We start from the raw sequence: 44,504 nt of genomic DNA on the forward strand, positions 1-44,504 counted from the left end.
CCCCCAGGGGCAAGCACCCCCTCCCCCCCCCCGCCGCTCTCCCGTCCGGGCCCGCGGGCCAACCCCCCGGGCGCCCCGCCGCCGTCGAGGCTGTCGTACGACGCGCTCAGTGCGCCGTGGACGCGGTCCGGGCGGAAACACCCCGCGCGGGGCGCGGGTTGATCTGCCGTTCGGCCAACTCACCGAAGAGCAGCCCGAATCCGCCCCAGAGCACGGTCTGGATGGCGAGTGCCGAGAGACGGAACCGCCAGAGCAGGGCGGCGGGGAAGTCGTCCGGGACCTCGTTGACGACCGGGAGGAACGCGTAGGCGAGGCCGATGACGACCGCGAACGCGGCGACCGCGATGACCGTGGCCCACCAGGTGCCGAGGCTCGGGGCGAGCCGTTTGCCGAGCAGGGTCGCCGCGAGGGCGAGGAGCACGCTGAGCAGCATCATCAGGAAGTACAGGCCGGTCCGCCTGCCGATGGTGTCGGGGTCGCCGACGGACGGCGGGTTGGCCGGGTACTTCAGGAAGGGCACGACGTAGACGGCGAGCAGCGCGCAGCCGGAGAGCAGCAGCGCGGTGGCGCGGGGGCCGAAGCGGCCCACCCGGCCGAGGGCGAAGCAGAAGGCGAGCGCGGCGATGCCGCCGAAGGCGACCCCGTAGACGAGGACTCCGGTGGCGAGTCCGGCGGTGGACTGGAGCGAGCGGGAGACGACTTCCATCTCGTGCTCGTGGGAGTGGGCGTCCTCGAAGGCGATCGCCCGGTCCACACTCGGCTCACCGAGGAGGTAGGCGGCGACCAGACCGAGCAGACCGGCGACCAGGCCCGCCAGCATGCCCCGCACCAGGAGGTTTCGTACCGTTGCGTGGTTCATGGGTGTACGGCGTCCCTCGCGTCAGTGGCAGGGGAAGCCGAGCAGGTGGCGGGCGTCGTGCACCCACTCGTGGATGTCCGTGCCGTTGAACACGGAGGTGGCGCCCTGCTCGGCGCCGACGAAGTAGAGCAGGACCAGCATGAGGATGCCGAAGAAGACCGCCCACGGGGCTATGGCGGCCAGCGGCAGCTTCGCGGGAACGGCGGGGGCGGATACGGTCGGCGGTGCGACGGACTGCGCCATGTGGCAGTACCTCCTCTGGGAGTTCGCGTCCCATCTCGGTGGTGCGTGTGACGACGGCCACGGGTCTGACTCACGCCGCGCCCTCGCGGGGCGGCGCACACAGTGGCGCGACCGTGCCGGGTTTCCACCGGCTTCCGTCTCGCCGTCGTCGATATCCCACCGACCGTATCGTGCGCCGTGGGTACGGGCCAAGACCGCACGGAGTGTGGTGATCCACCTCTCGGCCGGCCGGTCCGGTCCGCGCCGCGCGCCGGTGGTGGAATGAGGCGGGGCGGTGTGCGCCGCCCCCGCCCGGGGAGCGGGCGTCCGTTGGGAGCAGGAGAACCATCCGTTGAACACCGCCGGTTACTACGAGCGCATCGACGAGCACCGCTACAAGCCGACTCCGCACGCCGGGGGTGCCTGGTCGCTGGACGAGCAGCACTTCAGCCCGCTCGGCGGTCTCGTCGCGCACGCGCTGGAGCTGCATGTGGCGGCCCGGCCGGGTCCGCCGCTGGTGGTCTCCCGGATCAGCTACGACATCCTGGGGCGGCTCGCGCTGGACGAGTGCGAGGTCCGGGTGGAGACCGTACGACCCGGCCGGACCATCGAGTTGCTGGAGGCGACGGTGCGGATCGCCGGGCGTGCCGTGGTGCGGGCCCGTGCCTGGCTGCTGGCGCCGGTGGACACCTCGGCCGTGGCGGGCGGCGGGGACGCGCGGCTGGCGCCGCCGGAGTCCGTCGAGCGGTGGCCGGTGGCCGAGTTGTGGCCCGGCGGGTACATCGCCTCGCTGGACGTACGTCCGCTGGCACCGCCGGAGCCGGGGCGTACGACCGCGTGGATCTCCTCGCCGCTGGACCTCGTGGCGGGCGAGCGGATCGGTGCGCTGGCGTCCTTCTGCACCTACCTGGACACCGCGAACGGGATCGCCGTACGGGAGTCGCCCACGGAGTGGATGTTCCCGAACGTGGATCTCACCCTGCACCTGCACCGCCAACCGGTGGGCGACTGGACGGGGTTGGACACCACGGTGGTGTTCGGTGCGGGTGGACAGGGGCTGACCAGCACCGTCCTGCACGATGTCGAGGGGCCGGTGGGGCGGATGGAGCAGATCCTCACCGTCCGCCCGCAGCCCGGCCGCTGACCGGCTCCCCCCGCTCACTCAGCCGCGGGCGGCGGCGAGTCCCAGTTCCCGTCCGGCGCCGCGCGGTGCGAAGAAGCGGTCCACGTCGGCATCCGCGACCAGGCTCAACCCGGCCGGATTCCAGCGCGGTTGGCGGTCCTTGTCGATGATCTGCGCGCGGACGCCCTCGACGAGGTCCGGGGTGTCCAGCGCGGCGCAGGACACCCGGTACTCCTGGTCGAGCACCTCTTCCAGCGAGCCCAGTCGGCGTGCCCGGCGCAGCGCGGCCAGGGTGACCTTCAGCGCGGTGGGCGAGCGGGTGAGCAGGGTCTCGGCGGCCCGTTCGGCGCCGGGGTCGCCGTGGGCGCGCAGCCGGTCGAGGATCTCCTCCACGGTGTCGGCGGCGTAGCAGGTGTCCGTCCACCCGCGTTCGGCGGCGAGTCGGGCCTCGGGAGCCGGGCGGGCGTGCCGGGCGACCGCGTCGGCGGCGGGCAGCGCGGCGAGGTCGGCCAGCAGCGCGGGCAGCGCCTCGGAGGGGACGAAGTGGTCGGCGAGACCGCAGAGTACGGCGTCACCGGCGCCGAAGTGGGCGCCGGTCAGGGCGAGATGGGTGCCGAGTTCGCCGGGGGCGCGGGAGAGCAGGTGGGTGCCGCCGACGTCGGGCACGAAGCCGATGCCGGTCTCGGGCATGGCGACGCGCGAGCGCTCGGTGACGATCCGGATGTCGCCGTGTGCGGAGATTCCGACACCGCCGCCCATCGTGATGCCGTCCATGACGGCGACGTACGGCTTGGCGCAGCGGGCGATGCGGGCGTTGAGGTGGTACTCGTCGTACCAGAACGCGGCGGACGCGGTGCCGTCGCCGTCGCGGGCGTCGTCGTGCACGGCGCGGATGTCGCCGCCCGCGCACAGGCCGCGTTCCCCGGCGCCGGTGACGACCACGGTCTCCACGGCCGGGTCGTCCTCCCAGGCGTCCAGTGTCCGCGCGATCCGGCGCACCATCTCGTGGTTCAGGGCGTTGAGGGCGCGGGGGCGGTTGAGCACGATGTGCCCGGCCCGGCCCTCGACGCGTGTCAGCACGGATTCCCCGCCGCTCATCCGGCCACCTCCGCCGATCCGCCTCGGCCCCTGACGACACCCATCTCCGCAGCTCCTTTCCGGTCCACCGGTCCCCCGCGACACGGACGATCTTCTCAGGCGCGCGGGGGTTTCCGGGGGCGGGACCGGGGCGTTCGCGGGGCGGGCCCGGTCGCCGTCGCACCTGCCCCGCCCGGACGGGCGCTCGCCGCAAGGCGGTTGGCACCTAGCTTAGGTTAGGCTAACCTTCACGACGTGCGAGCAGGTGAAGAGAGTTCCGCGTCCACCGTCCGGCGCGGCCATGAACTGTCCGCCACGGGGGTCACCGTGGCGTACGACGGTGTCGATGTCGTCCACGGGGCGGCCCTGACGCTGCGCCCCGGCGAGGTCACCGTGCTGGTGGGCCCCAACGGCAGCGGCAAGTCCACGCTGCTGCGCACACTGGCCCGGTTGCAGAGGCCGCGGGAGGCGTCGCTCTCCCTGGACGGCGACACCGACGCGCTCGCGCTGACCCCGCGTGACTTCTCCCGCCGGGTGGCCCTGCTGACCCAGGGACGGCCCACCCCGAGCGGGCTGACGGTGCGGGACGTGGTCGAGTTCGGCCGCTACCCGTACCGGGGCCGCTGGGGCAGGTCGGACCCGGACGGGCCCGGCGCCGTCGCCCGCGCCCTCGCGCTGACCGGCGTGTCGGAGCTGGCCGACCTCGGCGCCGAGCATCTGTCCGGCGGGCAGTTGCAGCGTGTCTGGCTGGCCGGGTGCCTCGCCCAGGACACCGGCGTGCTGCTGCTGGACGAACCGACCACCTACCTCGACCTGCGCTACCAGGTCGAACTCCTCGACCTCGTCCGCGACTTGGCCGACGACCACGGGATCGCCGTGGGCGCCGTCCTGCACGACCTCGACCAGGCCGCGGCCGTCGCGGACCGGATGGTGCTGCTGCACGCGGGTCGCGTGGTCGCCGCCGGGCGGCCCGAGGACGTACTGCTCCCCGAACAGCTCACCGAGGTGTACGGCATCCGTATCGAGACCGACACCGACCCTCTCACCGGCCGACCGCGCACCCGCGCCATCGGCCGTCACCACACGCGAACCGAAAGGTCCGGCACCACCCGATGACCCACGAGCCGATGAAGCGCCACCCGAAGCGGCACCGCCCGGCGAGACGCGCCCTGCTCGCCATGACGGCGACCACCGCCGCCGCGCTCGCCCTCGCCGCCTGCGGCACCACCGAGCCCGCCGCCGACGCGAAGCCCAGCACCGGGACCGCCTCGCAGAAGGCCGCCGGTCCGGTCACCCTCACCGACGCCACCGGCGCGCGCGTCACGCTGGACGCCCCGGCCAAGAAGGTCGTCGGCACCGAGTGGAACGTCGTCGAGAACCTGATATCCCTGGGTGTCGATCCGGCCGGGGCCGCCGACGTCAAGGGGTACAAGACCTGGGACAGCGCGGTGCCGCTGAAGAACGAGCCGAAGGACATCGGCACGCGCGGCGAGCCGAGCATGGACACCATCGCGGCCCTGTCCCCGGACCTGATCGTCGCCACCACCGACCTGCCCGCCGCCGCCCTGAAGCAACTGCGGAAGATCGCCCCGGTGCTGGAGGTCCGCTCGGCCGACGCCGCCGACCCGATCGGGCAGATGACGAAGAACCTGGACCTCATCGCCAGGGCCACCGGCACCACCGCGCGCGCCGCCGAACTGGAGAAGCAGTTCGACACCAGGCTCGCCGACGGGAAGAAGGCCCTCGCCGACGCCGGTCTCGCGGGCACCAAGTACGCCTTCGCGGACGGCTACGTCGTCTCCCAGCAGGTCACCGTCCGCCCGTACACCAGCGGTTCGCTGATCGGCGCGGTGAACGAGAGGCTCGGCCTGAAGAACGCCTGGAACGTCAAGGGCGACAAGGACTACGGCCTCGGCTCCACCGACGTGGAGGGCCTGACCAAGCTCGGTGACGTGCAGTTCGCGTACATCGGCAGCGCGGACGACAAGAACGCCACCCCCTTCGCCGGAGCCCTGGCCAAGGACTCGGTGTGGACGTCGCTGCCGTTCGTCGAGAAGGGCCATGTGCACCGGCTGCCGGACGGCATCTGGATGTTCGGCGGACCCCAGTCGATGGGCGCGTACGTCGATGGCGTCGTCGCGGCGCTGACGAAGAAGTAGCCCCGTGACCGTCACCGCGTCCGTCCCCGCCACCCCCGCAGGACCCGCCGGTCCGCACGGTCCCACCGGTCCGCACGGTCCCGCCCGCACCGCCGGGGTGGTCGCCGCCCGGCGGGGTGCGGGCGCGGTGGCGGTCGTACTCGTCCTGCTGGTCGCCGTCCTCGCACTGGTGGACATCACCCAGGGCACGGCCGCAGTGGGCGCCTCCGACGTGTGGCGGGCGCTCACCGGACGGGCGTCCTCCGGCGACACCTCGGTCGTGATCGCGTCCCGGCTGCCGCGCATGGCGGCCGGGCTACTGGTCGGCATCGCCCTGGGCGCGGCGGGCGCCGCGCTCCAGGCGGTCAGCCGGAACGTGCTCGCCTCCCCCGACACCCTGGCCGTGAACGCCGGTTCGTACCTCGCGCTCGGCATCACCGCCGTCACCGGGATCTCGCTGCCGCTGCTCGCGTCCTCGGGCGTGGCGTTCGTCGGCGGTCTCGCGGCGGCGGCCGTGGTGCTGGGGCTCTCCGGCCTGGGCGCGGGAACGGTACGTCTCGTCCTCGCGGGCAGCGCCCTCACACTCGGGCTGTCCGCCGTCACCGAGGGCCTGTTGCTGCTGTTCCCCCGGCAGACCGAGGGCCTCTACCAGTGGAACCAGGGCGGTATCGCGCAGAGCGGTTTCGGCGGGGTGCTCCAGATGGCGCCGGTCGCCGCCGCCGGGCTGGCCGGGGTGCTGCTGGTGGCCCGCCGGATCGACGCCCTCGCGCTCGGGGAGGACGCGGCGCGCGGCCTCGGTGTCCGTATCCGTTCCACCCGTGTCACCGTGGTCGTCTGCGCCGCGCTGCTCTCCACGGCCGCCGTCACGCTGGCCGGTCCGATCGGCTTCGTCGGACTGTGCGCCCCCGCGCTGGTACGGCCGCTCGCCCGCCGTTTCCGGGGCCTGACCCATACGCGTACGGCCATGCCGGTCGCCGGGCTCACCGGCGCGGCGCTGGTGCTCGGCTCGGACGTGCTGCTGCGGGCGCTGGTCCCGGCGGACGTGGCGGTCGCCGTGCCGACCGGTGTCGTCACCAGTCTGGCAGGGGCCGTGTTCCTCGTCGTCATGGCGACGCGGGTACGGCAGTCCCGCGCGACCGAGGCGCCCGACCGGCTCCGCATCCGCGGCCGGGCGGTGTTCGTGACGACGACCGTCGTGCTGGTCGCCGTGCTGGTGGCGGTCGCGGTCGCGGCCGTTCTGCTGGGCGACACCAAGCTGCTGCTCGGTGATGTCCTCAACTGGGCCGAGGGCAGGGCCGGTCGGACCGTCTCCTTCGTGCTGGACACCCGGCTGCCGCGTGTCCTCGCCGCGCTGCTCGCGGGCGGGGCGCTCGCCCTGTCCGGGACGCTCGTCCAGGCGGTCACCCGCAATCCGCTGGCCGAACCGGGCATCCTCGGTGTGTCCGGCGGGGCCGCCTTCGGTGCGGTGCTGCTGGTGACGACCGTGCCGCTCGCCGGGTCCTGGGGGCTCGCCGGTGCGGCCTTCGCGGGGGCGGCGGTCAGTTCGCTGCTGGTGTTCGGGCTCGCCGCGCGCGACGGTTTCCGGCAGGACCGGCTGGTCCTCGTCGGGTTCGGTGTCGCCACCGGCGCGAGTGCGCTGATCGGCCTTCTGATCATCCTCACCGATCCCTTCAACGCGACCAAGGCCCTGACCTGGCTGTCCGGTTCGACCTACGGCCGCACCCTCCCCGACGTGATCCCGCTGGCGCTGGTCCTCGCGGCGGCCCTGGTCTTCGCGGTCGTCCGGCGCCGGGAACTCGACCTGATCTCCCTCGACGAGGACACGCCCCGGCTGCTGGGGCTGGACCCCGCGCGTGGGCGCCTCGCGTTTCTCGGCGTCGCTGTTCTGCTCAGCGCCACCGCTGTCGCCGCCGCCGGGACCATCGGCTTCGTCGGGCTGGTCGCTCCTCACGCGGCCCGTGCGCTTGTCGGGCGGCGGCACGTTCGGGTTGTGCCGGTGGCTGTTCTGCTCGGGTCGGTCCTTGTGTGCGGGGCGGATCTGGCCGGTCGTACGGTGATCGCTCCCGCGCAGCTGGGGGCGGGTCTGATGACCGCGGTCATCGGCACGCCGTATTTCCTCTACTTGCTGCTGCGCAGCAGGCGTTGAGGGGACGGTTATTCGGGTGCGGGTTGTCGGGGGCCGGTCGCGCAGTTCCCCGCGCCCCTTGGGGAGTTGGACCTCAGGTCGGCTGCACGGTGCTGGCCGCCTTCGCCGGATTTCGGGTGCGGGCCGTCCGGGGCCGGTCGCGCAGTTCCCCGCGCCCCTTAGGGAGTTGGACCTCAGGTCGGCTGCACGGTGCTGGCCGCCTTCGCCGGATTTCGGGTGCGGGCCGTCCGGGGCCGGTCGCGCAGTTCCCCGCGCCCCTCGGGGAGTTGGGCCTCAGGTCGGCTGTACCGTGCCGCCTGCCTTCGCCTGGCTTCCGTCCCTTGTGGGTGAACCGCTAGAGCGTGCGGGCCCGTTCCAGGACTGAGGTCGCCAGTTCGCCCACTGGGCGGTCTGTCGTGTCGAGGGTGAAGTCCTCCACGCGGGCCCGGTCCAGGAGGTCTGCCAGTTCGCCGGAACGCTTCAGGTACCAGGGCAGTCGGTGCGGCTCGTTCGCGTGGCGGGCGCGCAGGCGGGCGTGGTTGGTGTCGAGGTCCACGCGCAGGCGGCACACCAGCAACTCGGCGCCCAGCGCGGCGGCGCACCGGTCCCGCTCCTCCGCGTTCTCGACCACCCCGGCGAGGACGAAGCGATTCACCCCGGCCGCGCGGTAGTTGAGGACGACGGACCGGAGATTCGCCAGCATCACGCGCGTGTTGAACGGATCGTCCACGGGCGGGGGCCAGGAGTCGCAGAGTGCGTCGAGGTCGATGACCGCGTTCGGCACTCCGGCGGACGCCAGGAGTTCGCCGATCCTGGTGGCGACCGAGGTCTTGCCCGCCCCGACCGTGCCGGTGAGGAGCAGGGCTTCGGGTACGGCGGCGGGATCGGTAGGCATGACGGTGATCCTATGGAAGCGACAGGCGTCCCGTGTGCGAGGCCCTGCGGGCGGCCGCGAGCAGCGCGTGGATCTGGGGGCCGACATGATCGACGTGCTGGACGGGAGTGCGGAAGGGCAGCCGCACGTCCCGGTGGGCGCGGGGGTCTTCGAGGCGCAGGGTCAGGCCGTGGCGATCGACGGCGACGGGGAGGACGCGACGCACTCCGGCGGGCGGTGCGGGCCGGACCAGGCGGAGCAGCAGGGGCACCAACTCGGCGTGCTCGTCCACGAGATGGGTGAGCATGCCCGCCTCGCAGGTGGCGAGGGGGTCGGGTTCGGCGGTCTCCAGTTCCCGGAGCGTCACGAAGGAGCGTCCGCCCGCGTCCTCCAGTACGGCCTGCCCGAACTCGACACACGTGCTGTCCCCGGCCGTCGTGTCGTACGGCCTGGCCAGCAGCCCGGTGAGGGTGACACGGGCGCGCAGCCGGTCCCGTACGGGGGTCGGGGCGATGTCGGTGAATTCGAGCCGCACGGGGACGGGGTTGGACGGGCGCGGCCCGGTGCCCTCGTACGGCGGGTGCAGATGGACGTGGCCCATCGCACCGGTGCCGTCGAGGCGGCGGACCTCGTGACGCCGTCCGTCGCTCACCACGGTCATCGAGTGGGCGGCGGCCAGGATCGAACGGACGCGCTCGGCGGCCGTCGGAACCGTGACGGGAATGGGGGTACGACGCATCCGGCCCTCCCGGAGCCCGAGTGACTTAGGTATGCCTAACCTAACCCATGACTCCGGAAGGTGACCAGGAGGCGCCCCACCCGCGAGGCCCCCTCCCGGGCCGCCCCGTCCGCCCTCAGCCCCAGAACGCCTGCGCCAGCGCCGCCCCGGTGAACGCGGCCCCGAGCCCCGCCACGATGCTCCCCACCCCGTTGGCCACGGCGAAGAACGTCGCTCCGCCCTCCGCGAGCCGCAGCGTCTCGTACGACAGCGTGGAGTACGTCGTGAGCGCTCCGCACAGCCCCGTGCCGATCAGGAGCTGCACGTTCGAGGGGACGGCGCCCGCCAGGACCGCGCCCGTGATCAGTCCGAGGGTGAGGCAGCCGACGACATTGACGGTGAAGGTGCCCCAGGGGAACACGGTGTCGTGCCGGGACTGCACGGCCCGGTCGGTGAGGTAACGGAGGGGGGCGCCGACCACGGCCCCGGCGATGACCAGCAGCCAGTTCACGAGCGCTCCTCCGCGCCTCGGCCGACGTAGCGGATGACCTCGCAGTCGTCGAGGATCACCAGCCCCTCCCCGACCAGTTCGTCCAGTTCGGGCAGGAAGGCGCGGACGCGTTCCTCGGTGTCCACGATGAAGATCGCCACGGGCAGGTCCTCGCTGAGCGAGAGCAGTCGGCTGGTGTGGATCAGTGTGCTCGCCCCGAACCCCTCGATGCCCCGGAACACGCTGGCCCCGGCGAGCCCGGCGGCGTGGGCGCGGTGCACGATCTCGGAGTACAGGGGCTTGTGGTGCCAGGTGTCGTTCTCGCCGACGAAGATCGTCGCGCGCAGCGCGGTTCCGGTCAGCCTCGTCATGACTGCCTCCACTTGATCGCCCGGCGGGCGAGGTTGGCCGTGGTCCAGACGGCCGCGAGCGCGGCGAGCATGGTCCCGGCCAGGTACAGCAGGCCGGTACCGGCCCGCCCGTGGCCGAACAGGCGCTGGATGTCCACCGCGTACGTGGAGAACGTGGTGAAGCCGCCGAGCACACCGGTGCCGAAGAACGGCCGGACCAGGCGGTGCGCCGCCCACAGGTCGGTGATGATGACCATGAACACACCGATGACACCGCAGCCAATCACGTTCACCCAGAACGTGGTCCAGGGGAAGGCGTTCGAGGCGTCGGGCCACAGCAGCACGGCGCCGTAGCGGGCGCAGGCACCGATGGCACCGCCGAGGGCGACGACCGCGACCACCGGCACCTGTCCGTCACGCAGCTCACGCCGCTGTGCGGGCATCCGGAGATCGACATCGGGGTCGGTGGGTTCGTCACGCACTTCCGAACGGGCCTCGCTCACACAACTCTCCCTACTCGCACGGCGCCCACGGTTCCGGGCACGCTCCATCGCAAGCAGGGACCGTTGGCGGCATGTCACCGCGGTTCGGGTACGGCGGGCCCCACCGCCGCGCGGCCCCAGAAGTGACCGCAGGTCCCAGCGTAACCCGACCGGCCGAGGGCTTCCCACCGGGACCGGACGACGAACCCGGAGCGGACCCGGTGCGGGGCCGGTGCGGACCCGGCGCGAAGACGGTGCGGGGCTTGGGGCGAGGCCCGAAACGCGCTGCGGGCATGCTCGGGGCACGGTCCGGGCGCGCTTCCGGCGGCGGTCCGGGGCGCGGCAGGGCCCCACCGGGGGCACGCGCCCCAAATGCGGTTGCCGCATGCCGACCGCACGTGTCACCGTTCCCCGGCCCCGCCCCTCACCCCACGACGAGGTCGTCACCGATGCCCCGCACCGCAGCCGTCCAGGAGTTCACCGTCGCCCACCTCGCGCGTCGGCCGGGCGCGGTCGAAGTGGGCGGTTTCGTCGCCGGTTTCGACCCGGCAACCACGAGTCCCTACGTCAACTACGCGACTCCAAAACCCGGTTCGGAGCCCACCGCCCAGGACGTCACCGCGCTGATCGCCGCCTTCCGTGAGCGCGGACTCGTACCGCGTCTGGAATTCGCCCCGGAGGCGGCGCCCGCCGTCGAACCGGCGCTGCGGAGGGCGGGGTTCGTCACCGAGGCACGGCACGAGGTGCTGCTCTGCACTCCGGAGACGCTGACCGTGCCCGCCGCCGGAGCCCCGGATGTCGAAGTCCCCTCCACCGAGGCAGAGTTCGCCGCTGTGGACGAGGCGCTGGCCGAGGCGTTCGGCGGGGAGTGGCCACCCTCGGCCGAGGGGGCGGCTCGGCTGCGGCGTACCGAGGAGAACGGCGGGGCGGTGCGGTTCGTCCGTGCCGGGGACGGGAGTTGCGCCGGTGCGGCCCTGTGCACGGCGCCCGCCCTCGGGACGGCGGAGCTGGCGAGTGTCGGCACCCGGCCCGCTCACCGGGGTCGTGGCGTGGCCGCCGCCGTGACGCACGCGCTGGCGCGCACCGCCTACGCGCGAGGTGCGGAGTCGGTGTGGCTGGAGTACACGGGCGAGGGGTCGCGGCGGGTGTACGAGCGGGTGGGTTTCCGGCCGCACAGCGGGCGCCTCTACCTGCGGCTCGACGGCTGACGGGGTCCGGCGCGGCGTTCTCGCGCGGTCCCGTGCGGGGCTCGGTGCTCGGGCGTACTCCGGTTACCAGAGGCTCCCCATCTCGCCCCGACCGGTGGCTCGTTGGGCAATCCCGTGGAGTGGTACGACTGGTCCGTCCACGCCGACTTCGCCGTCTGCTTCGCGGACTCCTTCGTCCCCGGTGAGAATCGGACGACCCCACTCCGCGACATGGCCGGGGATCTTCGCGGTCGGGTTCCCGATGGGCCCGGCGGGCCTCCCGTGCGTCCGGGCGGCGGGCGTTGGCGCTATCGTGGCGCCTTCGAACACGGCTCGGAGAAGGGATGTCGGCGTGGCGATGAGGGCCCTGCGGTCGGCGTTGGAGGCGGTCTACGTACGGCGTCTGAACCACAAGTTGGAGGGCCTGCCCCGGCCGCGGCACGTGGCCATCATGCTCGACGGCAACCGGCGTTGGGCGCGGGGCGCCGGTCACCAGGACGTGCGCGAGGGGTACCGGGTGGGCGGTGCCAAGGTGACCGAATTCCTGCGGTGGTGCACGGACGCGGGGATCAAGCACGTCACGCTGTGGATGCTGTCGGACGACAACCTGCACCGGCCACCGGCCGAACTCGGGCCGCTGCTCGACATAATCGAGGAGACCGTGCGGCGGATCTGCGCGGCGGGCGAGCCGTGGGAGATCGAGATCATCGGCGCGCTGGACCTGCTGCCCGGCAACACCGCGCGGGTTCTGAAGGAAGCGGCGTCCGACACGCACGGGCGCGGTGGCCTGAAGGTGGACGTGGCGGTCGGCTACGGCGGGCGGCGCGAGATCGTGGACGCGGTCAGGGCGGCCTTCGACAAGCACATCGGCGCGGGCGGCGACGCGCGTGAACTGGCCGCCGACTTCGATCTGGAGCACATCAGCGACAACCTGTACTCCCCGGCCGGACACGACACGGACTTCATCATCCGGACCTCGGGCGAGCAGCGCCTGTCCGGTTTCCTGCTCTGGCAGTCCGCCTACGCCGAGGTGCATTTCGTGGACGTGCTCTGGCCCGCGTTCCGTGAGATCGACCTGCTGCGCGCCCTGCGCTCCTACGCGGCCCGCGACCGGCGGTACGGCCGCTGAAGCATCCGGCGCGGCTCGGGGTGCGCGGCGGTCTCCGCTCCGTGGTGCGGCGGCCGCTCGCGGCAGAAGCCGAACTGCTCGACGGGCGGCCGTAGTCGGGACGGCGTGTTCGTCGTTGCTCCGGGTGTGGGACACGGGTGTGGGCACCGGGAACACCGACACACCGGAGGCGGGAGCGCCGCCTCTCCTCGCGTCCGTGTCCCGTTGGTGCGGTGGAATGGTGCGTGATCCGTAACAGGGGGATCGCCGGGGCCTTCGGGTCCGTCTCCGCATACGCACAGGGACGTCGGCGAGGGGCGGGGAACGGACGATGGCGCGGCACGGTGGGCGGGGCTGGCACGGCAGAGTGGTGGCGGCGGCGGTCGGGGTGACGGCGCTGGCCGCGGCGACCTCGGTGTGGACCGCGCAGGCGGGTCAGCCCCCCGCGCGGGGCGCGGAGCGGACGGCGGTGCGTCCGGCGGCACGGGAGGCGAAGCCGGTCTCCGCGGAGATCGCGCACGCCTCGGACGGCGGCGAGCACGCCGTGAACATCACCGTGGACGACGGCCCCGACCCCACCTGGACGCCCCAAGTGCTGGCCGTCCTCAAGGAGTTCGGGGTGAAGGCCACCTTCTGCATGGTGGGCCCGCAGGCCGAGGCGCACCCGGACCTGGTGCGCGCGGTGGTCGCGGCGGGGCACCGGCTGTGCGACCACTCGGTGGCGCACGACACCGGCATGGACAAGAAGTCCGAGGCGTACCAGGCGCGGCAGATCCTGGAGGCGGAGCGGCAGATCACGAAGGCGTCCGGTGGGGTGCGGCCGGTGTACTACCGGGCGCCGGGCGGCGCGTTCACGCCGTACAGCAGGCATCTGGCGGCCGGGCGCGGGATGCGTCCGCTGGGCTGGAACGTGGACTCCAAGGACTTCGAACGGCCGGGCACCGGCGCCATCGAGGCCACCGTGCGCGGCGAACTGTCCAACGGGCCGACCCTGTTGTTCCACGACGCGGGCGGCGACCGGTCCCAGACCGTGGCCGCGCTGCGGGACCTGCTGCCGTGGCTGAAGCAGCGGGGCTACACGTTCGGTTTCCCGGTCCGCTGAGCCGGGCCGCCGGACCTCCCGGCGGGCGGGGACGGACGGTTCAAAGGGTGGATACGTCAACGTGGCGTATTCCGAGCTGACTTCATCTCTTGACGGCTTTGGTGCAGACCTTTACGTTGCACCGCACGCCGGTGGTTCCGCCGCCGGCCGGTCGTGACGTGCATGCGCCACCCCCACCGTTCCGCCCCCACTCGACAGGAGCGTTCCGTGCACGGTGTCAGAGTTTCGACGACCCAACGCGGCCTGCGGCTTCTTCTGCTGCTCGCCGTGCTGTTCGGATTCGCGGCCACGCCCGCCCAGGCGACCGCCCGGCAGGTGTCCGCACCCTTCAAGGTGCTGGCGCTGTACAGCGGCGACTGGGACGCCGCGCACATCAGCTTCGAGAAGGAGGCGAACGTCTGGTTCCCGCAACAGGCCGCGGCCAACGGCTTCACGTACACCTCCAGCACCAACTGGGACCTTCTCGCCAACGGAGGAGTGAACGCCTACCAGGTGGTCATGTTCCTGGACAACCTGCCGCAGACACCCGCCCAGCAGAGCGGCTTCGAGTCGTACATGCGCAACGGCGGCGCCTACTTCGGCTTCCACGTCGCCGCGTACACCCACGAGGCCGAGAAGTGGGACTGGTACCACAACAAGTTCCTCGGCTCGGGCAACCACGTGAACAACACCTGGGAGCCGACTCCGGCGGTGCTCCGCGTGGAGGACCGTACGCACCCGGCCACGAAGAACCTGCCCGCCACGTTCACCGCGACCGCCAGCGAGTGGTACAGCTGGTCGAACGACCTGCGGAACAACCCCGACATCAAGATCCTGGCGTCCGTTGACCCGAGCAGCTTCCCGCTGGGCACCGACCCCAACCAGACCTGGTACAGCGGCTACTACCCGATCATCTGGACGAACACCAAGTACCGCATGCTGTACACCAACTTCGGCCACAACAAGATGAACTACGACACCAACACGGCGCTGTCCTCGACGTTCTCCAGCGAGACGCAGAACCGGTTCATGCTGGACGGCCTGAAGTGGCTCGGCACGGGCTCCTCCACCAGCCAGCCGCCGACCGGCGGTCCGATCTCGGAGACGTCCTGGTACTCCGTGGCCAACACCGGCAACGGCGCCTGTGTGGACGCGCGGGGCGCGGGGACGGCCAACGGCACGGTGGTCCAGCAGTACACCTGCAACGGCACCAACGCCCAGCAGTGGCAGTTCAGGTCCACCGACAGCGGCTATGTGCGGATCGCCAACCGGGGCGACGCCCAGCAGGTGGTGGACGTCGGCGACCGCTCCGTGGCGGACGGCGCGGGGGTGCAGCTCTGGTCGTACGGAGGCGGCACCAACCAGCAGTGGCGTGCGGACAAGGTGAGCGACAACGTGTACCGGTTCACCGCGCGGCACAGCGGCCGGTGCCTGACGGCCGCCACGACGGCGGGCGACGGCGTGCAGCTCACCCAGCGGACCTGTGACGGCTCGGCCGCGCAGAGCTTCCGTCTGGCGCAGCAGCCGTGACGCATCCGGCCGACTGGCGGAAAACCGCTGGTCGGCCGGTGGGCGCCGATGATGGGATGGCGCCGTGCGACTGGATGCGACAACTGCGGTGGACCGGGGCCGTCACCCCGGAGCGGCGACCCCCTGGGACGACGAGTCCTGGCGGGCCGCCGCCTTCGCGTGGGCCGGGGAACGACTCGACGACCTCGGGCTGCGGCCCGTCGGCCCGGTGGGGGTACGGGTGCGGCCGTGGTCGGTGCTGGTCCGCCTCCCGGTGTCCGGAGGGGACAGCGTCTGGTTCAAGGCGAACCCGCCCGCGAGCCGCTTCGAGGGCCCGCTGACGGCCGCGCTGTCCCGGCTGGCCCCGGAACACGTCCTGCGTCCGCTGGCCGTGGACGCCGGACGCGGCTGGTCGCTGCTCCCGGACGGCGGAACGCTCTTCCGGAACGTCCCGGCCGGGGAGACCGGCCCGCGCGACTGGGAGACGATGCTCGGGCAGTACGCCCGCCTGCAGCGCGCCCTCGTGCCGCACACCGCCGAGCTGGCCGCGCTCGGCGTCCCGGACGCCCGCCTCCCCCGCGTCGCGCACCTCTACGACGAGCTGCGGTCCGGGGTCGCGCCGGACCCCGGGGTCCGCGCCACGCTCGACGCGCTGCGCCCCCGTGTCGCCGACTGGTGCGCGGAGCTGGCCGCCCTGGGCGTGCCCGACTCCCTCGACCACGCCGATCTGCACGACGGGCAGATCTTCCGGCCGGTGCCGGGCCGGTTCACCTTCTTCGACTGGGGCGACGCCAACCTGTCGCACCCGTTCTGCGTGGTGCGCGTCGCCGCACGCACGGCCGCCGAGCGGTACGGCGACCGGGTCGTGCCCCGGCTGCTCGACGCCTACCTCGAACCGTGGACCGGGACCGGGCGGAGCATCACGGAGCTGCGCCGGGCGGCCGGGCTGGCCTGGCGGGTCGCGGCGCTGGGGCGGGCCCTGGCCTGGGGCCGGGTGTTCCCCGACCCGTCCGGGGTGCCGCCGCTCGCGGAGCACACCCTGGAGTCGCTGCGGGCGTTCGGGGAGGAGCCGCCGTACTGAGCGGCGGCTCCGGCGGGCTCGGGGAGAGTGCCGGGGACCGGATCAGCGGGCCCCGGCGGCCCGGCGGGCGTTGTTGTGGATGCGCAGCAGGTGCTTGGCGACCGCGCAGTGCGCTCCGTCGGCCCGGCACTGGCGGCAGGCACGCGCGTGCTGCTCGTAGGCCAGGCGCGCGGCGGCCACCGGGTCGCCGCTGCCGTCCGCGACGGCGCCGACTGCTTCATTGACAGAGGTCATGGGTCTCTCCGGGGCCGGACACGCCGCTGGACGCGCCCTTGTTGACTGACTGGTAACCCCCCGGAGCAAGGTGATCATGTTACTAACGGTAGGGGGAAACCGGCTGGTCGGCGGGGTCGCACGAGGGGATGTCAGCGCGGGGTCAGCGTCCCGTCAGCCCCCTCGGGCATCGTTCTTCTTGTGAGCGGCACGGGAAACCGGAAAGCCGGTCACAGGGAGAGGTGCCCGGAGTGGCTGATCGGGGACCGCAGAGCACGCCTCCAAGGTCGGGCCCCCCGGGGCCCACGCAGGTTCGAATCCTGCCCTCTCCGCCACAAAGCACACCGGCGCGCGGTCCGCGGCGCGCTCACGCACCGCCGCTGCTGTAGTTCCGCCACTCGGGGCCGACGCGCTTCCACTCCTCGTCCCACTCGGACATCCGGCGCCGCATCCGCACTCCGCGCACCAGCCACCCGCCGGTCCACACGGCGGCGCCGGTACCGGCCGCGACCAGGGCGCCGGTGAGCACCGACTGCAGCACCGCCTCTCCCCCGCTGACCGGCGGGGCCACCACATGGCCCGTACGGTCGGTCCACACGGTGAGCGTGCTGCCCGCCGGGGCGCCGGGGTAGACCTTGGCGCGGTCGGTGTGGACGGCGCCGTCCGCGTCGGTCCAGCGCACCCCGGCCCACACCCGCCCGTCGTCGTAGCCGTCGGAGCCGGGCGGGGTGCGGGAGGCGTCGTCGGTGAGGCTGGCGGTCACCGCCTGCACCTGGGCGCGCCGGACGGCGAACCCGGCGTCCACAGAGGAGGCGGCGAGCGCCCCGGCGACGATGCCGCCGAGGACGACGAGGGTCCAGACGACGAGGACGATCCACGCCTCGACGACGTCGCAGTGCCTGCGGAGCGGGTTCCGGCGCCAACGCCACCAGCGCGTGGGCGGTACCGCTCCCGTGGGAGGTGTCCGCGTCATCGGCCGCCGCCTCCTCTCGCGTGCCGGCGGTCGCGGCCGGACCCGGGGGGTCCGCACCGCGTCCGGCTGCTGCCGGTCGAGGTCCCGGTGACGGGGCGGCGCCGGTACGGAGCGGGCACCCGGCCGCCGAGTCACCCCACCATCGTGCACCTGTCGGCCGGTCCGTGCCGTCCGTACGGTGAAACCGCAGGTGGGAGCATGGATACGTGTCCGGTCACCGGCCCCGGCGGGGCACCGCCCACGTCGTCAGAGGCGGCTCATCGAGGTGATCGCGTACAGCAGCTCGGCGGCGGCCGTCGAGTCGCCCTCCTGCCCGGCCGCCGCGTGGCGCGGGGCGAGGTGTCCGGCGGCGAGGCGACAGAAGTCCACCTCGTCCAGGACGACGTGGCCGACGCAGTTCTCGGGACCGGCCGGGCCGTCGGGTCCGTCCAGCGGGAGGTACCAGTCGCCGCCGCTCTCGCCCTCGATCCGCAGCCGCAGGCTGCGCGCCTCCGCGCCCGGCTCGATCAACGGCAGCGGCGGGGAGGCGAGCCCCGCCTGCCGACGGGCGGCCAGGATCGACGGCAGCATCTGCACGGCGACCGAGATCAGCGTGCGCAGATGGTCCGGGACCGGCGGGGTGTACGGGTAGTCCACCGCGTCCGCGATGTCGGTGGCGTGAATCCAGGTCTCGAACGCCCGGTCGAGCAGGGCGAGCCGCAGCGGCAGCATCACGCCGTCGCCGTAGGGCACCGCGATGTCCGCGACACCGCCGCCCGCGAAGGAGCAGGTGCGGATCAGCTCGTAGGCGTGGTCGCGCCAGACCTCGCGCATGGAGTCGAGGTCGGGTGCGCCCTCGCCCGCCGTACCCTGGGCGATCTGCTGCCACAGCGCTTCGGTGCGCTCCCGCGGATCGGTGGTGCCGTCCTCGGCGGGCGCCGCCGGGTCGGGCAGGCCGAGGGACTTGGCGACCATGCCGTCCACCGCGAGCAGATGCCCGAGCACGCCCGCGACCGTGGTGTCACGGGTGGCGGTGTCCTCGTCCTGCATCCACTTCAGTTGCACGGGCGCGGACCACTCGTCGCCGGTGAGGTCGGCGAGCAGGGCGTCGAGCCGCGCGGTCTCGGCGTCGTAGGGCTGCGCGTACTCGGGTACGGAGACCTCGGGGCGCCGGGTGCTGAGGCAGGCGCCGATGACCTCGGCGCGCAGGCCGGGCGGCAGGTCGAGGTCCATGTGCGGGTGGAGGAGATCGACGGCGGAGCGGAGCTGGTCCGCCTCGGCCGTGCACTCGGCGCATCCGGTGAGGTGCGCGTCCACCTGCTTGTGCTCCTCCGGGGAGCAGGCCGACAGCGCCCAGGCTCCGAGGAGTTGCTGCACCCGTGTGTGGTCGAAGGAGTCGTCGTTCATTACCTGTCCTCCGCCCCGATACCGCCCGCTCCGGCAACCGATCGGAGTCCGGCTCTGAGGCAACGGAGCGTCTCCTCCTCCGAGATGCCCAGTTCGGACGCCGCCCGACGGTAGTCCCTGTGCCCGGTGTGCACGAGTTGAAGCACGGCCCGTACTCGCGTGGAGAGTGCGCCGAGGGCCCGGTCCGCCGCGATCCGCTCCGCGCGGGGCTCGGTGAACTCCGGTTCCGTGGGCGCCTGTCGGGGCGCCACCGGGCCGGGCCCGTCGCCCTTCGCGCGTTCGGCGACGCGCTCGCGGGTGTCCATCGCCAGCCAGGTCCCCAGTCGGTGCCGTGCGGGGTCGTACGTCTGCGGATGCTGCCACAGGTGGGCGAAGACCTCGGTCACGATCTCGCGGGCCGCCTTGTCCTCACCGACCAGCCGCGCGGCGATCGCGTACACGGACCGCGCGTGACGGTCGTACAGCTCACCGAGAGCCGCCGCTTCCCCACGGACCAGACGCACCTGGATACGACGCTCCCACTGCGCCGCTCGCTCCGGCGCACCGGTCATGACCCCACCCTCTCGCACACTCCGGCGATCTTGCTCCTCCTACGGTACCGAGGTGGGGGCGTGCGCGGGGCGTTTTCGCTCAGCTTGCCGTCAGCGGGCGGGGGGTGGGGTCAGCGGAACCCGCCACCGCAGTGTCGTACCACCGCTTTCGGGACTCAACGCCTCGAACACTCCGCCGAGTTGGTCCGCGCGTTCGGCCATGTTGCGCAGTCCGCCGCGGCGTCCGCCCGCGGGCAGTCCGACTCCGTCGTCCGCGACGGTGAGGGTCAGGCGGCCGTCCTCGGCGGTGACCGCGACGGTGGCCCGGGTGGCGCGGGCGTGCCGGGCGACGTTGGCCAGTGCCTCGGAGAGCACGGCGAGGGCGTGGTCGGCGACCTCGCGGGGCACGTCGGTGTCGATCAGACCCTCCATGCGGACGCCGGGCGCGAACCCGAGGGTGCGGGCGGCCCGTTCGGTGACGCGGACGACCCCGGCACGCAGTCCGGCGCCGGTGCGGCCCTCGCGGGAGCGGAGCCCGAAGATGGTCGAGCGGATGATCTTGATGGTCTCGTCCAGGTCGTCCACGGCGCGCAGCACCCGCTCGGCGGCCTCGGGGTGGTCGATGAAGCGGCCCGCGCTCTGCAGGGTCATCCCGGTGGCGAACAGTCGCTGGATGGCGAGGTCGTGCAGGTCGCGGGCGATCCGGTCACGGTCGGTGAGGACGGCGATCCGCTCGGCGTCGGCGCGCCGCTCGGCCAGTTCGACGGCGAGCGCGGCCTGGGCGGCGAAGCCCTGGAGCATCTCGGTCTCGGTGTCCGCGAACACCGGGCGGCCGGTCTCGCGGGCGAGCAGGACGACTCCGCGCACCCCGCCCCCGCCGGTGCCGATGGGGACGGCGACGGCGGGGCCGAGCCCGCGGAAGCGGACGGGTTCGGGGGCGATCCGCTCGTCCTCTCCCACGTCGGCGCTGGTGACGGGCGCGGCGGTGGCGAAGGCGAGGCCCATCAGGCTGTCGTGCGGGGAGAGCACCAGGCCCCGGTGGGCGGCGGCCTCCACGCCGACGGCCACGTCCACGACGAGCGCCCCGGTGGCGGGCAGCGGTACGGCGACGGCGGCGAGCGCGGACCCGGTGATCTCGCGGGCCCGGTCGGCGATCAGGGCGAGGGCGTCGCGGCGTTCGCTGCCGGACATCAGCAGGTGGGTGATCTCGGCGTTGGCCCGCAGCCAGCGTTCGCGCAGCCGGGACTCCTCGTAGAGCCGGGCGTTGTCGATGGCGACGCCCGCGGCGGTGGCGAGGGTGGACAGGACGGACTCGTCCTCGGCGTCGAAGGCGTGTCCGCCGCGTTTCTCGGTGAGGTAGAGGTTGCCGAAGACCTGTTCGCGGACCCGGATGGGGACGCCGAGGAAGCTGTCCATCGGCGGGTGGTGGGGCGGCAGTCCGTAGGAGGCGGGGTGCTCGGAGAGCTTGGCGAGCCGCAGCGGGCGGGGGTCGCGGATGAGTTCGCCGAGGATGCCGTGGCCCTCCGGGTACGGGCCGAGCCGGGCGATGGTCCCGGCGTCCACGCCCACCGTGTGGAAGGCTGCCAGCCGGGTGCCGTCGGGGCCGATGACGCCGAGGGCCGCGTACTCGGCATCGACCAGGACGGCCGCCGCCTCCACGATCGAGCGGAGAACCTGTTCCAGGTCGAGTTCACGGCCGACCGAGAGCATGGCCTCCAGCAGGCCGTGCACCCGGTCGCGGGTGCCGCGCGCGGCGTCGATCCGCGCCCGCAGCTCCTCCAGCAGTTCGTCGAGCCGCAGATGCGGGAGTCGCACCCCAGGCGCCCCGGAGCCAGTCACCACGGTCCTCCAGCTCCCCACACCCCGGCCGTGCGGGCCGGGCGGTCCTTCCGCCACGGTATCCGTCCGCGGGGCAGGGGGGCACGTCGGGCGGGGGCGGGGGGGGGACGGGTTTCCGGTGGGTCGGGGCCGGTCGGCCCTGGTGCCGGGACGGCGGTTCGGGTTCGCTGGGGTCATGCCCGAGAACCTCACCCCCCGGTCCGCCGCCCCCGCCACGGTCGTCCCGCTGCACGGAGAGATCGACGTGCTGAGCGCGGGCGCGCTGGCCCGGCGGCTGGACGCGCTGACCGACCGCCCCGGTGCCGACCTCGTGCTGGATCTGCGCCCGGTGGCGTTCATCGACTGCACGGGCCTGGGGGTGCTGTGCCGGGCGCGCGCCCGGGTGCTGGCGCGCCGGGGGCGGGTGCGGCTGGTGGCCGACAGCCCGATGTTCCTGCGGATGCTGCGCGCCACGGGCCTGCGGGACGTCTTCGAGGTCCTGCCCCGTGTCCCGGCGTACGCCCACGCCCGCTAGTGCTGTGACCGGAAAGGTCCACCGGCTCGTGGCGCCCGGCACGGCACCTCGCCGCGTTGTCGCCTCTCCCGAGTACATCCAGTACGCGGGAGAGGCTCCGCCTTGCGATGCACCGCACCGGACGCCACGAGGCTTCCGGCGAACCGTCCCGGTCACAGCACTGGCCGGGTGGGTGCCGGACGGCCCTGGCGCGGGTGGGGGCGCGGGGCGATGATCGTCGTGTACGCCGTACGGCGTGTCCTGTGGCGCTGGGTGACCCCGGGCCGGGCCGCCGCACGGGAACCGGCTGCGAGGGGACAGGGGAGCGACATAACCGGGACACGTACTTTCTCGGCGGAGCGGCCGATCCGGGTGTTCCTGCTGGACGACCACGAGGTGGTGCGCCGGGGTCTGGCGGACCTGCTGGACGGGGAGCCGGACATCGCGGTCGTCGGGGACGCGGACACCGCCGCGCACGCGCTGACCCGTGGTCCGGCGCTCCGTCCCGACGTGGCGGTGCTGGACGTGCGCCTCCCGGACGGCGACGGCATCTCGGTGTGCCGTGCGCTGCGCGACCGGATGCCGGGACTCGCGTGTCTGATGCTGACGTCGTTCGACGACGAGGACGCCCTGCTGGACGCGGTGGTCGCGGGCGCGGCGGGCTATGTACTCAAGCAGATCAAGGGCTCGGACCTGGTGTCGGCGGTGCGGACGGTCGCGTCGGGGCGGTCGCTGCTGGACCCGGAGAGCACGGCCCGCCTGATGCGCTCGCTGCGCGGGGCGCCGGAGGAGGAACCGGAGGTGGCGCGGGAGCGGGCCGCGCTGTCGGCGCTGTCCGCGCGGGAGCGGGACGTGCTGGCGCTGATCGGCGACGGGCTGACCAACCGGGAGATCGCCGGGCGGCTGTACCTGTCGGAGAAGACGGTGAAGAACCACATCTCCCGGCTGCTGGCCAAGCTGGGGGTGCAGCGCCGGGTGCAGGCGGCCGTCCTCGCCACCCATCTGGACGGACCGGACGCGGGCGGACGCTGAGCCCGGCGGGCCGGGCGCCCGACGACACGGGCGCCCCTCCGGTCCTCCCGCCCGCATGCCCGGTCCTGCCGTTCCGGGGAGCCCGCGTGCCCGTGCCGTGCTGGAATCGGGACATGTCCCTCGACGAACTGCGCGATCTCCTGGACCGGCACGCCCGCCCCGACTCGCGCACCGGCCTCGACGGGGTGCTGATCTCGAAGGTGACGCGGTCCGCGCCCCCGGCGCCCTCGACCACGGGCACGGTGCTGGCGGTGATCGCGCAGGGTACGAAGCGGCTGGCGCTGGGCGACCGGGTGTACGAGTACGGCGCCGGGCAGTTCCTGGTGGCCTCGGTGGACCTGCCGGTGACCGGACATTTCACCGAGGCGTCCCCGGAGGTGCCCGCGCTGGGTTTCGGGCTGGTGCTGGAGCCGTCGGCGGTGGCCGAGCTGCTGCTGGCGGCCGGGCCGGGCGACCTGCCGAGGGAGGGCACGGGACCGGTGCCGGGGATCGCGGTGAGCGACGCCCCGGCGGAGCTGCTGGACGCGGTGGTACGGCTGCTGCGGCTGCTGGACCGGCCGCACGACCGTGCGGTGCTGGCTCCGCTGCTGCGCCGGGAGATCCTGTGGCGGCTGATCAGCGGCGAGCAGGGCGCGCCGGTGCGGCGGCTGGGGCTGGCGGACAGCGGGCTGCGCCATGTGGCGCGGGCGGTGCGCTGGATCAGGGAGCACTACGCGGAGCCGTTCCGGGTGGCGGACGTGGCCCGGCTGAGCGGGATGAGCGTGTCGGCGTTCCACCGGAACTTCCAGGTCGTGACGGCGATGAGCCCGATCCAGTTCCAGAAGCAGATCCGGTTGCGGGAGGCGCGGCTGCTGCTGGCGGCGCGTCCGCACGAGGTGACGGCGGTGGGGCAGCGGGTGGGCTACGACAGCGCGTCGCAGTTCGGCCGGGAGTACCGGCGGCAGTTCGGGGCGCCGCCGAGCCTGGACGCGGCCCGGCTGCGGGTGTCGGCGTGCGCACCGGTGGCGGCGCTGCCCTGAGCGGCAAGGGCGGGCGGGCCGGTGCGGGGAACGCCGGAGGCGCCCGGCGCCCGCCCTGGGCGGGCGGGGCCGGACGCCTCCGGGTGCGGGATCAGACGTCGTACCGGTCCAGGTCCATGACCTTGACCCAGGCGGCGACGAAGTCCTCGACGAACTTCTCCTTGGCGTCGTCGCTCGCGTAGACCTCGGCGAGCGCGCGCAGCTCGGAGTTGGAGCCGAAGACGAGGTCGGCGCGGCTGCCGGTCCAGCGGACCTCGCCGGTGGCCGCGTCGCGGCCCTCGAACGCGGTCTGGTCGGCGGAGGTGGACTTCCACGCGGTGCCCATGTCGAGCAGGTTGGCGAAGAAGTCGTTGGTGAGGGCGCCGGGCGTCCCGGTGAGGACACCGAGCTGCGAGCCCTGGTGGTTGGCGCCGAGGACGCGCAGGCCGCCGACGAGGACGGTCAGCTCGGGGGCGCTCAGGGTGAGCAGGTTGGCGCGGTCGAGCAGCAGGTACTCGGCGGGGAGGCGGTTGCCCTTGCCGAGGTAGTTGCGGAAGCCGTCCGCGGTGGGCTCGAGCGCCTCGAAGGACTCGGTGTCGGTCTGCTCCTGGGTGGCGTCCACCCGGCCCGGCGTGAAGGGCACCTCGACGGCGTGGCCGCCGTCCTTGGCGGCCTTCTCCACGGCGGCGGTGCCACCGAGGACGATGAGGTCGGCCAGCGAGACCTTCTTGGCGCCGGAGGAGGCGTTGAAGTCCTGCTGGACGCCTTCGAGGACGGTCAGCACCCGGGCCAGCTCGTCGGGGTTGTTGACCGCCCAGCCGCGCTGGGGCTCCAGGCGGATGCGGGCGCCGTTGGCGCCGCCGCGCTTGTCGCTGCCGCGGAAGGTGGACGCGGACGCCCAGGCGGTGGTGACGAGCTGGGCGACGGTGAGGCCGGAGTCGAGCAGCTTGGCCTTGAGCGCGGTGATGTCACCGGCGTCGATGGTCTCGCCCTCGGCGGCGGGCAGCGGGTCCTGCCAGATCAGCGTCTCGGCCGGGACCTCGGGGCCGAGGTAGCGGACCTTGGGGCCCATGTCGCGGTGGGTGAGCTTGAACCAGGCGCGGGCGAACGCGTCGGCGAACTCGGCCGGGTTCTCGTGGAAGCGGCGCGAGATCGGCTCGTAGATCGGGTCGAAGCGCAGCGACAGGTCGGTGGTGAGCATGGTGGGCAGACGCTTCGCGCCGCCCTCGTCCGGGGCCGGGATGAAGGCCTCGGCGTCCTTGGCGACCCACTGCTTGGCCCCGGCCGGGGACTCGGTCAGCTCCCACTCGAAGCCGAACAGGTTGTCGAAGAAGCCGTTGCCCCACTGGGTGGGCGTCCCGGTCCAGGTGACCTCCAGGCCGGAGGTGATGGCGTCGGCGCCCTTGCCGGTGCCGTAGGTGCTGCGCCAGCCGAGGCCCTGCTCCTCCAGACCGGCCGCCTCCGGGTCGGCGCCGACGGCGTCGGCGGGACCGGCACCGTGGGTCTTGCCGAAGGTGTGACCGCCCGCGATCAGCGCGACGGTCTCCTCGTCGTTCATCGCCATGCGGCGGAACGTCTCGCGGATGTCGCGGGCCGCGGCCAGCGGGTCCGGGTTGCCGTTGGGGCCCTCGGGATTGACGTAGATGAGGCCCATCTGCACGGCGCCGAGGGGGCTTTCGAGCTGGCGGTCACCGGTGTAGCGCTCGTCGCCGAGCCAGGTGGTCTCGGGACCCCAGTAGACGTCCTCCTCCGGCTCCCAGACGTCGGCGCGGCCACCGGCGTAGCCGAAGGTCTCGAAGCCCATCGTCTCCAGCGCGACGTTGCCGGAGAGGATCAGCAGGTCGGCCCAGGAGATGTTCTGGCCGTACTTCTTCTTCACGGGCCAGAGCAGGCGGCGGGCCTTGTCCAGGCTGGCGTTGTCCGGCCAGCTGTTCAGCGGCGCGAAGCGCTGCTGACCGGCACCGGCGCCGCCGCGGCCGTCGCTGATGCGGTAGGTGCCGGCGCTGTGCCAGGCCATGCGGATGATCAGCGGGCCGTAGTTGCCGAAGTCGGCGGGCCACCAGTCCTGCGAGGTGGTGAGCACCTCCGCGATGTCCCGCTTCACGGCGGCCAGGTCGAGGGAGTTGAACGCCTCGGCGTAGTCGAAGTCCGCACCGAGCGGGTTCGCCACGGCGGGGTTTTTGGCGAGGATCTTCAGGTTCAGCCGGTCCGGCCACCACTGACGGTTGCCGCCGCCCTGCGTGGGGTGCGGCGCGCGGCCGTGGACGACGGGGCAGCCGCCGCTGCCCTCCTCCGACGACTTGGGGTCGGTCACGATCGCGTCGTGGTTCTCAGTCATGACAATCCTTCCGAACGGGCGGAACTGGTGAGGCTCAGGTGGTGCGGCCGGGGGAGCAGTCGGGGCAGGTGCCCCAGTAGACGACCTCGGCCTCGTCGATGGAGAAGCCGTGGCCGTCGGAGGCGGCCAGACAGGGCGCCTCGCCGACGGAGCAATCGACATCGGCGAGGGCGCCGCAGGACCGGCACACGACGTGGTGGTGGTTGTCGCCGACACGGCCCTCGTAGCGGGCGGGGCTTCCGGCGGGTTCGATGCGGCGGACCAGCCCGGCGGCGGTGAGGGCGTGCAGCGCTTCGTAGACGGCCTGCACGGAGATGTGGCCGACCCGGTGGCGGACACCGGCGGCGATGGCCTCCGCGCCCAGGTGGTCGCCGTGCCGCACGGTCTCCAGCAGGGCGACGCGGGCCGCGGTCACGCGCAGACCGGCACCGCGCAGTTCCTCTGCGGTGGTCGGCGGCTGGGATGCGGTCATGGAGCCGAACCTACCTCGCTAAACACGAGTGATTCAAGAAAACGAGTGGTGCAGTTGAGTAAGACTGTCGTGCGAGCCGTGCGGACCCCGGGAAGCACGGCCCGACAGCCGCGCACGGGGTGCCGCGCCCGCACCCTGCGACGGTACCCGCCACCGGGGCGCGGCGCCCGGCGGACACTTCACCCCCACGGGTGAACGGCCCCGGCGGGGCGGCGCGCGCCCGGGCGGTCCGGCCGGACGGGCGGACCCCCGTCCTCCGTACGGGTGCACGGCTGCCGCCGGGCGTGGCACGGCGGCGGCCCGGTCGTTCGGCAGCCGTGTGATGTTCCCGACCCGGTGTGATGGACGGTGCCGGAACGGGCACGGCTCCCCCTCATGCCCCCAGCGAATCTCCCGCGGCAGGTGATCGGATGACCACGGCGACCCGGACGACCCGGACGCCGCCCGCCCGTACCGGCACGGCGTCGGCCCCGGCGAAGAACGCGCCCCCGGTGCCCGGCACCCCCCTCCCCTCGCTCACCGGACTGCGCTGGATGGCCGCGCTGCTGGTGTTCGGACTGCACGTCAACAACTTCGGGTACTTCGGGGGCGGCGCGGGCCGCCTCGTCGCCTGGGGGTTCGGCGCCGGGGCGACGGGCGTCTCGTTCTTCTTCGTGCTCTCCGGTTTCGTCCTGACCTGGACGGCCCGGCCCGGCGACCGCGCGACCGCCTTCTGGCGGCGCCGCCTCGCGCGGGTATACCCGGTGCATCTGGTGACCCTGTGCGTGGCGCTGGTCATGGCGTACACCCTGGCCCGCCAGCCCCGCCCGGCCCTCAACCAGGCGCTGGCCAACGTGCTGCTGGTGCACTCCTGGTGGCGGCCCTGGTGGCAGACGCTGGACCCGGTCAGCTGGTCCCTGGCGTGCGAGGCGTTCTTCTACGCCGCGTTCCCACTGCTGTTCCTGCTGCTGCGCCGCCTCGGCGCCCGGTCCACGACGGTGCTGGGCGCGCTGTCGGTCGCCGCGGTGCTGGTGCTGGCCCGCGCCGACGCCCATCACTGGGTGAGTCAGCCGCTGTACTCGCTCCCGGCCGCGCGGCTGCCCGAGTTCGTGCTCGGCGCGGTGGCCGCCCGGCTGGTGCTGCTGGGCCGGTGGCACGGTCCGGGTCCGGAGGCGTCCCTGGCGCTGGCGGTCATCGGCTACTTCCTGGTGCCGCAGGTCACCCCCGGCTACACCGCGACCGTCTGCACCCTGGCCGGGTTCACATTGATCGTCCCGGCGGCGGCGACGGCGGACCTGCGCGGGCTGCCCTCGATGTGGCGGCACCGGCGGATGGTGCGGCTCGGGGAGCTGTCGTTCGCGTTCTACATGATCCATCTGCTGGTGCTGCGCGCGGGCGTGAGCGTGCTGGGCAACAAACCGCGCTTCGGCCCGCTGGCGGGCTTCGGGGTCACCGCGCTCGTCTTCGCGCTCTCCCTCGCCCTGGCGTGGCTGCTCTACGAGGCGGTGGAGTGCCCGGCGCGGCGCCTGCTGCTGCGCCGCCGCCGGGGTACGGCGGCCCCGGCCAGGCCCGATCAGGTTCCGGTACGGCGCGGGGCGTAGCGGCCTTTCTCCCGGCCCGCGCGGGTGACCTGGGCGACAGTGAGGAGAGGTCCGCGTCATCCGGGGTACACGGGCCTGGGTCGCGGCTGTCGCGCCGCGCGGAGTCAGGGGAGGGTACGGGTGATCGAGCCGGAGCCGGTGGGCGCCGGGCCGGGCGGTGCGGCTGCCCGTGTTCCGGTGCGCGAGCGCGTCCGGCGGGCGCCGGTCCCCCGCTCTGTGCGGCATGCGAGGCTGGAGGGCGGACGCGGGACGGTCACGGAGCCGGTCGCCATTGGGGCGGCGGCCCGGAGGCCGGGCCGCGCGGGAGGGATCGGCACACTCATGCACACCCCGGACGGGCGGGTCATCGGCCCGGCTCCGCGCCCCGCGCGGTGCTCCGCCGCGTTGTCGCACGCGGGAGCGGGGCGGTGCCCATGACGGCCGCGTCCTCCGCCCCGGCCGCCTCCGCCGTATGGACCGTCGCCTCCGACACCGACGCCGCCCGTGTCAGGGTGCTGCTCGGCGGCCTCGCGGCCGGTGCGCCCGCCGTCGAACGGGCCCGCTTCCTGTCCGCCGTGACCGCCCGGCTGCGCGGTGGCCCCGGTCCGGTGCGCCTGCGGGTCTCGGGCGATGTGCTGGGCCGACTCGTGGTCTCCCTGAGCTCGGCCGACGAGCGCACGCCGTGGCGTGCGGTGCTGCGCTGTGCGAGACCCGTCCCGCTGCCGCTCCCCCGCCCCGTCGGTCTGGACGACGGGGCGCTGGCCACGGGGGTGCTGGACGCGGACGCCGGTCTGCGCGCCGTGCTGGGCAGTCTCGCGGAGACCGAGGCACTGGTCGGACTGCACCGTGACGAGCTGGACCAGACGAACCAGGGCGTACTGGCGCTGCACGCCGAACTGGACGAGGCGGCGCGGGTGCAGCGGCGGCTGCTGGAGGCGGAACGGGCCGCGCGGGCCGAGGCGGAGAACGCGCGCCGCCTGCTGACGTTCCTGGCGGACGCGAGCGCGGCGCTGAACGCGTCCCTCGACCACGACGACATCGTGCGCAGGCTGCCGGGTCTGCTGGTGCCGGAGTACGCGCACCGGCTCGACCTGTGGCTGGTGGACGACGAGAGCGCCCCGCCGGAGAGCCGTCCGGCGGCGGCCGTGACGGCGGCGCGCACCGGGCGCCCGCAGCACGCGGGGGCCCGTCCGGGCGGGCTGCCGGGTGTGGACGACAATCCGGCGTCCGCGCTCTCCCCGGACCGCCCGCTGCTGTGCATCCCGCTGGGCGCGCGGACCGTGCGCGGGGTGCTGACGCTGGCCGCGCCGGGCGACCGGTTCGACCCGGACACCTCGGTGATGCTGCTGGAGCTGGCCCGGCGGGCGGGCATCGCCCTGGACCACGCCCGCGAGTACCAGCAGCACCGGGACACCGCCGAGGCGCTCCAGCGCGCGCAGCTCACCGAGCTGCCGGAGGTGCCGGGTCTGTCGCTGGCGGCGCGCTACCTCCCGGCGACGCACGGGCTGAACATCGGCGGCGACTGGTACGACGCCTTCCCGCAGCCGGACGGCAGTGTGCTGGCGGTCATCGGGGACGTCACGGGGCACGGGCTGCGGGCGGCGGTCATCATGGGCCAGCTCCGCACCGCGTTGCGGGCGTACGCGGTCGAGGGCAACGGTCCGGGACGGGTGCTCACCCTGCTGCACCGGATGCTGCGCCATCAGCAGCCGGAGCTGTACGCGACGTGCGCGGTGGCGCGTTTCCTGCCCGGTGATCCCGAGGTGGTGTGGGCGGCGGCCGGGCACCCGCCGCCGGTGGTGCTGGAGGCGGACGGGACGGTGCGGGTGCTGGAGGCCAAGCCGGGGATCATGCTCGGGGTGCCGGTGCCGTTCGAATACCGCGAGAACACCGCCCGGTTGGCGCCCGGTTCGACGCTGGCGCTCTACACCGACGGGCTGGTGGAGCGGCGTTCGGCCGGGATCGACTCGGGCATCGAGCGGCTGACGAGGGCGATCGGGGCGCTGGACACGGCCGAGCTGGACGATCTGGACGCGGCGGCCGAGTCGTTGCTCAAGCCGATGCTGCACGACTCCGAACACGACGACGATGTCTGCCTGTTGCTGTGCCGGACGGCGCCATCGTCCTGAACGGCCGTGCGCCGGGCCCCGGTTGTCCGGGGACCGGCGCAGGACGGTGTGTCAGGAGTTGGAGCAGGCGTTGCCGAAAGCCGGGTTGAGCAGGCCGACGACGTCGATGCTGTTGCCGCACAGGTTGACCGGCACGTGGATCGGCACCTGGATGACGTTGCCGGACAGCACACCGGGGCTGTTGGCCGCGACACCGGTGGTGGGGTCGGGGTCGGCCTGGGCGGCGGGGACGGCGGCCAGGGAGAGAACACCGGCGAGAACGGCCGTACCGGCGATGCGACGCATACGCATGAGAAGCCTCACTGCTAGTGGAGAAGGACTCTCCCATCACACCGGCGCCCGACCGCTCCCGCCTGTGCTGGTACGCCGATCGGGGCGGCGGCGGTGCTCGGAACGGCCGGGGCGGCGGAACGCCCCCGCGCGCCGTGGGGCGGGCGGGGGCGTCCGGTCGTGCGGTCCCTGCGGGGGTTACGGGAACTGCGTCACCTTGGAGGGGACGGTGTCCGTGCCCGAGGTGGGCGCCCCGGTGTTGTTGACGACGTGGGCGTACTGGCCCTTGCCGCCGAGGGAGATCACCAGGATGTCGTGGAGTTTCACCCCGGACTTCACCGGGACCTGGAAGCCGTGCGCCTGCACGATGGTGCTGTCGGACGTGAAGTTGCAGTAGCTGCCGAGCCCCCACGCCTCATGGGTGTTGACGGTGTCGGCGACCTTGTAGGCGGCGTAACCGACGATCCCGTCATGGGTGATGGCGGCGGAGTTGGGCACGTCGTACGCCTTCTCGTTCTGGAAGAAGATCGTCCGGCCGCGCTCACCCGCCCAGTACACGTCGTACTTGTTGAAGTGCTCGACGAACAGGCCGGTGGCGAGTACGTCGTTGCCGTTGACGCGCAGGCCGTAGTCGGCGCGGTTGGTGTCCCAGCCGACGCCCGCCCCGTGGTCGGCGCGCCACAGCCAGGTGTGGTCGATGATCACGTTGTTGCTGTTGACGACCACCGAGTTGGTGGCGAGGCCGGGTCCCGCGCCGCCGACGCGGACGAACACGTCCTGCATGGTGGTGGGGTTGGCCGAGTGGTCGGCGGTGGAGCCGGGGGCGCCGATCCGCAGCAGCGTGTCGGAGTTGGCGGAACCGGCGTCGATGAGGAACCCGGCGAGCCGCACGCCGTCCACGTCGGCGACGTGCATGGCGTCCACGCCGTTGTCCGGGACGATGGTGGCGAGGCCGAGGCCGAGCACCACGGTGTTGGCGCGGTTGACCTCGATGGCCCGGTCCAGGTGGTAGACACCGGGCGTGAACAGCAGGTTGAGGCCCTGGGCGAGCGCCGCGTTGATGGTGGCGGCGGTGGCGCCGGGCTTGACCACGTAGAACTGGTCGAGCGGCAGCGAGGTGCCCGCGTTGGCCGGCCAGGAGACGCCGCGCGCGTTGTTCCGCTTGGCGGGGACGAACACCTTGTACGTGTTGCCGTCGAGGTACAGGAACGGCTTCTCGCGGGAGACCGGGGTGTTGTCCAGCGTGGTGTACGGGCCGCTGTCGAAGTTGGTGGCGGGCGCGCCCTCGACCCCGCTGAAGGTCATGTTCCACACGCCGTTGGTCCAGCCGCCCACCGAGCTGTCGCGGGTGTACCACTGCTGCTGCGAGTACGGGCCGACGGTGCCGTCGATCCTGGAGTCCGCGATGTAGCCGCCGGAGGCCCAGCCGAAGCCGTTGGGGGCGAGGTTGAGGCCGCCCTGGACGTGGATCCGGCGGAACGGCGCGGCCTGGGCGACGGCCCAGCGGTCGGTGCCGTTGGACGGGCGGATGGCGAGGTTCTCCGCCGAACGCCAGAAGTTCTGCGTGGCGTTGCCGTTGAACCAGCCCGCGTCCACGGTGATGTCACCGTTGATCTGGGTGTCGTCGGGGTTCAGGCCGAGCCCGGAGATCGAGGTGTAGAAGCCGAGTTGGGCGTTGATCCCGTTGTAGGTGCCCGGCTTGAGGAGGAACTGGTAGCGACCGCTGCCGAACTGGTTCGACTCCTGCTGGGCGAAGACGCTGTCGAACTTCTGCTGGAGGTTCGGGGTGGAGGGATCGACCACGATGACGTTCGGGCCGAGGTCGCCGCCGCCCTGGATCGGGCCGCTGCTGCCGCCGCCGGTGGTGTGGACGGCGACCTCCCACAGGGAGTAGCCGTAGCCGGTGCCGCGCGCGGTGCCGTAGATCCGGACGTACCGGCCCTGGCCGCTGACGTCGTAGGAGGCGTTGCCGCCGGTCGCGCCGGTGACGGTCTTCAGGGTGTTCCAGTTGGTGCCGTCGGCGGACGCCTGGATCTGGAAGTCCTTGCCGTACGCGGCCTCCCAGTTGAGGTCGATCTTGCACAGGTCCTGCGTGGAGCCCAGATCGACGCGGACCCACTGCGGATCGGCGGCGGCGCTGGCCCAGCGGGTGCCGTTGTCACCGTCGAACGCGGCGGAGGCCGGGGTGCCGGCGTTCTCGGTGGAGGAGGCGGTGGCGGCCTTGCCCTGGGCGGCGTTGGCGGTGCCGCAGGCGGCGGGCTGGGTGGTGCCCGTGGCGCCGAAGACCTGGAACTCCCAGAGGGAGTAGCCCCATTGGGTGGCGCGGTGGACGCCCTGCATACGGACGTAGCGGCCCTGGCCGGACACGTCGAGGGTGTCGAGTCCGCCGTCGCCGCCGGTGACCGACTTGAGGTCGGTCCAGGAGGTCCCGTTGGCGGATATCTGGATCTTGTAGTCCTTGCCGTAGGCGGACTCCCAGTTGAGGACGACGCGGTTGACGGTGGCGGTGGCGCCGAGGTCCACCTGGAACCACTGGTCGTCCGTGGCGGCCGAGGACCAGCGGGTGCCGGTGTCCCCGTCCACGCCCTTGGCGGCCGAGGTCCCGTCGCTCTCCTGCGAGGAGGCGGTGGCGGTCCTCCCCTGGGACAGCGGGGCGTCGGCCGCGAAGGCCGGGGAGTGGAGGGCGGGAAGGGCGGTCAACGCTGCCGTGGCGGCGAGCGCGACGCCCAGGGATCTGAGTCTCATCGAGGCGGCTCCATGCGGCTGCGGAGGTCAGTTGACTGACCCCTGGCTTAGTTCATGTTTTGATTTAAGTGGTGAGCCAAGCGGGCGGCAAGCCTTCGGAAGCGAAAACCTTCCTTCCTGTCCGACGGAGGGCCCACGAGAAAACGGATCGTCAACTCCGTCGCACCTCAGGGGTTTGCGGGCCCGGGGAGCCCGTCCGCCGCTACGCTCCGGCGGGGTCGTCGAGCGGGGTCTCCCAGTCGAGCAGGCGGTTCAGTCCCTCGTCCGGCGAGGGCGTACCGGTCGGCGGGGCGGCGGGGGCGCGTCCGGGGACGCGGGTGCCGCGTGAGATACCGCCGCTGACCGTGATGTTCCGCTCGGCGCGGGTCCGGCGCAGCCGCTCGTGGAGGGCGAAGGCGGCCCCGCGGCCGGGGGCGTCGCGCAGCGCCTTGGCGAGGACGACGGCGTCCTCCAGCGCCATCGAGGCGCCCTGGCCGGTCGCCGGGGAGGCCGCGTGCGCCGCGTCCCCGACCAGCATGATCCGGCCGGTGTGCCAGGGGGTGCCGAGCGGCAGCTCGGTGGCGTTGACGGCCATGAGGTCCCGGCCGCAGCCCGCGACGATCTCCGCGCACGGGGTGTCGTCGCCGCGCAGCAGCGCCAGCAGTTCACCGCGCGACCCGGCGGACACACCGTCCGCCGGGGTCCCGGCGGGCAGCGCGTCACCGGCGACCCGTGCGAACCAGTACGTCTCCCCCTGCGGCGACACCGCGTACCCGAAGGCGGCCGAGCCGCCCCGCACCATCGTCATGGCTCCGGCCGGTCCGGGTGCCGGGGCCGGGGTGCGGCCGTAGTAGACGCGCTGGCCCGCGTGGACGGGAACCGTGCCGGGGGCCACGGCGAGAGCGCGGACGGCGGAGTGGAGGCCGTCGGCGCCGATGAGGAGGTCGCCGGTGGCGGTGGTGCCGTCGGTGAAGCGGGCGGTGACGGTGTCGGGGGTCTCGGTGAGGGACGCCAGCCGGGCGCCGTGGTTCAGGGTGATGCCGCGCCGGGTCAGTTCCGCCTGGAGGGCCGCGTTCAGCACCCCGCGCGGCAGGCAGCGGTAGCGCAACGCGGGGTCGTCGGCCCCGGTGAGCGGATGGGCGCCGATCTCGGTGCCGCGTGCGTCCAGCAGGCGCAGGGAGGTCAGCGGGAAGCCCACGGCGGTGACCGCGTCGGTGGCGCCGAGCTGGGCGAGGGCGCGCATGCCGTTGCTCGCCAGGGTCAGGAAGGCGCCGATGTCCTCGGCGGCGTCGGGGTGTGCCTCGTACACCTCGACCTCGTGTCCGGCCCGGTCGAGCCCGAGCGCGGCGGCCGTGCCCGCGATGCCGCCGCCGATCACCAGGATGCGTGCCATGAGCGCTCCGCCCGTCTTCCGTCCCCGCCGACACCGTCCGCCACGGCACTCGTACGCCATGACGGCCGGGCCGGGCAAACCGGCGCGCCCCGTCCGGGCGGGCGCGCCGGGGCACGCGCGCGGTGTTCGGCCCCCGCGTGCGACGTCAACGGCCGGCGCCTCGTACGCGGCGGATGTCGTCCGGCGGCGAGGGGAGCGGGTCGGTCCGGTCGGAGCGGGGCGGCGTCGCTCGGCTCAGCCCGGTCCCGGCCGGGAGCGCCGACCGGCGCGCACCGTGGCGGGCAGGCCCTCGGTGCGCAGCCGTCCCACGGTGCGCAGCAGCCGGTCGGCGGGGTCGCGCAGGCCGGGGTGGGCCAGCACGGTGTTGCGCAGGCCGCGCACCGGGCGGCGCCACATGCGGCGGGCCACGGACACCGGATGCGGCCGGGTGGCGAAGCCCTCCGCGACGCGCAGCTCACGGGTCTTGAGCCAGTCCTTGTACTCCTTGTCGCCGCGCCCCAGATCGACCAGGCCGACTCCGGCACGGGCCGCCGCCTCGGCGGTGCGCAGGTGCATCATCAGGCCGGGCGAGTAGTAGTGGAGGGCGGGGTCGTAGGCGGTGAACCAGGCGGCCAGTACCGTCGCGGAGCGCGGTCCGAAGTGGGCGGCGACCGGGCGGTCCCCGGCGTACAGCACGGAGAGCAGGCCGGTGAAGTGCTCCTCGCGGACGTGGAAGAGATGGTCCACGAGATCGACGATCCAGGGCCGGGAGAAGCGGTCCATGCGTCCGGTGCGCCGGTACTGCGCGGACTTCCACGCCATCAGGGCGCGCAGGGCACGCGGGTCGCGTTCGTCGGCCACGAACCTCAACTCCCCGACGTCCCGGCCGAGTCGGCGCTCCTTCTTCAGGGTGGTCCGGGCGAGGCCGGGGTACGTGGCGCGCAGCCAGGCCGGGTAGTCGCCGTCGCCGGGCTTCACGTCGATGACCGGTGAGGCGAAGGTGCCGGTGACGTACGGGGCGAACGGCGTCTGTTCCCGGACGAGATGGTCGAACTCCAGGACGCTCAGTCCGCAGGCGTGCAGGAGTTGCCCGGTGTCCCAGGTGACACCGGGCCGGTGCACCAGCGCCTGGCAGTCGGACAGGCCTAGCCCGACGGCGCGGCCGGAGCCGAGCGGGGTGCGTTCGAAGGGCAGGAACCCGACCGGTTCCCCGCCCTCGTGCAGCACGGCCACCCGCACCCCGCCGCGCCCGCGGCCGACCCCGATGGCGAACTCCGGTGCCAGGAACGGGTTCGCGTACTCGGGCGACTCGTCCATCGCCCGGTGCCAGGCGGCGCGCAGGGCGGAGGTCAGTTCACCGGTTCTGTGCACGGTGATCTCCACGTCGGCTCGCACCCCCCGAGGACGGCGCGGCCCGTGGACCGCGGAACGTGGATCGCATGGACGGAACGCTCCCCCCGTGGCGCCCGGAAGCCGCGAGGCGGCACGTACGCCGTCCAGAGTGCCCCAGCCGGACGACCGTCGGCCACCGGTCTGCGGAGATCGGTGCGGAAAGCGGCCGCCGGGACGCCGGACGCGCCCGCGCGGAGCCCGTCGTACGCTGAGGGAACCCGCCGTTCCGTCTCCGTGGTCGCCCGACGTCACCGTCATCCGAGGAGAGACGCCATGCCGTTCGCCAACTTCAAGGTCCCCGCCGGAAGCCTGGACGAGAAGCAGAAGGAACTGATCGTCACACGGGTCACCGACCTCTACGCCGAGCTGTACGGCGACGGGGCGCGCGCCTCCACGATGGTGCTGGTGGAGGAGGTGCCGGACGGCGGCTGGGGCATCGGCGGCGGGGTGCTGACCCTGGCCCGGCTCCAGGGCAGGGACCCGGAGAGCTGAACCGGGCCCGTTCGCGCCGCTGATCCCGCGCGTCCCGCGCGTCCGGCTCGGGTAAAGAAATCGCATGGTCTAGTCCAAACAACAAGTTGGACTAGACCAACATATTGACGTGATCACATCACTCGCCAGAGGCTGGGACCTCTCCCCCACTCCCCCTCTGGAGGCACGCAGTGAGAGGTCTTCGCGCATGTCTGGGCGCGGCGGCGGCCGTCGGGCTGGTCGCCGCGGGCGCCGGTGCGTTCGCCGCCGGCAGCGCCTCGGGCGCCGCCACCGCGCTGGACAACCGGTGGTACGCCGCCGCCCCGTATCTGATGCCGACGGACAACGAACCGCCGGACGCGGGCGCCATCATGGACGCCACCGGTCTGAAGGCGTTCCAGCTCGCCTTCGTCCTCGCCCCCAACGGCGGCGGCTGCTCACCCACTTGGGGCGGCACCGCGCCGGTCTCCTCGGACACGGCGGTCCGCTCGGTCATCGACGCGATCCGCGCCAAGGGCGGCGACGTGTCCGTCTCCATCGGCGGCTACGGCGGCACCAAGCTTGGCCAGTCCTGCGCGGACCCCGCCGCCACGGCCGCCGCCTACCAGCAGGTCATCACCAAGTACGGCCTGCACGCGATCGACTTCGACCTGGAGGAGCCGGAGTACGAGAACACGGCGGCGGTCCACAACGAGATCGGCGCCGCGAAGATCCTCCAGCAGAACAACCCCGGCCTGTACGTGTCGGTGACGACGGCGGGCACGGCGGACGGCACCGGCTGGTTCGGCAAGCAGATGCTGCTGGAGGCGAAGTCGCAGGGGTTCACCCCGAACAACTTCTCCATCATGCCGTTCGACGGCGGCTTCAACGGCGCGGCGAGCCAGACGAGCGCGCTGACCAACTTCAACTCGATCCTCCAGTCCACCTTCGGCTGGGACCAGGCGACCGCCTACGCCCACGAGGGCTTCTCCGGGATGAACGGCCGCAGCGACACCGGGGAGTACTTCTCCCAGGCCGACTTCCAGACCGTGCTGGACTACGCGACCGGTCACCACATGGACCGCTTCACGTTCTGGTCCCTGAACAGGGACCGCCAGTGCTCCCCCGCCGACAACGGGGGCCGCACCTCCGGCACCTGTTCCAGCGTGGCGCAGAACTCCTGGGACTTCGCCAAGTTCTCGGTGAGGTTCGCCGGTGCCACCCCGCCCGCCACCGGTCCGACCACGCCCCCGCCGACCCAGCCGGGCGGCGCGTGCAAGGGCGCCTGGAACTCCTCGACCGCCTACACCGGCGGAACCGAGGTGTCGTACGGCCACCACAACTGGAAGGCGAAGTGGTGGACGCAGAACGAGGTGCCGGGCGCGAGCGAGTGGGGTCCCTGGCAGGACGAGGGCGCCTGCTGACCCGGCCGCCCGGACGGCCCTGACCCCGGGGCCGCGACACGCCCGCTCCCCCCGCCTGACCTGGGCCGACGCCCGTGCGGGTGGTGGGAGCGGGCGGAGGGTCGTAGCGTCGAGGTGCAGTGCTCGGACGACGGTACGACGGGTGGGAGCGACCATGCGCGGAACTCTGGCCGGAACGGCGGTCACACTGGCGGCGGGGGTCCTGCTCGCCGGTTCCCTGACCACGGCGTCGGCGGCCCCGGCCGCTCCGGCGCCGCACGGGTCCCCGCCGCCGACCGTCCTGCTGGACTGCGAGTGGAAGCAGGACGTCCGCCCGACCGAGTTCATCCTCGCCTGCGGCGACGGCAACAACCGCTTCTCCGGGCTCCGTTGGCAGGAGTGGGGTACGCAGCGGGCGACCGCCGTGGGCGTCAACGAGGCCAACGACTGCGAGCCGTACTGCGCGGCCGGGACCTTCCACTCCTTCCGGGTCACCGTGCGCCTGGACCAGCCGAAGGTGTGGACGAAGGACGCGAACGTCCAGCACTTCACCCGGATGCAGGTGACGTACTCCGACGCCCGGCCGGGGGGCTCCGAGCAGGTCGTGACGTACCCGCTCTGGGACTGAGCACGACCGGTCGCCCCCGGTGTCCCGTACGGGGCACCGGGGGCGGCTCGCGCGGCGGGCGGGTCAGCCGATCTCGGCGATCAGGTCGCCGCCCTCCACCTGCTGGACGCGGTTGATGGCGAGCCGCGCCACCCGGCCCGCCCTGGAGGCGGTGATGGTGGCCTCCATCTTCATCGCCTCGATGGTGGCGACCGTGGCGCCCGCCGCCACCTCGTCTCCCTCCGCGACGGACAGCGTCACCACACCCGCGAACGGCGCGGCCACCTGGCCCGGATCGGAGCGGTCGGCCTTCTCGGTGACCGGCACGTCCGTGGCGGCCGAGCGGTCGCGGACCTGGATGGGCCGCAACTGCCCGTTGAGCGTGGACATCACGGTCCGCATCCCGCGCTCGTCGGCGTCCCCGACCGCCTGGAGTTCGATCAGCAGCCGGACGCCGGGCTCCAGATCGACGGCGTACTCCTTGGCCGGACGCAGACCGTAGAAGAAGGACTTGCTGTCCAGGACGCCGGTGTCGCCGTAGTCCTGCCGATGCGTGTCGAACTCGCGGGTCGGGCCGGGGAACAGCAGCCGGTTCAGGGTGGCGCGGGTGTCCTTGGCGAGCCCCTCGCGGTCCTCGGCGGAGAGTTCCGCGACCGGCTTGGCCGCGGCGCGGCCCTTGAGCGCCCTGGTGCGGAACGGCTCGGGCCAGCCGCCGGGCGGGGTGCCCAGTTCGCCGCGGAGGAAGCCGATCACCGAGTCCGGGATGTCGAACCGGTCCGGGGTCCGCTCGAAGTCCTCCGGGGCGACCCCGGCGCCGACGAGGTGCAGGGCGAGGTCACCGACCACCTTGGACGACGGGGTGACCTTGACCAGCCGGCCGAGGATGCGGTCGGCCGCCGCGTACATCGCCTCGATGTCCTCGAAGCGGTCCCCGAGGCCGAGGGCGCGGGCCTGGGTACGCAGGTTGGAGAGCTGTCCGCCGGGGATCTCGTGGTGGTACACCCGGCCGGTCGGGGAGGCGAGGCCCGCCTCGAAGGGCGCGTAGATCTTCCGGACGCCCTCCCAGTACGGCTCCAGGTCGCCCACCGCCGTCAGGTCCAGGCCGGTGGGGTGCGCGGAGTGGTCGGTGGCGGCGACCAGCGCGGTCAGCGACGGCTGGGAGGTGGTCCCGGCCATCGAGGCGACGGCGCCGTCCACCGCGTCCACACCCGCCTGGATCGCGGCCAGGTAGGTGGCGAGCTGGCCGCCGGCCGTGTCGTGGGTGTGCAGGTGCACGGGGAGCCCGAACTCCCGGCGCAGCGCGGACACCAGGGTCGCGGCGGCCGGTGCGCGCAGCAGGCCCGCCATGTCCTTGACCGCGAGGACGTGCGCGCCCGCCTCGACGATCCGCTCGGCGAGCCGCAGGTAGTAGTCGAGGGTGTAGAGCCGCTCGCCGGGGTCGCTGAGGTCGGCGGTGTAGCAGAGGGCGACCTCGGCGACGGCGGTGCCGGTCGCACGTACGGCGTCGATGGCGGGGCGCATCTGGCCGACGTCGTTGAGGGCGTCGAAGATGCGGAAGATGTCGATGCCGGTGGCGGCGGCCTCCTGCACGAACGCGTCGGTGACCTCCGTGGGGTACGGGGTGTAGCCGACGGTGTTGCGTCCGCGCAGCAGCATCTGGAGGCAGATGTTGGGCACCGCCTCGCGCAGTGCGGCCAGCCGCTCCCAGGGGTCCTCGGCGAGGAAGCGGAGCGCCACGTCGTAGGTGGCGCCGCCCCAGCACTCCACGGAGAGCAGTTCGGGCAGGGTGCGGGCGACGACCGGGGCGACGGCGAGGAGGTCCTTGGTGCGGACGCGGGTCGCCAGCAGGGACTGGTGGGCGTCGCGGAACGTGGTGTCGGTGACGCCGGTCAGCGGCGACTCGCGCAGATGGCGGGCGAAGCCCTCCGGGCCCAGCTCGACCAGCCGCTGCCGGGACCCGGCGGGCGGCTCACCGGCCGGGAGCGGGGGCAGCTTCGCGGTGGGGTCGAGCAGTTCGGGGCGTTCGCCGTGCGGCTTGTTGACCGTGACGTCGGCCAGATAGGTCAGCAGCTTGGTGCCCCGGTCGGCGGAGTGACGGGACGTCAGGAGCTGCGGGCGCTGCTCGATGAACGAGGTGGTGATCCGGCCCGCCCGGAAGTCCGGGTCGTCCAGCACGGCTTGCAGGAACGGGATGTTGGTGGCCACGCCCCGGATGCGGAACTCCGCGACGGCACGCCGGGCGCGGCCCACGGCGGTGGCGAAGTCCCGCCCCCGGCAGGTGAGTTTGACCAGCATGGAGTCGAAGTGGGCGCTGATCTCACTGCCCGCGTGGGTCGTTCCGCCGTCCAGCCGGATGCCGGAGCCGCCGGGCGAGCGGTACGCGCTGATCCGTCCGGTGTCCGGGCGGAACCCGTTGGCGGGGTCCTCGGTGGTGATCCGGCACTGGAGGGCGGCGCCGCGCAGGACGATCCGGTCCTGGGACAGCCCGAGGTCGGCCAGGGTCTGGCCGGACGCGATGCGCATCTGGGCCTGGACCAGATCGACGTCGGTGACCTCCTCGGTCACCGTGTGCTCGACCTGGATGCGCGGGTTCATCTCGATGAAGACGTGGTTGCCGTCCCGGTCGAGCAGGAACTCGACGGTCCCGGCGTTGCGGTAGCTGATCTCGCGGGCGAAGCGGACCGCGTCGGCGCAGATACGGTCGCGCAGCTCCGGGTCCAGGTTGGGCGCGGGCGCCAGCTCGATGACCTTCTGGTGGCGGCGCTGGAGGGAGCAGTCCCGTTCGTACAGGTGGATGACGTCGCCCGCACCGTCGGCGAGGATCTGCACCTCGATGTGGCGGGGTTCCACGACGGCCTTCTCCAGAAAGACGGTCGGGTCGCCGAAGGCGGAGGCGGCCTCGCGGGACGCGGCCTCGATGGACTCGCGCAGCCGCTCGGGGTCCTCGACGCGGCGCATGCCGCGCCCGCCGCCGCCCGCGACGGCCTTCACGAACACCGGGAAGCCCACCTCGTCGGCGGCGGCGACCAGTTCGTCCACGTCCGTGGAGGGCTGCGAGGACCTCAGCACCGGCACGCCCGCCGCTTGGGCGGCGGCCACCGCGCGGGCCTTGTTGCCGGTCAGCTCCAGGGTGCGGGCGTCGGGACCGACGAAGGTGATGCCCGCCTCCTCGCAGGCGCGGGCGAGTTCGGGGTTCTCGGAGAGGAACCCGTAACCGGGGTAGACGGCGTCCGCACCGGCCCGGCGGGCGGCGGCGACGATCTCCTCGACGGAGAGGTACGCCCGCACCGGGTGGCCCGGCTCTCCGATCTCGTACGCCTCGTCGGCCTTCAGCCGGTGCAAGGAATTGCGGTCCTCGTGCGGGAAGACGGCGACCGTCCGCGCCCCGAGTTCATATCCCGCCCGGAACGCGCGGATGGCGATTTCTCCGCGATTGGCGACGAGCACTTTGCGGAACATGCTGGTTTCCCTTCGGCCTGTCGGCGACGAACACCATGCTGTCAGCCATGTGCTTCCCTGGCTCGCGGCAACGTTAGGGCGTACCCGCCGGAGTCGAAGTGCGAAAACCGTCACATTGACGCGCGCCCAGAAGATCCTCCGGGACCCCTTCCGCGGAAGGGACCGGCGCCTCCGGCAGGTGAACGGGAGCCAGCGGGGCCGGTGTACCGCGCCCCGGCCGGGCGAGCCGTCGCAGGGCGGCCCGCACGCGGTCCCGGCGTCCGTGCAGCAGGCCCAGGACGATCGCCGCGCCGACCGCGATCAGGTGTTCGCGGCCCGCGAGGTTGGGCACCGCGACGGACTCCCACACCATCGAGCCGCCGGTCAGGAAGAAGACCACGGGAGCGCGCCGGACCACCGCCAGATAGGTGAACAGTCCGACCACGGCGGCCGACGGGCCGGTGTCCAGGACCCGGGCGCACTCCGGCGGCAGCCCGAAACCCCAGGTGTGCGGGCCGGCCGCGATCATGAGCCGCGCGGTGAGGGTACCGGCCAGCGTGCTGACGTAGGAGATCACCAGCGTGCGGGTGCGGCCGAGGGTGAGTTCGGCCAGGGCGAAGGCCAGGAACAGCTGGGTGATGCCCGCCCACACCGGCAGGTCGAGCGCGGGGACGTACAGCGACACCGGGGTGCGTGACAGGGAGAGCCAGAGCGGGAGTTCGGCGGTGACGCCGCCGAGCCGCCGTACCCAGAGCGCGCCGAGCGGATGCTGGGCGAGGTCGTGGAAGAAGATCACGCCGAACGCGGCGACGAACGCCAGCAGCAGTCCGGACAGCCCGCGCCGGGCCAGTCGTCGCACCGGATCGACCACGATGGCGTGCCATTCGCCGCGCAGCGTCCGCCCGGTGAACCGGAGGAGGCGTCCCAGGACGGCGCCGACGGGCACCCCGCGTCTCGCGTCGCCCCTCATGAGGCGCGACGGCCCGTCACCGCACGCCGCCCGCACTCCCCGGTCGCCACCATCGCCCCCGCCACCGTCGTTTCCTCCCTCGTCCCGTGCACGGCCGTCCGCCGCGGGTGCGCGGGTCTCGGTGTGTACGGGTTCCGTGTGCGCGCGTTCCGCATGCACGAGCCGTGTGTGCACGAGTTCCGTGCGTGCCCAGTTCAGCGAGCGGTGGCGCGGGCGTCAAGATCCGTTGCCGGTCGCGTCGGCGTGAGAAGAATCGGTACGCCCGCGGGCAACCCTCCCGGTGCCGGAACGGTCCGGGTTTGGCTTGGAGTGCGCTCCAGGCCGTAGCGTCGCGGCGATCACGTCGCGTGGAATCCGCGGCCGGACCCGCCCTGCGGTTGTCCGCCGCGCGATTCCGTCGCTCGATGGAACAAGGGGGCGGACGGCCGCCGAGGGTGCGCCGACCGCCCGACGAACGACTGCATGGAAAGGCTGGGACACCACATGCGACAGCGCACTCTCCGGGATCTCCACGTCTCCGCTCTCGGCCTCGGCTGCATGGGCATGTCCGCCTTCTACGGCTCGGCCGACGAGTCGGAGGGCATCGCCACCATCCGGCGCGCCCTGGAGCTGGGGGTCACCTTCCTCGACACGGCACAGCTCTACGGCCCGCTGACCAACGAATCCCTGGTGGGCGAGGCGATACGCGGCCACCGTGACGAGTACGTCCTCGCCACGAAGTTCAACATGCGCATGGACAACGCGGTTCCGGGCGACATGAGCACGATGGGCCCGCAGGACGGTTCGGCGGAGCATGTGCGCAGCTCGGTGCACGGCTCGCTGGAGCGGCTGGGCACCGACCGGATCGACCTGTACTACCAGCACCGCGTGGACCCGAACGTGCCGATCGAGGAGACCGTCGGCGCGATGGCCGAGCTGGTCGCCGAGGGCAAGGTGCTGCACATCGGGCTGAGCGAGGCGAGCGCGGAGACCATCCGGCGCGCGCACGCCGTGCACCCGATCACGGCCGTGCAGACCGAGTACTCGCTCTGGTCGCGCGAGGTGGAGGCCGAGGTGCTGCCCGTCTGCGACGAGCTGGGCATCGGCTTCGTGCCGTACTCCCCGCTCGGGCGCGGCTTCCTCGCGGGCCGCTTCTCCTCGCCGGAGGAGCTGGAGGCGGGCGACTTCCGGCTGTCCAACCCGCGCTTCGCGGACGGCAACCTGGAGGCGAACCTGCGGCTCGCGGCCAAGGTGAAGGAGATCGCGGCGGAGAAGGACGTCACCCCGGCCCAGCTCGCCCTGGCGTGGGTGCTGGCCCAGGGCGACCACCTGGTCCCGATCCCCGGCACCAAGCGCCGCTCCTACCTGGAGCAGAACGCCGGTGCCGTGGACGTCGAGCTGACCAAGGACGACCTGGCCCGTATCGACGCCGAGCTGCCCGAGGTGGCCGGTGAGCGGTACAACGAGGCGGGGATGAAGTCGCTGGACCGGTAGCGGCCGTGCGTCCCGTCCG

The 44,504-nt window shown here is 73.1% G+C and carries 39 protein-coding genes and 1 pseudogene; 19 read left to right on the top strand and 21 right to left on the bottom strand.

Annotated features, from left to right (window positions below; all coding sequences use genetic code 11):
- Positions 1–106 precede the first annotated feature (106 nt).
- On the bottom strand, positions 107–859 hold the full coding sequence (locus KUM39_RS23855) for a CbtA family protein (RefSeq protein WP_217787814.1): 753 nt from the start codon (positions 857–859) through the stop codon (positions 107–109).
- A 21-nt stretch (positions 860–880) separates the two neighbouring features.
- Complete coding sequence (locus tag KUM39_RS23860; RefSeq protein ID WP_217787815.1) at positions 881–1,102, bottom strand: CbtB domain-containing protein; 222 nt, start codon at positions 1,100–1,102, stop codon at positions 881–883.
- Positions 1,103–1,433: 331 nt separating this feature from the next.
- Here KUM39_RS23860 and KUM39_RS23865 point away from each other — a divergent pair, with 331 nt between their 5' ends.
- Positions 1,434–2,225, top strand: a complete 792-nt coding sequence (locus tag KUM39_RS23865) for a thioesterase family protein (RefSeq protein ID WP_217787816.1) — start codon at positions 1,434–1,436, stop codon at positions 2,223–2,225.
- A gap of 18 nt (positions 2,226–2,243) precedes the next feature.
- Here KUM39_RS23865 and KUM39_RS23870 read toward each other — a convergent pair whose 3' ends face one another.
- Entirely contained in the window at positions 2,244–3,302 is a 1,059-nt protein-coding gene (locus KUM39_RS23870; protein WP_217787817.1) for an enoyl-CoA hydratase/isomerase family protein, read from the bottom strand.
- A gap of 234 nt (positions 3,303–3,536) precedes the next feature.
- Here KUM39_RS23870 and KUM39_RS23875 point away from each other — a divergent pair, with 234 nt between their 5' ends.
- From KUM39_RS23875 to KUM39_RS23885, 3 genes are read left to right on the top strand one after another with little or no spacing between them, the layout of a single operon-like run.
- Positions 3,537–4,397, top strand: a complete 861-nt coding sequence (locus KUM39_RS23875; RefSeq protein ID WP_217787818.1) for an ABC transporter ATP-binding protein — start codon at positions 3,537–3,539, stop codon at positions 4,395–4,397.
- An 11-nt stretch (positions 4,398–4,408) separates the two neighbouring features.
- On the top strand, positions 4,409–5,440 hold the full coding sequence (locus KUM39_RS23880) for an iron-siderophore ABC transporter substrate-binding protein (protein WP_217787846.1): 1,032 nt from the start codon (positions 4,409–4,411) through the stop codon (positions 5,438–5,440).
- 4 nt (positions 5,441–5,444) lie between these two features.
- A complete protein-coding gene (locus tag KUM39_RS23885; RefSeq protein ID WP_217787819.1) occupies positions 5,445–7,565 on the top strand; it encodes an iron ABC transporter permease in 2,121 nt (706 codons plus the stop codon).
- A 334-nt stretch (positions 7,566–7,899) separates the two neighbouring features.
- Here KUM39_RS23885 and KUM39_RS23890 read toward each other — a convergent pair whose 3' ends face one another.
- The 5 genes from KUM39_RS23890 to crcB (KUM39_RS23910) all read right to left on the bottom strand — a co-directional run bounded on the left by KUM39_RS23890 (position 7,900) and on the right by crcB (KUM39_RS23910) (position 10,419).
- Positions 7,900–8,439, bottom strand: a complete 540-nt coding sequence (locus KUM39_RS23890; RefSeq protein WP_217787820.1) for an ATP-binding protein — start codon at positions 8,437–8,439, stop codon at positions 7,900–7,902.
- A 10-nt stretch (positions 8,440–8,449) separates the two neighbouring features.
- A complete protein-coding gene (locus KUM39_RS23895; RefSeq protein WP_217787821.1) occupies positions 8,450–9,157 on the bottom strand; it encodes a DUF2470 domain-containing protein in 708 nt (235 codons plus the stop codon).
- A 115-nt stretch (positions 9,158–9,272) separates the two neighbouring features.
- A complete protein-coding gene (gene crcB / locus KUM39_RS23900; protein WP_217787822.1) occupies positions 9,273–9,647 on the bottom strand; it encodes a fluoride efflux transporter CrcB in 375 nt (124 codons plus the stop codon).
- Positions 9,644–9,997, bottom strand: a complete 354-nt coding sequence (locus KUM39_RS23905; protein ID WP_217787823.1) for a DUF190 domain-containing protein — start codon at positions 9,995–9,997, stop codon at positions 9,644–9,646. The genes crcB (KUM39_RS23900) and KUM39_RS23905 overlap by 4 nt, the downstream gene beginning before the upstream one ends.
- Positions 9,994–10,419: a fluoride efflux transporter CrcB gene (gene crcB / locus KUM39_RS23910; RefSeq protein ID WP_246620647.1), complete on the bottom strand. Its 426-nt coding sequence runs from the start codon at positions 10,417–10,419 to the stop codon at positions 9,994–9,996. Before crcB (KUM39_RS23910) ends, KUM39_RS23905 begins: the two co-directional genes overlap by 4 nt.
- Positions 10,420–10,907: 488 nt before the next feature.
- Between crcB (KUM39_RS23910) and KUM39_RS23915 the strand changes: the two genes are divergently transcribed.
- The 5 genes from KUM39_RS23915 to KUM39_RS23935 all read left to right on the top strand — a co-directional run bounded on the left by KUM39_RS23915 (position 10,908) and on the right by KUM39_RS23935 (position 16,424).
- Positions 10,908–11,666 (top strand): GNAT family N-acetyltransferase, encoded by a 759-nt coding sequence (locus tag KUM39_RS23915; RefSeq protein ID WP_217787825.1) that lies wholly within the window; start codon positions 10,908–10,910, stop codon positions 11,664–11,666.
- Positions 11,667–12,003: 337 nt separating this feature from the next.
- Entirely contained in the window at positions 12,004–12,774 is a 771-nt protein-coding gene (locus KUM39_RS23920; RefSeq protein WP_217787847.1) for an isoprenyl transferase, read from the top strand.
- Between the two features lie 310 nt (positions 12,775–13,084).
- The gene (locus KUM39_RS23925) at positions 13,085–13,855 is read left to right on the top strand and encodes a polysaccharide deacetylase family protein (RefSeq protein ID WP_217787826.1); all 771 of its coding nucleotides are present in this window, start codon (positions 13,085–13,087) and stop codon (positions 13,853–13,855) included.
- A 207-nt stretch (positions 13,856–14,062) separates the two neighbouring features.
- Entirely contained in the window at positions 14,063–15,364 is a 1,302-nt protein-coding gene (locus tag KUM39_RS23930) for a ThuA domain-containing protein (RefSeq protein ID WP_308288220.1), read from the top strand.
- Positions 15,365–15,428: 64 nt separating this feature from the next.
- Positions 15,429–16,424, top strand: a complete 996-nt coding sequence (locus KUM39_RS23935) for a phosphotransferase (protein WP_308288221.1) — start codon at positions 15,429–15,431, stop codon at positions 16,422–16,424.
- A gap of 42 nt (positions 16,425–16,466) precedes the next feature.
- Here KUM39_RS23935 and KUM39_RS23940 read toward each other — a convergent pair whose 3' ends face one another.
- Positions 16,467–16,658, bottom strand: a complete 192-nt coding sequence (locus tag KUM39_RS23940) for a hypothetical protein (protein ID WP_217787852.1) — start codon at positions 16,656–16,658, stop codon at positions 16,467–16,469.
- 215 nt (positions 16,659–16,873) lie between these two features.
- Between KUM39_RS23940 and KUM39_RS23945 the strand changes: the two are divergent.
- Positions 16,874–16,972, top strand: a pseudogene (locus tag KUM39_RS23945).
- Positions 16,973–17,004: 32 nt separating this feature from the next.
- Here KUM39_RS23945 and KUM39_RS23950 read toward each other — a convergent pair.
- The 4 genes from KUM39_RS23950 to KUM39_RS23965 form a co-directional block, all read right to left on the bottom strand.
- A complete protein-coding gene (locus KUM39_RS23950; RefSeq protein ID WP_217787828.1) occupies positions 17,005–17,610 on the bottom strand; it encodes an Rv1733c family protein in 606 nt (201 codons plus the stop codon).
- Between the two features lie 246 nt (positions 17,611–17,856).
- On the bottom strand, positions 17,857–18,996 hold the full coding sequence (locus KUM39_RS23955; RefSeq protein ID WP_217787829.1) for a zf-HC2 domain-containing protein: 1,140 nt from the start codon (positions 18,994–18,996) through the stop codon (positions 17,857–17,859).
- Positions 18,996–19,547: an RNA polymerase sigma factor gene (locus KUM39_RS23960; RefSeq protein ID WP_217787830.1), complete on the bottom strand. Its 552-nt coding sequence runs from the start codon at positions 19,545–19,547 to the stop codon at positions 18,996–18,998. The genes KUM39_RS23955 and KUM39_RS23960 overlap by 1 nt, the downstream gene beginning before the upstream one ends.
- A 90-nt stretch (positions 19,548–19,637) precedes the next feature.
- The gene (locus tag KUM39_RS23965) at positions 19,638–21,341 is read right to left on the bottom strand and encodes a sensor histidine kinase (RefSeq protein ID WP_308288222.1); all 1,704 of its coding nucleotides are present in this window, start codon (positions 21,339–21,341) and stop codon (positions 19,638–19,640) included.
- Positions 21,342–21,540: 199 nt separating this feature from the next.
- Between KUM39_RS23965 and KUM39_RS23970 the strand changes: the two genes are divergently transcribed.
- The 3 genes from KUM39_RS23970 (at position 21,541) to KUM39_RS23980 (ending at position 23,909) form a co-directional block, all read left to right on the top strand.
- Positions 21,541–21,879, top strand: coding sequence for an STAS domain-containing protein (locus KUM39_RS23970; RefSeq protein ID WP_217787832.1), 339 nt, complete (start codon positions 21,541–21,543; stop codon positions 21,877–21,879).
- A gap of 309 nt (positions 21,880–22,188) precedes the next feature.
- Positions 22,189–22,890, top strand: coding sequence for a response regulator (locus KUM39_RS23975; RefSeq protein ID WP_308288224.1), 702 nt, complete (start codon positions 22,189–22,191; stop codon positions 22,888–22,890).
- A gap of 113 nt (positions 22,891–23,003) precedes the next feature.
- Positions 23,004–23,909 carry an AraC family transcriptional regulator gene (locus KUM39_RS23980; RefSeq protein ID WP_217787834.1) on the top strand — a complete coding sequence of 302 codons (906 nt, stop codon included), beginning with the start codon at positions 23,004–23,006 and terminating at the stop codon, positions 23,907–23,909.
- 91 nt (positions 23,910–24,000) lie between these two features.
- On the opposite strand, the gene katG is transcribed toward KUM39_RS23980, so the two are convergent.
- Both katG and KUM39_RS23990 read right to left on the bottom strand, forming a co-directional pair.
- Positions 24,001–26,226, bottom strand: coding sequence for a catalase/peroxidase HPI (gene katG / locus KUM39_RS23985; RefSeq protein ID WP_217787835.1), 2,226 nt, complete (start codon positions 26,224–26,226; stop codon positions 24,001–24,003).
- 34 nt (positions 26,227–26,260) lie between these two features.
- Positions 26,261–26,698, bottom strand: coding sequence for a Fur family transcriptional regulator (locus KUM39_RS23990; RefSeq protein WP_217787836.1), 438 nt, complete (start codon positions 26,696–26,698; stop codon positions 26,261–26,263).
- Between the two features lie 410 nt (positions 26,699–27,108).
- Here KUM39_RS23990 and KUM39_RS23995 point away from each other — a divergent pair, with 410 nt between their 5' ends.
- A complete protein-coding gene (locus tag KUM39_RS23995; protein ID WP_217787837.1) occupies positions 27,109–28,278 on the top strand; it encodes an acyltransferase family protein in 1,170 nt (389 codons plus the stop codon).
- Between the two features lie 413 nt (positions 28,279–28,691).
- Positions 28,692–30,386 carry a PP2C family protein-serine/threonine phosphatase gene (locus KUM39_RS24000; RefSeq protein ID WP_217787849.1) on the top strand — a complete coding sequence of 565 codons (1,695 nt, stop codon included), beginning with the start codon at positions 28,692–28,694 and terminating at the stop codon, positions 30,384–30,386.
- 51 nt (positions 30,387–30,437) lie between these two features.
- Here KUM39_RS24000 and KUM39_RS24005 read toward each other — a convergent pair whose 3' ends face one another.
- The 4 genes from KUM39_RS24005 to KUM39_RS24020 all read right to left on the bottom strand — a co-directional run bounded on the left by KUM39_RS24005 (position 30,438) and on the right by KUM39_RS24020 (position 36,135).
- The gene (locus tag KUM39_RS24005; RefSeq protein ID WP_372455806.1) at positions 30,438–30,677 is read right to left on the bottom strand and encodes a chaplin; all 240 of its coding nucleotides are present in this window, start codon (positions 30,675–30,677) and stop codon (positions 30,438–30,440) included.
- A gap of 177 nt (positions 30,678–30,854) precedes the next feature.
- Complete coding sequence (locus KUM39_RS24010) at positions 30,855–33,401, bottom strand: discoidin domain-containing protein (protein ID WP_217787838.1); 2,547 nt, start codon at positions 33,399–33,401, stop codon at positions 30,855–30,857.
- A 202-nt stretch (positions 33,402–33,603) separates the two neighbouring features.
- On the bottom strand, positions 33,604–34,773 hold the full coding sequence (locus KUM39_RS24015; RefSeq protein ID WP_217787839.1) for an FAD-dependent oxidoreductase: 1,170 nt from the start codon (positions 34,771–34,773) through the stop codon (positions 33,604–33,606).
- A 234-nt stretch (positions 34,774–35,007) separates the two neighbouring features.
- Positions 35,008–36,135 carry a GNAT family N-acetyltransferase gene (locus KUM39_RS24020; RefSeq protein ID WP_217787851.1) on the bottom strand — a complete coding sequence of 376 codons (1,128 nt, stop codon included), beginning with the start codon at positions 36,133–36,135 and terminating at the stop codon, positions 35,008–35,010.
- Between the two features lie 282 nt (positions 36,136–36,417).
- Here KUM39_RS24020 and KUM39_RS24025 point away from each other — a divergent pair, with 282 nt between their 5' ends.
- The 3 genes from KUM39_RS24025 (at position 36,418) to KUM39_RS24035 (ending at position 38,625) form a co-directional block, all read left to right on the top strand.
- Positions 36,418–36,636 (top strand): tautomerase family protein, encoded by a 219-nt coding sequence (locus tag KUM39_RS24025; RefSeq protein WP_217787840.1) that lies wholly within the window; start codon positions 36,418–36,420, stop codon positions 36,634–36,636.
- 170 nt (positions 36,637–36,806) lie between these two features.
- On the top strand, positions 36,807–38,018 hold the full coding sequence (locus KUM39_RS24030) for a chitinase (RefSeq protein WP_217787841.1): 1,212 nt from the start codon (positions 36,807–36,809) through the stop codon (positions 38,016–38,018).
- A gap of 154 nt (positions 38,019–38,172) precedes the next feature.
- On the top strand, positions 38,173–38,625 hold the full coding sequence (locus KUM39_RS24035; protein ID WP_217787842.1) for a hypothetical protein: 453 nt from the start codon (positions 38,173–38,175) through the stop codon (positions 38,623–38,625).
- A 63-nt stretch (positions 38,626–38,688) separates the two neighbouring features.
- Here the strand turns inward: KUM39_RS24035 and KUM39_RS24040 are convergent, their stop codons facing one another.
- On the bottom strand, positions 38,689–42,063 hold the full coding sequence (locus tag KUM39_RS24040) for a pyruvate carboxylase (protein WP_217787843.1): 3,375 nt from the start codon (positions 42,061–42,063) through the stop codon (positions 38,689–38,691).
- A 73-nt stretch (positions 42,064–42,136) separates the two neighbouring features.
- The gene (locus KUM39_RS24045; protein ID WP_217787844.1) at positions 42,137–43,012 is read right to left on the bottom strand and encodes a hypothetical protein; all 876 of its coding nucleotides are present in this window, start codon (positions 43,010–43,012) and stop codon (positions 42,137–42,139) included.
- A gap of 483 nt (positions 43,013–43,495) precedes the next feature.
- Here KUM39_RS24045 and KUM39_RS24050 point away from each other — a divergent pair, with 483 nt between their 5' ends.
- Positions 43,496–44,485 (top strand): aldo/keto reductase, encoded by a 990-nt coding sequence (locus tag KUM39_RS24050; RefSeq protein ID WP_217787845.1) that lies wholly within the window; start codon positions 43,496–43,498, stop codon positions 44,483–44,485.
- The last annotated feature ends 19 nt before the right edge of the window (positions 44,486–44,504 follow it).

It is taken from the genome of Streptomyces corallincola (genome assembly GCF_019104725.1).
Taxonomy (GTDB): domain Bacteria; phylum Actinomycetota; class Actinomycetes; order Streptomycetales; family Streptomycetaceae; genus Streptomyces; species Streptomyces corallincola.

Excerpts from the sequence above, each read along its gene's own strand:
- KUM39_RS24000 (WP_217787849.1), top strand. The coding sequence starts at position 28,692 with ATGACGGCCGCGTCCTCCGCCCCGGCCGCCTCCGCCGTATGGACCGTC.
- KUM39_RS23955 (WP_217787829.1), bottom strand. The coding sequence starts at position 18,996 with ATGAACGACGACTCCTTCGACCACACACGGGTGCAGCAACTCCTCGGA.
- KUM39_RS23905 (WP_217787823.1), bottom strand. The coding sequence starts at position 9,997 with ATGACGAGGCTGACCGGAACCGCGCTGCGCGCGACGATCTTCGTCGGC.
- KUM39_RS23855 (WP_217787814.1), bottom strand. The coding sequence starts at position 859 with ATGAACCACGCAACGGTACGAAACCTCCTGGTGCGGGGCATGCTGGCG.
- KUM39_RS24035 (WP_217787842.1), top strand. The coding sequence starts at position 38,173 with ATGCGCGGAACTCTGGCCGGAACGGCGGTCACACTGGCGGCGGGGGTC.
- KUM39_RS23890 (WP_217787820.1), bottom strand. The coding sequence starts at position 8,439 with ATGCCTACCGATCCCGCCGCCGTACCCGAAGCCCTGCTCCTCACCGGC.
- KUM39_RS24045 (WP_217787844.1), bottom strand. The coding sequence starts at position 43,012 with ATGAGGGGCGACGCGAGACGCGGGGTGCCCGTCGGCGCCGTCCTGGGA.
- KUM39_RS23970 (WP_217787832.1), top strand. The coding sequence starts at position 21,541 with ATGCCCGAGAACCTCACCCCCCGGTCCGCCGCCCCCGCCACGGTCGTC.
- KUM39_RS23860 (WP_217787815.1), bottom strand. The coding sequence starts at position 1,102 with ATGGCGCAGTCCGTCGCACCGCCGACCGTATCCGCCCCCGCCGTTCCC.
- KUM39_RS24025 (WP_217787840.1), top strand. The coding sequence starts at position 36,418 with ATGCCGTTCGCCAACTTCAAGGTCCCCGCCGGAAGCCTGGACGAGAAG.
- KUM39_RS23960 (WP_217787830.1), bottom strand. The coding sequence starts at position 19,547 with ATGACCGGTGCGCCGGAGCGAGCGGCGCAGTGGGAGCGTCGTATCCAG.
- KUM39_RS23995 (WP_217787837.1), top strand. The coding sequence starts at position 27,109 with ATGACCACGGCGACCCGGACGACCCGGACGCCGCCCGCCCGTACCGGC.
- KUM39_RS24005 (WP_372455806.1), bottom strand. The coding sequence starts at position 30,677 with ATGCGTATGCGTCGCATCGCCGGTACGGCCGTTCTCGCCGGTGTTCTC.
- KUM39_RS24015 (WP_217787839.1), bottom strand. The coding sequence starts at position 34,773 with ATGGCACGCATCCTGGTGATCGGCGGCGGCATCGCGGGCACGGCCGCC.
- KUM39_RS23870 (WP_217787817.1), bottom strand. The coding sequence starts at position 3,302 with ATGAGCGGCGGGGAATCCGTGCTGACACGCGTCGAGGGCCGGGCCGGG.
- KUM39_RS23880 (WP_217787846.1), top strand. The coding sequence starts at position 4,409 with ATGAAGCGCCACCCGAAGCGGCACCGCCCGGCGAGACGCGCCCTGCTC.
- katG (WP_217787835.1), bottom strand. The coding sequence starts at position 26,226 with ATGACTGAGAACCACGACGCGATCGTGACCGACCCCAAGTCGTCGGAG.
- KUM39_RS24050 (WP_217787845.1), top strand. The coding sequence starts at position 43,496 with ATGCGACAGCGCACTCTCCGGGATCTCCACGTCTCCGCTCTCGGCCTC.
- KUM39_RS23980 (WP_217787834.1), top strand. The coding sequence starts at position 23,004 with ATGTCCCTCGACGAACTGCGCGATCTCCTGGACCGGCACGCCCGCCCC.
- KUM39_RS24040 (WP_217787843.1), bottom strand. The coding sequence starts at position 42,063 with ATGTTCCGCAAAGTGCTCGTCGCCAATCGCGGAGAAATCGCCATCCGC.
- KUM39_RS23950 (WP_217787828.1), bottom strand. The coding sequence starts at position 17,610 with ATGACGCGGACACCTCCCACGGGAGCGGTACCGCCCACGCGCTGGTGG.
- KUM39_RS24010 (WP_217787838.1), bottom strand. The coding sequence starts at position 33,401 with ATGAGACTCAGATCCCTGGGCGTCGCGCTCGCCGCCACGGCAGCGTTG.
- KUM39_RS23895 (WP_217787821.1), bottom strand. The coding sequence starts at position 9,157 with ATGCGTCGTACCCCCATTCCCGTCACGGTTCCGACGGCCGCCGAGCGC.
- KUM39_RS23940 (WP_217787852.1), bottom strand. The coding sequence starts at position 16,658 with ATGACCTCTGTCAATGAAGCAGTCGGCGCCGTCGCGGACGGCAGCGGC.
- KUM39_RS23990 (WP_217787836.1), bottom strand. The coding sequence starts at position 26,698 with ATGACCGCATCCCAGCCGCCGACCACCGCAGAGGAACTGCGCGGTGCC.
- KUM39_RS23915 (WP_217787825.1), top strand. The coding sequence starts at position 10,908 with ATGCCCCGCACCGCAGCCGTCCAGGAGTTCACCGTCGCCCACCTCGCG.
- KUM39_RS23925 (WP_217787826.1), top strand. The coding sequence starts at position 13,085 with ATGGCGCGGCACGGTGGGCGGGGCTGGCACGGCAGAGTGGTGGCGGCG.
- crcB (WP_246620647.1), bottom strand. The coding sequence starts at position 10,419 with ATGCCCGCACAGCGGCGTGAGCTGCGTGACGGACAGGTGCCGGTGGTC.
- KUM39_RS23920 (WP_217787847.1), top strand. The coding sequence starts at position 12,004 with ATGAGGGCCCTGCGGTCGGCGTTGGAGGCGGTCTACGTACGGCGTCTG.